Source organism: Streptomyces sp. NPDC111516, from assembly GCF_055635345.1.
This window is the reverse complement of record NZ_JBVKBV010000010.1, coordinates 113981-171651: the sequence shown is the minus strand read 5'-3', so window position 1 is coordinate 171651 and position 57671 is coordinate 113981. Positions and strand designations below refer to the sequence as shown.

Annotated in this window: 43 protein-coding genes and 1 tRNA gene (2 of these 44 running past the window's edge); 25 read left to right on the top strand and 19 right to left on the bottom strand. The window is 70.8% G+C overall.

The window, feature by feature from the left end; translation table 11 throughout:
- The 4 genes from ACZ7L9_RS20850 to ACZ7L9_RS20835 form a co-directional block, all read left to right on the top strand.
- Positions 1-917, top strand: partial view of an acyl-CoA dehydrogenase family protein gene (locus ACZ7L9_RS20850; protein ID WP_471416806.1) — the 3' portion only. It extends 79 nt beyond the left edge of the window; 917 of the gene's 996 nt are visible here — the last part of the coding sequence; the start codon falls outside the window, past its left edge; it ends in the stop codon at positions 915-917.
- Entirely contained in the window at positions 914-1990 is a 1077-nt protein-coding gene (locus ACZ7L9_RS20845; RefSeq protein WP_471416804.1) for an acyl-CoA dehydrogenase family protein, read from the top strand. The genes ACZ7L9_RS20850 and ACZ7L9_RS20845 overlap by 4 nt, the downstream gene beginning before the upstream one ends.
- A gap of 91 nt (positions 1991-2081) precedes the next feature.
- A complete protein-coding gene (locus ACZ7L9_RS20840) occupies positions 2082-2867 on the top strand; it encodes an SDR family oxidoreductase (RefSeq protein WP_471416803.1) in 786 nt (261 codons plus the stop codon).
- 647 nt (positions 2868-3514) lie between these two features.
- Complete coding sequence (locus ACZ7L9_RS20835) at positions 3515-4891, top strand: vanadium-dependent haloperoxidase (protein ID WP_471416802.1); 1377 nt, start codon at positions 3515-3517, stop codon at positions 4889-4891.
- A gap of 350 nt (positions 4892-5241) precedes the next feature.
- Here the strand turns inward: ACZ7L9_RS20835 and dacB are convergent, their stop codons facing one another.
- Together dacB and ACZ7L9_RS20825 are read right to left on the bottom strand one after the other, a co-directional pair.
- Positions 5242-6828 (bottom strand): D-alanyl-D-alanine carboxypeptidase/D-alanyl-D-alanine endopeptidase, encoded by a 1587-nt coding sequence (gene dacB / locus ACZ7L9_RS20830; protein WP_471416800.1) that lies wholly within the window; start codon positions 6826-6828, stop codon positions 5242-5244.
- 1210 nt (positions 6829-8038) lie between these two features.
- A tRNA-Pro gene (locus tag ACZ7L9_RS20825) sits at positions 8039-8112 on the bottom strand.
- Between the two features lie 128 nt (positions 8113-8240).
- On the opposite strand from ACZ7L9_RS20825, the gene ACZ7L9_RS20820 reads away from it, so the two are divergent.
- The 4 genes from ACZ7L9_RS20820 (at position 8241) to ACZ7L9_RS20805 (ending at position 14473) form a co-directional block, all read left to right on the top strand.
- Positions 8241-8942, top strand: coding sequence for a transketolase (locus ACZ7L9_RS20820; RefSeq protein ID WP_471416798.1), 702 nt, complete (start codon positions 8241-8243; stop codon positions 8940-8942).
- 35 nt (positions 8943-8977) lie between these two features.
- Entirely contained in the window at positions 8978-9880 is a 903-nt protein-coding gene (locus tag ACZ7L9_RS20815) for a transketolase family protein (RefSeq protein WP_471416796.1), read from the top strand.
- Positions 9881-10115: 235 nt separating this feature from the next.
- Positions 10116-13607, top strand: a complete 3492-nt coding sequence (locus ACZ7L9_RS20810) for a ThuA domain-containing protein (RefSeq protein ID WP_471416794.1) — start codon at positions 10116-10118, stop codon at positions 13605-13607.
- A gap of 14 nt (positions 13608-13621) precedes the next feature.
- A complete protein-coding gene (locus ACZ7L9_RS20805) occupies positions 13622-14473 on the top strand; it encodes a sugar phosphate isomerase/epimerase family protein (protein ID WP_471416792.1) in 852 nt (283 codons plus the stop codon).
- Between the two features lie 83 nt (positions 14474-14556).
- Here ACZ7L9_RS20805 and ACZ7L9_RS20800 read toward each other — a convergent pair whose 3' ends face one another.
- The 3 genes from ACZ7L9_RS20800 to ACZ7L9_RS20790 are packed head-to-tail and all read right to left on the bottom strand — an operon-like array spanning position 14557 to position 17315.
- Positions 14557-15387: an ABC transporter ATP-binding protein gene (locus ACZ7L9_RS20800; protein WP_471416790.1), complete on the bottom strand. Its 831-nt coding sequence runs from the start codon at positions 15385-15387 to the stop codon at positions 14557-14559.
- Entirely contained in the window at positions 15384-16403 is a 1020-nt protein-coding gene (locus ACZ7L9_RS20795; protein ID WP_471416788.1) for an ABC transporter substrate-binding protein, read from the bottom strand. Before ACZ7L9_RS20795 ends, ACZ7L9_RS20800 begins: the two co-directional genes overlap by 4 nt.
- Positions 16404-16451: 48 nt before the next feature.
- A complete protein-coding gene (locus ACZ7L9_RS20790; protein WP_471416786.1) occupies positions 16452-17315 on the bottom strand; it encodes an ABC transporter permease in 864 nt (287 codons plus the stop codon).
- Positions 17316-17606: 291 nt separating this feature from the next.
- Here ACZ7L9_RS20790 and ACZ7L9_RS20785 point away from each other — a divergent pair, with 291 nt between their 5' ends.
- A complete protein-coding gene (locus ACZ7L9_RS20785) occupies positions 17607-18629 on the top strand; it encodes a LacI family DNA-binding transcriptional regulator (RefSeq protein ID WP_471416952.1) in 1023 nt (340 codons plus the stop codon).
- A 51-nt stretch (positions 18630-18680) separates the two neighbouring features.
- Here ACZ7L9_RS20785 and ACZ7L9_RS20780 read toward each other — a convergent pair whose 3' ends face one another.
- The 5 genes from ACZ7L9_RS20780 to ACZ7L9_RS20760 form a co-directional block, all read right to left on the bottom strand.
- On the bottom strand, positions 18681-20897 hold the full coding sequence (locus ACZ7L9_RS20780; protein WP_471416784.1) for a right-handed parallel beta-helix repeat-containing protein: 2217 nt from the start codon (positions 20895-20897) through the stop codon (positions 18681-18683).
- Complete coding sequence (locus ACZ7L9_RS20775; RefSeq protein WP_471416782.1) at positions 20894-22360, bottom strand: M1 family metallopeptidase; 1467 nt, start codon at positions 22358-22360, stop codon at positions 20894-20896. Before ACZ7L9_RS20775 ends, ACZ7L9_RS20780 begins: the two co-directional genes overlap by 4 nt.
- Positions 22357-24030 carry an extracellular solute-binding protein gene (locus ACZ7L9_RS20770; RefSeq protein ID WP_471416780.1) on the bottom strand — a complete coding sequence of 558 codons (1674 nt, stop codon included), beginning with the start codon at positions 24028-24030 and terminating at the stop codon, positions 22357-22359. Before ACZ7L9_RS20770 ends, ACZ7L9_RS20775 begins: the two co-directional genes overlap by 4 nt.
- Positions 24031-24071: 41 nt before the next feature.
- A complete protein-coding gene (locus ACZ7L9_RS20765; RefSeq protein WP_351079888.1) occupies positions 24072-24932 on the bottom strand; it encodes a carbohydrate ABC transporter permease in 861 nt (286 codons plus the stop codon).
- 82 nt (positions 24933-25014) lie between these two features.
- On the bottom strand, positions 25015-26028 hold the full coding sequence (locus tag ACZ7L9_RS20760; protein ID WP_471416778.1) for an ABC transporter permease: 1014 nt from the start codon (positions 26026-26028) through the stop codon (positions 25015-25017).
- A gap of 339 nt (positions 26029-26367) precedes the next feature.
- Between ACZ7L9_RS20760 and ACZ7L9_RS20755 the strand changes: the two genes are divergently transcribed.
- The 5 genes from ACZ7L9_RS20755 (at position 26368) to ACZ7L9_RS20735 (ending at position 34472) form a co-directional block, all read left to right on the top strand.
- A complete protein-coding gene (locus tag ACZ7L9_RS20755; protein WP_471416776.1) occupies positions 26368-27354 on the top strand; it encodes a hydroxyacid dehydrogenase in 987 nt (328 codons plus the stop codon).
- A gap of 59 nt (positions 27355-27413) precedes the next feature.
- Positions 27414-28508, top strand: a complete 1095-nt coding sequence (locus tag ACZ7L9_RS20750; RefSeq protein WP_471416950.1) for a LacI family DNA-binding transcriptional regulator — start codon at positions 27414-27416, stop codon at positions 28506-28508.
- A 156-nt stretch (positions 28509-28664) separates the two neighbouring features.
- Positions 28665-30071 (top strand): M60 family metallopeptidase, encoded by a 1407-nt coding sequence (locus ACZ7L9_RS20745; RefSeq protein WP_471416774.1) that lies wholly within the window; start codon positions 28665-28667, stop codon positions 30069-30071.
- Positions 30072-30093: 22 nt separating this feature from the next.
- Positions 30094-32526 (top strand): polysaccharide lyase 8 family protein, encoded by a 2433-nt coding sequence (locus ACZ7L9_RS20740; RefSeq protein ID WP_471416772.1) that lies wholly within the window; start codon positions 30094-30096, stop codon positions 32524-32526.
- Positions 32527-32561: 35 nt separating this feature from the next.
- Positions 32562-34472, top strand: a complete 1911-nt coding sequence (locus tag ACZ7L9_RS20735) for a DUF2264 domain-containing protein (RefSeq protein ID WP_471416770.1) — start codon at positions 32562-32564, stop codon at positions 34470-34472.
- Between the two features lie 6 nt (positions 34473-34478).
- Here ACZ7L9_RS20735 and ACZ7L9_RS20730 read toward each other — a convergent pair whose 3' ends face one another.
- From ACZ7L9_RS20730 to ACZ7L9_RS20690, 9 genes are all read right to left on the bottom strand, one after another.
- Positions 34479-35066, bottom strand: a complete 588-nt coding sequence (locus ACZ7L9_RS20730) for a GAF domain-containing protein (protein ID WP_471416768.1) — start codon at positions 35064-35066, stop codon at positions 34479-34481.
- Complete coding sequence (locus ACZ7L9_RS20725; RefSeq protein WP_471416948.1) at positions 35063-35623, bottom strand: GTP-binding protein; 561 nt, start codon at positions 35621-35623, stop codon at positions 35063-35065. Before ACZ7L9_RS20725 ends, ACZ7L9_RS20730 begins: the two co-directional genes overlap by 4 nt.
- Positions 35624-35852: 229 nt before the next feature.
- Positions 35853-36224 (bottom strand): DUF742 domain-containing protein, encoded by a 372-nt coding sequence (locus ACZ7L9_RS20720; RefSeq protein ID WP_471416766.1) that lies wholly within the window; start codon positions 36222-36224, stop codon positions 35853-35855.
- Between the two features lie 2 nt (positions 36225-36226).
- Complete coding sequence (locus ACZ7L9_RS20715; protein WP_471416764.1) at positions 36227-36661, bottom strand: roadblock/LC7 domain-containing protein; 435 nt, start codon at positions 36659-36661, stop codon at positions 36227-36229.
- Positions 36662-36668: 7 nt separating this feature from the next.
- The gene (locus ACZ7L9_RS20710; protein ID WP_471416762.1) at positions 36669-38624 is read right to left on the bottom strand and encodes a sensor histidine kinase; all 1956 of its coding nucleotides are present in this window, start codon (positions 38622-38624) and stop codon (positions 36669-36671) included.
- Between the two features lie 409 nt (positions 38625-39033).
- Positions 39034-41166 carry an ATP-binding protein gene (locus ACZ7L9_RS20705; RefSeq protein ID WP_471416760.1) on the bottom strand — a complete coding sequence of 711 codons (2133 nt, stop codon included), beginning with the start codon at positions 41164-41166 and terminating at the stop codon, positions 39034-39036.
- Positions 41163-41867 (bottom strand): Pvc16 family protein, encoded by a 705-nt coding sequence (locus ACZ7L9_RS20700; RefSeq protein ID WP_471416757.1) that lies wholly within the window; start codon positions 41865-41867, stop codon positions 41163-41165. The genes ACZ7L9_RS20705 and ACZ7L9_RS20700 overlap by 4 nt, the downstream gene beginning before the upstream one ends.
- Positions 41864-45043, bottom strand: coding sequence for a hypothetical protein (locus tag ACZ7L9_RS20695; protein WP_471416755.1), 3180 nt, complete (start codon positions 45041-45043; stop codon positions 41864-41866). Before ACZ7L9_RS20695 ends, ACZ7L9_RS20700 begins: the two co-directional genes overlap by 4 nt.
- Before the next feature lie 204 nt (positions 45044-45247).
- Positions 45248-45973: a helix-turn-helix transcriptional regulator gene (locus ACZ7L9_RS20690; protein ID WP_471416753.1), complete on the bottom strand. Its 726-nt coding sequence runs from the start codon at positions 45971-45973 to the stop codon at positions 45248-45250.
- Between the two features lie 226 nt (positions 45974-46199).
- Here ACZ7L9_RS20690 and ACZ7L9_RS20685 point away from each other — a divergent pair, with 226 nt between their 5' ends.
- From ACZ7L9_RS20685 to ACZ7L9_RS20635, 11 genes are all read left to right on the top strand, one after another.
- Entirely contained in the window at positions 46200-47504 is a 1305-nt protein-coding gene (locus ACZ7L9_RS20685; protein WP_471416946.1) for a COG1470 family protein, read from the top strand.
- Between the two features lie 853 nt (positions 47505-48357).
- Positions 48358-49887, top strand: coding sequence for a phage tail sheath family protein (locus ACZ7L9_RS20680; RefSeq protein ID WP_471416751.1), 1530 nt, complete (start codon positions 48358-48360; stop codon positions 49885-49887).
- 39 nt (positions 49888-49926) lie between these two features.
- A complete protein-coding gene (locus tag ACZ7L9_RS20675) occupies positions 49927-50367 on the top strand; it encodes a phage tail protein (protein ID WP_351203218.1) in 441 nt (146 codons plus the stop codon).
- Positions 50364-50858 carry a hypothetical protein gene (locus ACZ7L9_RS20670; RefSeq protein WP_471416749.1) on the top strand — a complete coding sequence of 165 codons (495 nt, stop codon included), beginning with the start codon at positions 50364-50366 and terminating at the stop codon, positions 50856-50858. The genes ACZ7L9_RS20675 and ACZ7L9_RS20670 overlap by 4 nt, the downstream gene beginning before the upstream one ends.
- The gene (locus ACZ7L9_RS20665) at positions 50855-51013 is read left to right on the top strand and encodes a DUF6760 family protein (protein WP_003966147.1); all 159 of its coding nucleotides are present in this window, start codon (positions 50855-50857) and stop codon (positions 51011-51013) included. The genes ACZ7L9_RS20670 and ACZ7L9_RS20665 overlap by 4 nt, the downstream gene beginning before the upstream one ends.
- A gap of 2587 nt (positions 51014-53600) precedes the next feature.
- The gene (locus tag ACZ7L9_RS20660; protein ID WP_471416747.1) at positions 53601-54089 is read left to right on the top strand and encodes a hypothetical protein; all 489 of its coding nucleotides are present in this window, start codon (positions 53601-53603) and stop codon (positions 54087-54089) included.
- A 53-nt stretch (positions 54090-54142) separates the two neighbouring features.
- Complete coding sequence (locus ACZ7L9_RS20655) at positions 54143-54568, top strand: phage tail protein (RefSeq protein ID WP_471416745.1); 426 nt, start codon at positions 54143-54145, stop codon at positions 54566-54568.
- Positions 54569-54635: 67 nt separating this feature from the next.
- Positions 54636-55358 carry a CIS tube protein gene (locus tag ACZ7L9_RS20650; protein ID WP_471416743.1) on the top strand — a complete coding sequence of 241 codons (723 nt, stop codon included), beginning with the start codon at positions 54636-54638 and terminating at the stop codon, positions 55356-55358.
- A complete protein-coding gene (locus ACZ7L9_RS20645; protein ID WP_471416741.1) occupies positions 55355-57121 on the top strand; it encodes a VgrG-related protein in 1767 nt (588 codons plus the stop codon). The genes ACZ7L9_RS20650 and ACZ7L9_RS20645 overlap by 4 nt, the downstream gene beginning before the upstream one ends.
- A gap of 61 nt (positions 57122-57182) precedes the next feature.
- Entirely contained in the window at positions 57183-57500 is a 318-nt protein-coding gene (locus ACZ7L9_RS20640; RefSeq protein ID WP_471416739.1) for a PAAR domain-containing protein, read from the top strand.
- Positions 57497-57671, top strand: the 5' portion of a protein-coding gene (locus ACZ7L9_RS20635; protein ID WP_471416737.1) for a GPW/gp25 family protein. It continues 248 nt past the right edge of the window; only the first 175 of its 423 coding nucleotides appear in the window; it begins with the start codon at positions 57497-57499; the stop codon falls past the right edge of the window. Before ACZ7L9_RS20640 ends, ACZ7L9_RS20635 begins: the two co-directional genes overlap by 4 nt.

Here is a 57671-nt window from a genome sequence, read left to right as displayed (position 1 = left end):
GTGCCGTACGGGCCTGGGCGTCGGGCGACCACGGCCCCGGGCGCGCCCTGTGGGAGCGGCTCGCGCAGGCCGGGGTCTTCGCTCTCGCCGTACCGGAGCAGCACGACGGCCTCGGCCCGCTCCCGCTCGAACTGGCCGTCGCCTTCACCGAGCTGGGTCGGCACGCCGTCCCCGGACCGCTGGTCGAGACCGTCGCCGCCGCCGCGCTCCTGGACCGGCTCGGCGACGAGGCCGCTGCCACCGCATGGCTGCCCGGCATCGCCTCCGGCAAGACAGTCGCCTCGCTCTGCCTGCTCTCCCCCGACAGCCCCTACGCCCTGGACGCCGACGCCGCCGACGCAGTCTTCGTCGTGGACGGCGACACCCTGCGCCTTGCGCAGTCGGCAGGCCCCGTCCAGCCGTCCGCCGACCCGGTCCGACGGCAGGCCCGGCCGGTCGGCGGAACCGTACTGGCACAGGGGTCCAAGGTGGTCGCCGCGGCCACGCACGCCGCGGACGTCGCGGCGCTGGCCACGGCCGCCCAGGCTCTCGGGCTGGGACGCACCCTGCTGGCACGTACCGTCGAACACGTCCGGCAGCGCACCCAGTTCGGGGTGGCCATCGGTTCCTTCCAGGCCGTGAAGCACCGACTGGCGGACACCCTCCTCGCGCTCGAATTCGCCCAGCCGCTGGTCCACTCCGCCGCCCTGGCCCTGGCCTCGGACCGGGCGTCGGCCCGCGAGATCGCGGCGGCCAAGGTCACGGCGGGCGAGGCCGCGTACGCCGCGTCCCGCACGGCCCTGCAACTGCACGGCGCCCTCGGCTACACCGACGAACTCGACCTGTCGTTGTGGATCCGCAAGGCGCGCCCCCTGCGCGACGCCTGGGGCACCCCCGCGGCATGCCGGGCCCGCGTTCTCCAGGGAGCAGACGGATGAGGCTGACGGAGGAGCAGGAGGAACTGCGTTCCGCCGTCCGGTCGTTGCTCGCACGGCACGAGGGCGCGGCGGCCTGGCGACCACTGACCGGGCAGGTCGGCGTCGCGGGGCTCGCCGTCCCGGAGGAGTACGGCGGCGCGGGCTGCGGAGCGGCGGAAGTCCACGTCGTGATGGAGGAGTTGGGGCGGGAGCTGAGCCCGGTCCCCTGTCTCGGCTCCGCGGTGCTCGCGGTGCAGGCGCTGCTCGCCTCCGGTGACGCGGCGGCCTGCACCCGGTTGCTGCCGCGACTCGCCGAGGGCCGCGCGGTGGGGACGCTGGCGTGGGCCGAGCGGGGTTCCTGGGATCCGGCGGCGATCCGGGCCGAGGCCGTCGCCGGGCCTGGAGGCGGCAGCTGGCGGATCACCGGAACCAAGGAGCACGTGCTGGACGGCACGGAGGCCGATGTGCTGCTCGTGGCGGCCCGCACGGCGGCCGGGGTCTCGCTCTTCCAGTTGGCCCTGGACAGTGCGGGAGTACGCCGCGAAGCGGTGGTGACGATGGATCTGACGCGACCACAGGCTCGTGTGGTCCTCGATGGCGCCGAGGGCCGACTCATCGGCACCGACGGCGAGGGCGACCGGGTGCTGCGACACGTACTGGACCTGGCGTGCACGGCGCTCGCCGCGGAGCAGGTCGGCGCGGCCGAACGCTGCCTCGAACTCACGGTCGCGTATGCCAAGGACCGCGTCCAGTTCGGCCGGTCCATCGGCTCCTTCCAGGCGGTGAAGCACCGGCTCGCGGACGCGTACGTGCTGGTGGAGTCGGCGCGCTCGGCCGCCCTCGGCGCGGCCTTCGCAGCCGTCGAGGGGTCACTGGAGCTGACCCGCTCCGCGGCCGTCGCCAAGTCCGCCTGCTCGGAGGCGTTCTCCGCGGTGGCGGGCGAGATGATCCAGCTGCACGGCGGTATCGGCATCACCTGGGAGCACACCGCCCACCGCTACTTCAAACGCGCGCACGGCTCCGCCCGGCTCTTCGGTCCGCCGGCGTGGCACCGGGGCCGGCTCGCCGCCGGCCTGGGGCTGACCGCGGGGTGACCAGCCGGCGGAAGCCCGGTCGCCCATGTCCGTGGTCCAACCGCGGATTCCAGTGAGCCAGCCGTAACGGAGCCTGGCAGAAGGCGGGAGCATGGACAGCAGCAACCCGATGGACTTCACCGGACGAGTCGTGGTGGTCACGGGGGGTACCAAGGGCATCGGTGCGGCGATCGCCGAGGCGTTCCTCGGCGCGGGCGCGGACGTCGTCGTCTGCGGCCGCAACGAACCGCGGTCGCTGCCCGGCGCGAAGGGACGGCAGGCCGTGTTCCTCCCGGCCGATGTCCGCGACCCGGCTGCGGCGGCGCGGTTCGTCGGCGGCGCCGTGGACCGCTTCGGCCGGCTGGACATCCTCGTCAACAACGCCGGCGGCTCCCCCGACGCCGAAGCGGCCACGGTCTCCCCGCGGTTCGTCGAGAAGATCGTGGCCCTCAATCTGCTGGCCCCGTTCTACGTGGCCCAGGCCGCCAACCGGGTCATGCAGGCACAGAACAGTGGTGGCTCGGTCATCAACATCGGCAGCGTCTCAGCCCACGATCCGCAGCCCGGCACGGCCGCCTACTCGGCCGCCAAGGCCGGTCTGCTCACCCTGACCAGGGCGCTGGCCCTGGAGTGGGCGCCGAAGGTGCGGGTCAACCACATCACCACCGGTCTGATCCGCACCGAGAGCGCCGCGGCCGTCTACGGCGAGGACGGTGGGGTCGCGGTGGCGCGGGTCGTCCCGATGGAGCGGATGGCCGTCCCGGAGGACATCGCGCGCGCCTGTCTGTACCTCGCCGGTGGCCTCGCCTCCTACGTCAACGGCGCGGACCTGGCGGTGCACGGCGGAGGCGAGTTCCCCGCCCGCTATCTCGCCGTGAAGTCCGGCGACCCGGGGTGAGGCCGGCGGACCAGCCGGTTGCGGCAGACATGCACTGAGTTTCCGCCGCGTTCGAGAGATGACGGCGAGAGCTGCTCGGACTGTCTGTCTGGATACCAAGCCCTGCAGGCGGGCACGCACGCCTCGATCAGGCCCCAGGAGATTGACTTGATCGCGACGGGTGGTGACCCGGAGGTGCCACGACACCCGCGCCGCTTGCGGTCTATCACACAGGGTGAAGGTAGATCAACGTGGACAGTGGCGACGCTTTGACCTAGCCGTCGTACCAGTGCGAAAGGCGGGACCGTCGGGCCCCGACCAGCAACCGGCGCAGCCGACTGTAGGCAGATGACCACAGACCGGAGTTGCGGCGTGCTTCGGGAACCCGCAGGCTGTATCTGGCAAGCGGCCTTGATGACGCAAAGAGGTGATCAGGTTGCAGGACCACTCGCGCCCGGTCAACCCCTCGAAACATGGGTGCGGGTGGCGCGTGCCGCCTCAAGGGCCGGTACGCCGGTGAGTCCGGTCGCGATACTCCAACGACCGACCCAGCGCGGGACTCAGGCAGACGGAACTGGCTTCACGTCCCAGTCGAACTCCGGAGCAGGCGCCCGGAGTACTTCTTTGCGGCACACGCTGCGGACTCCCCTCTCGCTCAGTGGTGCCCGTTGACCGTCCGGCCCGAAGTGGCCCACGTGGTCGAAGCGTATGGCCACCGGTTGCCCCAGCCCACCACCCACCACAGGGAGCCACAGCATATGGACGGAAAGCACAAGATACTCACTGCACTGACCGGAACTGCGCTGACAGCCGGACTCACTGGCCTGGCCCTCGGGCCCACCGCCACCACACCTGCTCACTCCCCAACCCTGCGCGCCGCCGCCCAGCCCTCCGGGATGTCGGTCGTGGAGTGGAACCGTGAGCTCATCACCGTCCTGAGCGATCCGAAGGCCCAACCGCCCACCATCCACCCCACGCGCAGCTTCGCGCTCCTTCAGGCCGCCGAGTACGACGCGGTGGTATCGGTCACCCGGGCCGGCCCTGCCTACTTGTCCTCGGTGTCGGCGCCGCGAGGCGCCCGTGCAGACGCAGCAGCGGACCAAGCAGCCCACGATGTGCTGGCGGCCCTGTACCCGGCCAAGCGCGCAAGCGTGGACCGACGGCTGAGCAGCCAGTTGTCCGCGATTCCCAACGGCCCCGGTAAGCAGGCGGGCATTCGCGTGGGAGCCGAGGTCGCTCGCCGACTGGTCAGCCTGCGATCCCATGACGGGTCCTCGACCAAGCCGCCGCCGTTCACTCCCCGCAACGTGGCCGGCGGCTACCGGCCCACACCGCCCGACTTCCCCACACCGGTGTTCACCAACTGGGGCTCGGTCAAGCCGTTCGTGCTGGCCAAAGGAAGCCAGTTCCGCCCGGCGCCGCCGCCGGCCGTCAGCACCGCCGAATACGCCACAGCCTTGAATGAGGTCAAGAGCCTGGGGAGAAAGACCAGTACCACCCGCACCCCCGATCAGACCGCAGCCGGGAAGTTCTGGGCGGCAGCCCCCGTCTGGAACGTCTGGAATCAGATCGCGCAGGACCTCGTCACCTCCCAGCACGCAAGCCTGGAGAAGGCGGTGAAGGTCTTCGCCCAGCTCAACCTGTCCCTCGCCGACACCGCGATCGCGATGTACGACGCCAAGTACGCCTACCGCGTATGGCGGCCCGTGACAGCCCTCCGGCTCGGTGGTGCGCACTACAACCCGCGCATCGTTGGCGATCCCAACTGGACCCCCCTGCTGCCGACCGCCCCGGATCCGTCCTACCCCGCCGCCCACGGCGCTCTCAGCCAGGCGGCGGCAACGACGCTCACCAGGTTCTACGGTGCGCAGCACCACCTCGTGGTGACGTCGAAGGGCGTCACCCGAACCTTCGCCGGCTTCCAACGCGCCGCCACCGAAGCGTGGCTCAGCCGGATATGGTCCGGCCAGCACACCTCCATCGACAACCGGGCAGGCCAGCAACTCGGCACGCGGGTCGCCGATTTCGTGGCGCAACACAGCTGACTGCCCGCACCCGTGCAGCGTCAACGCGCCGCATGGCTGTTGCCAAGAGCCAGCTGTACCCAGCGTATCGGGTACAGCTGGCCCGAACCTCGTGCTACCGCCACGCCAGACGTCGCGGGGCGGTTGAAGCACTGCCAGAAATGCCGGGAGTCGAGCGAGGCTGGACGCGGCGGACTGAAGGATGAGGTGCCCCCGGAAGTCTGGCGGGCAATTTGGTAAGAAGGTCGAGGCAATCGCACTCATTGCGTCGCCGCAGATCAGCGACCCGTGAAACTGGTGGCGCGTCACCCCCCCGGAGAGAGGCGCACCTCCGCGCGGCCTGCGGCGATTCGTCGAGTGCGGTGGCAGTACTAGCAGCGCCGGGGCTTGACCCAGGAGCACTCCAGGCCCGCGTCCTGTTCGGCGGCGCGCTCCGCGCGTGGCCGCACGAGCACGGCACGGTCCTCGTCGGACGAGGCGAGCGTCACCACGATCGCGTCCTCGACGCTCTTCACTGACGAGGCCAGGTAGTTGTTGAGGATGACGCTGTAGACGAGCTCGCGGCCGCCGGCGTCGGTGACGTATCCGGAGAGTGCGGACGCGCCGGTGAGCGATCCGGTCTTTCCGCGCGCGTTGCGGGCCGCGGGCGTGTCGCACATGCGGGAGCGCAAGGTCCCGCCGACGAACCGGTCCGGCTCGCAGGCCACGGGCAGCGACGCGTACCAGTCGTCGTACCAGGGCTCGTCCCGTACGGACAGCAGGAGTTCGGCCAATTGCCGGGCTGGGAAGGCGTTCATCCGCGACAGGCCGGATCCGTCGACCTGTCGCAGTTTCCCGGTGGCGACGCCCGCGCTCTTGAGATAGCCGGAGATGCCGTTGAGGCCCGCCGTCCAGGTGCCGCGTCCGGACTTCTCGTAGCCGATGGTCTTGGTCAGCACCTCGGCATGCATGTTGTTCGACAGCTTCATGAACGGCACGAGCAGGTCCTTGAGCGGCATCGACCGGTGCGCGGCGAGCTGCTTGGCGCCCTTCGGCGTGGCCTGACCGAGACGGGTGCCGTCGTCGACGCGTACGCCGTGTGCGGTGAGCGCGTCCCGGAAGACCGCGGCCGCGTACCCGGTGGGCTCCCAGACGCTGATCCATTCCTTGGTGGGGGCGTCACCCACAGGGATGTCGCCGCTGACGGTGATGGTGTTGCCGCCGTGCTCCCGCGCGACGGACAGGGTGTCGGTGCCGTCCCGCGCCACGGTGGTGGCCCGCACCTCCACATCGACGTAGTCGGTCTTCGGCGTGAGCGTCACCTTCGGCGTGTCTCCGGGCTTCGCGCCCGGCACCGCCTCGACGACGACGGTGCCGGCGTCGTAGTCGGTGTCGGGGGCGACGTTGAGCGGGGAGATCTGCGCGGAGTAGTACGCCGATTCATCGTCGGCCGCCCAGGAGCGGCCGAGCCGCTCGCTGTCGAACCGGGTGTCGTCGGCGACGAGCCGCCCGGTGACCCGCTTGATTCCGGCCGCGGCGACGTCGGCGGCCAGCCGGTCGTAGTCTGCGGCGAGCGTGGTCGGGTCGCCGGTGCCGCGCAGATACAGATCCCCGTGCAGCACGGATCCACTCCGCTTGCCGTCAGCGAGCGCGTCGGTGGTGAACCGGTAGTCGGGCCCGAGCAGCTCCAGGGCGGCGGCCGCGGTCGTCAGCTTGGTGTTGGAGGCGGGCGTCAGCCGCCCGGTCGGCTGCCGCTCGTACAGCACATCGCCGCTCGCGGCGTCGGCGATCACCACGCTCGCGGCGCCGCCTTCCATCCGGGCATCGCCCAGAATCGTCTCGATGGCTTCCGGCAGCCCGGACCGGTCGCCGTCCGCCCCGGCCGGGGAACTCCAGGTGAGCGTGGCCGTGAGTCCGATCAGGGCGGGCCAGATCCAGACACGCTGACGGGACACTACGTCTCTCAAGGGTCTCCTCATGCCACGGGAGCATCCCGGAGAACCACAGCGCGCAACAGACCGCCTCGCCGGTATCAGCGCCGAACACGGCGAAGGTCCTGCCACCAGGACCGCGAGGCCTTCGCCTCACATGGAAATTGTGGAGATGGCGGGAATCGAACCCGCTCCCCAATTTCCTTTGCATTCACGGTTCCGCGAGTCAGGGTCTTTCGTCATCTGACGGTCTACACACGTTGACACCAGATGGCACGAATGGTGCTCCCGGCGGGAACATGGTTGCTCACGCTCTGGAGGTGTGGGCTGGTACTGCAACCGCACTCATTGCGTCACCGCAGGTCAGACGAGGTGCCGCGATCACGAGTCACTGGCGGGGAGTCAGCGGCAAGTTCCGGAACTGCCTGCCACACCGTGCCCTTGGATGCAGGCGAAGCCCGGCTCGGCTGCGCGGCGGGGGTTGCACGTCCGCAACAACCAGAGGCTTCACGTTGGTTACCTGAGTTGCCTCGCTCGACGTTCCCCGCCACGTGGTGGAGCACCTCGCCCGTTTGCTCACCGCACACCGACGACACCTCGGGCCCCAGGGCTCGGCGGACGAGCCGGCTAACGCGCCACGCGGTAGCGGAGGCCGACGATTCTCGAGCTGAAGGCGCGGGTCTCGACGAGTTCGAGCCGACGCGCGTAACCAACCTCATGGCCGAGTACAGCTAGGTCCTGGGCCGAGTCACCTCACGAGATCATTTCGTTGAGAAAACCTCAGTGGCCAGGCTGAACTGAAGATGCTCTCGCCCTTCCGGTAAACAAACCGCTCAACTGCCGCCCGTCACCATTCCACGTCCGTGACGACATCATCAAGGTCAACCCCGCCCGTGTCACCGGCTGGCAGAAGCTCTACAAGCAAGCCGAGGACGAGCTCCTGGACCTACGCGCGCCGGCCCTGCCCGACTGGGAGACGCACGCCCGACTGGCTGACGCTCTCGTGGCTGCCTCCCGCGACCTGTACCGCCGGACACGGTTCCCTCCTCACCACCCAGCGCTACCGCCACCCCGACACGACCCAGATCACCGACGCCGGCCACGCCCTCACCGCACACCTCAACCCCATCCGCACACCCCTCACCCTCGCCGTCCAGCCGGCAGCAGGACGGCGCCGCTGGACCCCGTGGTCCCCAAGAAACACGGAAAGGCGGTACCGGATTTCTCCGATACCGCCTGCGACCTGCGAAAACACAAGTCGGGACGACAGGATTTGAACCTGCGACCCCTTGACCCCCAGTCAAGTGCGCTACCAAGCTGCGCCACGTCCCGATGCCCGCCTGACCTGGGGTTTCCCCTGGCCGAACGCGCATGAGAACAATACCGCACTTGGACGGGTGGTCACGAACGCCTTTCCCGTGGCTTGACCTCAACCAAACTTGATGTTCAACGCTGGGTTCATGACGAACACGACTGCCGCGCCTGCGGGCGGCTACCGCGACATGAACCGGCTGATGAGCCTGATGACGGGGGACGAGAAGCACGGCCCAGCCGCGACCTCCACGCTGGATGCCCTCTGGGTGCTGTACGACCGGGTGCTGCGGGTGACACCCGGCACCGTGGACGCGCCCGACCGCGACCGGTTCCTGCTGTCCAAGGGGCACGGGCCGATGGCGTACTACGCGGTCCTGGCCGCGCACGGCTTCTTCGGCGAGGAGCTGCTGTCGGGGTTCGGGGCGTACGACTCCCCGCTCGGGCACCATCCGGACCGGACGCTGGTGCCGGGGGTCGAGATCGGCAGCGGGTCACTGGGGCACGGGCTGCCGCTGGCCGTGGGGACCGCGCTCGGCCTGCGGGCGCGGGGGCTCACCGACCCGAGGGTATGGGTGCTGATCGGGGATGCCGAGCTGGACGAGGGCAGCAATCACGAGGCGCTCGCCTATGCGGGCCCGGCCGGGCTGGAGCAGCTGCACACCGTGGTGATCGACAACGCGTCGGCGTCGCACGGCCGGCCCGGCGGTATCGCGGCCCGGTTCGAGACCGCCGGCTGGTCGGTCGCCTCCGTCGACGGACGGGACCACGAGGCGTTGTACGCGGCCTTCACGGCGCCGCATGCCGGACGCCCGCGCGCCGTGATCGCGCACGTCGCCCCGAAGCACTGAGCCCACGGACAGAGACACGAAACGGAGAGATACACATGGACACGATGCGTGACCGCTTCATCTCGACCACGTCGCAGCTGCTGGACGAGGACCCCCGCCTCGCCCTGGTGCTGGCCGAGATCAGCAGGGACGGCTTCGAACGGGCCGCGCGGGCCCATCCGGACCGGGTCGTCAATGTCGGGATCAGGGAACAGCTGCTGATCGGCGCGGGCGCCGGGATGGCGCTCGCCGGGCTGCGGCCGGTCGTGCACACCTTCGCCAGCTTTCTGGTGGAGCGGCCGTTCGAGCAGGTCAAGCTGGACTTCGGCCACCAGGGGGTGGGCGGGGTGCTGGTGAGCGCCGGAGGCTCGTACGACTGGCCCGCCGGCGGCTTCACCCACATGTCGCCGGGCGACGTCGCCCTCATGGACACTCTCGACGACTGGACGATCCAGGTGCCGGGCCACCCCGACGAGGCCGAGGAGCATCTGCGACAGGCGGCGGCCGGGGACGGCCGGGTGTACGTACGGCTGTCGCTCCAGTCGAACACGCGGGCGTGGCCGGTCGGCGCGGGGACCGGGTTCACCGTGGTCCGGGAGGGGAAGGGCGGGGTGGTGATCGCGGTCGGACCGATGCTCGACAACGTCCTCGCGGCGACCGCCGGCCTCGATGTGACCGTGCTGTACGCGACGACGGTGCGCCCCTTCGACGGGGCCGGGCTGCGGCGGGCGGTCGGCGGCGGCCGGGCCGCCGATGTGGTGATCGTCGAGCCCTACCTGGCGGGCACGTCCACGGCAGTCGCCAATGACGCGCTCATCGAACTGCCGCACCGTGTGCTGGGCCTCGGGGTGGGGCGGTCCGAGCTGCGCAAGTACGGGGAGATCGACGAGCACCTCACGGCCCACGGCCTGGATCCGCGGGGGCTGCGGGAGCGCATCGATCCGTTCCTCGGCGACTGAGCTCCTCTGAAGCACAGCGGCGCGTTCCTCCGTAGCCGAGCGGAGCGGGAGCCCTCCCGCCGGGGCAACCGCTCTCCCTCGGCGGCGGCACCGGGAACACGTGATGCCACAGAGAACTCACAGAGCGCGCTCCCGACCCATTGACCCCATCAAGACCTGATCCTACGCTGAACGATGCACTCCAGAAAGCGCTTTCTAAATCCCGCAGTCGGCATCTACCGCACAGGGAGCGCCCATGAGTCATCCGATTCGTCACCCTTCGCACCGTCGGCCGTTACCCGGTCATCGGCTTCCGTCGCCGATCGTCGCCCTCACCGCCCTCCTGGCGTTGATCGTCGGCTTCCTGGTGGCCTCCCCGCCCCGGGCCCACGCGGCTTCCTTCCGGGTCCTGGTCTACTCCGAGGTCACCAACTTCAGGCATGACTCGATTCCCGCCGGAATCGAGGCGATCAAGAAGCTCGGCGCCGAGAACGGATTCGAGGTCGAGGCGACCGACGACTCCGCCGTCTTCAATGACACCGATCTCGCCCGCTTCCAGGCAGTCGTGTTCAACAACACCAACTCCACTCCGGAGAAAGGTGACTTGCTGAACTCCGACGAGCGGGCGGCCCTGCAGAAGTACATCCGCGCGGGAGGCGGCTGGGTCGGTCTGCATGCCGCGTCCGCGAGTGAGCGCGACTGGGACTGGTACGAGGGTCTTGTCGGTGCGATCTTCGACCAGCACCCGGCCGTACAGACCGGCCGGATCAAGGTTCTCGACCACGCGCACCCCTCCACGAAGGGGCTTGTGGACCTCTGGGAGCGTACGGACGAGTGGTACAACTGGCGCACCAATCCGACCTCCAAGGTGCACACCCTCGCGCAGATCAAGGTGCGCGACGGCATCACCGGCCTCGACGAGGGAGTGGACCATCCGTGGTCCTGGTGCCAGAACTACGACGGCGGCCGCTCCTGGTTCACCGCGGGCGGGCACGCGTCCTCGGCATTCCAGGAGGAGGGCTTCGTCCAGCACCTCCTCGGCGGCATCGAGTGGGCCGCGGGTGCGAAGCCGGGCGACTGCACGGCGACGCGGACCGGTTCGTTCCAGCGGACCGCTCTGACCACCAGCGATCTCGCCGATCCGTTCGAGCTGGCGGTGGCGCCCGACCGGCGGGTGTTCTTCGCCCAGCGCACCGGAAAGCTGAAGGTCATCGACCAGCGGACGATGAAGGTGTCGACCGCACTGGACTTCGCGTACACACCGGAGATGACCAGTCAGTCCGACGGACTGCTCGGCCTCGCCCTCGACCCGGGCTTCGCGGACAACAACTGGCTCTATCTCCTGCACTCCGACAAGACCGAGAAGCAGCTCAACCTCTCCCGGTTCACGGTCACCGGCAACACGGTCGACCCGGCCTCGGAGAAGCGGCTGCTGACCATTCCGACCTGGCGGGGCGAGGGGCGCGCCAATTCCCACATGGCCGGTTCGCTCGCCTTCGACAAGGCCGGCAACCTGTACGCGGCGACCGGTGACAACACCGATCCGTTCGCCTCGGACGGCTTCAGCCCGATCGACGAGGGCGCGGGCCGCCGTGCCTGGGACGCCCAGGGCACGGCGGGCAATACGAACGATCTGCGCGGCAAGATCCTGCGCATCACACCGAAGGACGACGGTACGTACACCGTTCCCGAGGGGAATCTCTTCGCACCCGGCACGGAGAGGACCCGTCCGGAGGTCTACGCAATGGGGATGCGCAATCCCTTCCGGATCACCACCGATCCGCTGAGCGGCGCGCTGCTGGTCGCCGACTACGGTCCGGACGCCAAGGCGGCGGTCGCCGACCGCGGGCCCGAGGGCACGGTCGAGTACACCCGCATCACCAAGGCGGGGAACTTCGGCTGGCCGTACTGCATCGGCAACAACACCCCGTTCAACGACTACGACTTCACGACGAAGAAACCGGGGCCGAAGTTCGACTGCGCGGCGCTCGTCAATGACTCGCCGAACAACACCGGGTTGCGGGAACTGCCGCCCGCCCAGCCCGCCACGGTCTGGTATGCGTACTCCGCGTCCGCCGAGTTCCCGGAGCTCGGCACGGGAGGCGGCGGCCCGATGAGCGGTCCCGTGTACGACTACGACCCGGACAACACCTACCGCACCAAGTTCCCGGAGTACTTCGAGGGGAAGTGGATCAACTACGAGCTGACCCGCCGCTGGTTCAAGACGTTCTCCTTCCAGCAGCAGGACCAGACGTTCGACGATCCGCGGTTCGCGCCCGTCAAGGCCGGTGAACTCCAGTCCATCAACGGAATCTTCCAGGACATGCAGTGGAACCAGCCCTTCGACGCGGACTTCGGTCCCGACGGGGCGCTGTACGTCATCGACTTCGGGCTCGGCAGCGGTACGGGCCGCGGTGGCAGCAACGAGGGCGCGGGCATCTACCGGATCGACTACGTCGGTGACGGACGGCTGCCCGACGCGAAGATCGCCGCGAGCCGGGACAACGGACCGGCGCCGCTCTCCATTGCGTTCTCCAGTGCCGGTTCCGGCGTGCCCGACGGTCAACCGGTCTCGTATGCCTGGGACTTCGACGGGGACGGCACCACCGACTCGACGGACGCGAACCCCTCGTACACGTATCGCACGAAGGGGCTGGTCACCGCGCGGCTCACGGTCACCGGACCCGGCGGTCTGACGGCGCAGGCCGTGCAGGACATCACCGTCGGCAACTCCCGTCCGGAGGTGACCATCAAACAGCCGCCGAACGGCGGGATGTTCAGCTTCGGCGACACCATCCCCTTCACCGTGAAGGTCACGGACAAGGAGGACGGGAAGGGCGGACCGATCGACTGTGCACGGGTGGTCGTGCAGTCGCAGCTCGGTCATGACACGCATCTGCACCCGCTCGACAACTACACCGGCTGCGCGGGGGAGATCGTCACGGATACCGGGGACAGCCACGGCCCGGGACAGAACCTCTACTACGGAATCACCGCCCAGTACCAGGACAAGGGCGCCCCGGACGCACCCGCGCTGACCGGTTCCACCTCGCTCACCCTGCGCACCGCCTTCCGCGAGGCCGAGCACTTCACGGCGACCGGCGGCACGCACGGCGGTGCGGTGATCGGGAACAGGGCCGATGCCTCCGGCGGGAAACGGCTGACCGAGATCGAGGACGGTGACTGGATCAGCTTCGATCCGGTCAACCTGAAGAACATCGACTCGGTGACCGTCGGTGCGGCCTCCGGCGGCATCGGCGGGAACGTCGAATTCCGGGCCGGATCGCCGACGGGCCCGCTGCTCGGCAAGGTCACCGTTCCGAACACCGGCGACTGGGGCAAGGTCGTCTCTCCGACAACGGCCCTGACGGATCCCGGCGGCAGCATCAAGCTGTACGCGGTGTTCAGCAACCCGGAGTGGAGCGGGGACAAAGCCGATCTGTTCGCGGTCGACTGGCTGCACTTCAACGGTCCCGGCGTCGAGAAGCGGCCCGGTACGAAGGTCGCGGTGCGGGCCGCTCCGGCGACGGGCACCGCACCGCTCGCCGTGGCGCTGAGCAGTGCGGTGGAGCCGGTGGCCGGACGCACGATCGCCTCGTACCACTGGAACTTCGGCGACAACACCACCGGGAACGGTGCGACGGCCACGCACACCTACGGCCGCACGGGTGCGTACACCGCGCACCTGACGGTCACCGACGACAAGGGCGACACCAGCACCGGCTCTGTACGCATCGACGTGAGTTGAGAAGGGAGACCCGCATGGACCGCACACGACGCACCTTCCTGGCCACGGCCGTGGGCGCTGCGGCAGCCACAGGGCTCACCGCCGCCTCCGCCACCGGGGCCGACCGCCGCCGGCGTATCCCGCCGTCCGGGATCGGCATGCACCTCTACACCATGCGTACGCCGTTGGCGACGGACTTCAGGGGCACCCTGGAGCGGCTGGCGGAGATCGGCTACGCCACGGTCGGGGTGAGCGGCCGGCACGGTCACAGCGCGGCCGACATCCGTCGGATGCTCGACGAGACCAGGCTGCGGGCCGTCCTCGAACATGTCGGCTACGACATCGTGAAGGGGGCCGGGCTTCCGCAGGCCCTGGAGGACATCCACACCCTGGGCGGCAAGTGGATCGTCGTACCCAGCCTGCCGGGTCCGCTGCACAGTCCGGCCGGATACCGGGAAGTGGCCAGGGAGTTCAACCGGGTGGGTCTCGCCGCCCGCGAGTCCGGGCTGAAGCTGCTCTACCACAATCACGGCCTGGACCATCAAGTGGTGGACGGAGTCAGCCTGTACGACATCCTGCTCGCCGAGACCGACCCGGAACTGGTCGGCTTCGAGCTGGATCTGTACTGGGCGGCCAACGGCGGTGCCTCGGCGCCGGGTGAGCTCTTCGTACGCCATCCGCGGCGCTTCCCCGCGCTCCATGTGAAGGACATGGCGCCGAACGGGGACTTCGCGGATGTCGGTTCGGGGGTGCTGGACTTCCCGGCGATGTTCGACACGGCGCGGCGGGGCGGTGTGAAGCAGTGGCTGGTGGAGCACGACTCACCGGCCGATCCGTTCGCGTCGGCGCTCGCGAGCTACACGTATCTGTCCCGGCTGCGGTACTGACCCGGCGGGTGCGTGGAGCGGCCCCGGGTTGCGCGACCGCAGCCCGGGGCCGCTCGGTTCTCAGCGGCCGCCCGACCACACCGTCAGTCGTGCGCCGAAGCCGCACCCAGCAGGTCGCGGATACGACCGGCCGCCTCCCGGAACTCCGGGCGCCCCAGCGTCTCGCCGTACTCCCGTTCCGCGCCCAGACCCACCTCGATGATCTCGGAGACCGTGCCGGGGCGCGGGCTCATCACCACCACCCGGTCGGCCAGATAGACGGCCTCCGAGATGGAGTGGGTGACCAGCAGAACGGTGGTGCGGGTCTCCCGCCAGATACGGTTCAGCTCCATGTTCATCTGCTCGCGGGTGAGGGCGTCGAGCGCGCCGAACGGCTCGTCCATCAACAGCACCGGCGGTTCGTGCAGCAGCGCCCGGCACAGTGCCACACGCTGTTGCATTCCGCCGGACAGCTCGTGCGGATACGCGTCCTCGAAGCCGCCCAGTCCCGTCATCCGGATCAGCTCGTCGGCCCGGCCGCGCGCCTGTGCGGGAGGCATCTTCCGGATCTCGGCCTGGAGCAGGATGTTGCGGCGCGCCGAGCGCCACTCCAGGAGGGCGGCGCGCTGGAACACGTAACCGATGTCATGCCGGACCCCGTTGACCTGCTCGCCACCGAGCCGGACCTCGCCCGAGGACGGCTTCAGCAGTCCCGCGACCAGTTTGAGCAGGGTCGACTTGCCGCATCCGGACGGTCCGACAATGGCCACGAACTCACCGGGAGCCACATCGAGCGACACCGCGCGCAACGCGGTGACATCGCGCTTCCTGCTGCGGAACCGGACCGCCACATCGGACAGTTCGACCGCTGCTGCCGCCGTGGCGGCGGGGACCGGCGCCTCGGTCGGTGTCGCGTCCTGCTTCGGCATGGTCATCCCTTCAGTGCCGTCTTCTCGTCCCAGTACTCGGCAACGGCCTTCGGCTTGCTCACCATGCCGGCCTCGGCGAAGACGTCGATGGTCTGCTGCCAGTCGGCCTCGTCGTTCACGCCGGGCGCCTTGCCCTTGGTCGAGGTGGTGTGCAGCAGGGTGAGGGTCGTCCTGAACTGCTCGGCCAGGACCGTGGCCGGCGGCAGTTGCTCCGAGGCTCCGTCCATCGCCGCGACCGCCGGTCCGGGGGCCTTCTCGGCGGCCGCCCACGACTCGCTGACCGCCCGCACCATGCGTCCGGCGAGTTCGGACTTCGAGGAGAGGATCTTCTGGCCGGCGAGCAGACCGTTGGAGTAGAAGTTCAGCCCGTTCTCGGAGAAGCGCAGGTACGAGACCTGCTTCTTCGCCTTGTCCTGCATGGTGGGGCCCTGGTCGCTGGCGTAGCCGAGCAGTCCGTCGGTCTTCCCGGAGATCACCGCGGCGATCTTGCCCGCCGGGTCGGTGTTCTGGACCTTGACGTCCGACTCGGCCAGGCCGTTCTTCTTCAGGAAGATCGGGAAGGTCTTGGAGAGCGCGTCCCCCGCCGTCCCCGCGATGGTCTTCCCCTTGAGGTCGGCGGGCGACCGGATGCCCGCGGCGTCGAACGACTGCACCGACGCCGGGGTCGTCTGGAGGAAGACTCCAAGACTCTTCACCTGCACGCCCTGGTCGACACCGGCGAGCAGCGCCGGGGTGTCGGCCCAGCCGAAGTCGGTCTGGCCCGCCGCGGTGGCCTGCACCGTCTTCTGCGAGCCCTGGCCCGCCTGGATCTCCAGGTCGATGCCGTGCTTCTCGAAGATCTTCTGCTGCTTGCCGTAGTAGAACGGCGCGTGTTCGCCGTACGGATACCAGTTGAGGGTCAGCGTTACCTTGTCCAGCTTCTTACCCGAGTCGCTCGTGGTGGTCGAGGCGTCGTTGCCACCGCAGGCCGTGGCCACCAGGACGAGAGGTACGACACCGATCAGGAGTCTGCGCGCATGCATGGGCTGGCCCTTCCCGCGACGAAATAGGACGGAGTCGGTTGGACGGAATCAGTACGTGGTGGTGGCGGAGGTGTCCCGGCGGCTGGCGTGCCACGGGAGCAGCAGCGTTTCGGCGATCTCGACGGCGACGAAGAGCACCACGCCGATGAGTGACATCACGAGCAGCCCGGCGAAGAGCATCGGGGTGTCGAGGTTGCCGTTGGCCTGGAGGATCACATAGCCCAGGCCCTCGTTGGCGCCGACGAACTCGCCGACGACCGCGCCGGTCACCGCGAGAGTGACGGCGACCTTGAGCCCCGAGAAGAGATGCGGGAGCGAGGCCGGAAAGCGGATCTTGAGAAAGGTCTGCCAGGGCTTGGCACCCATCGTCGCCGAGAGCTGGAGCATCTCCGGGTCGACCGCCTTGAGGCCGGTGACCATGGAGATCACCACGGGGAAGAAGGCGATGAGCACGGCGATGAGGATCTTCGGTCCGATTCCGAAGCCGAGCCAGACGACGAACAGCGGCGCGATCGCGATCTTCGGTACGACCTGGGCGAACAGCAGGATCGGATAGAGCGTGCGCTCGACGGTCGAGGAGTACACCATGACGACCGCCGCGAGGACACCGACGGCCACGGCGATCAGGAAGCCGAGCAGCGTCTCGTACGTGGTCACCCAGGTGTGCTGCCAGAGATAGCCCGCCTTGCCGGTGAGGACGTCGAGGGTCGCCCCGGGTGACGGTACGAGATAGGGCTTCACCAGCTCCGCCGCCGAGATCACCCACCAGACGGCGAAACAGGCCAGCAGCAGCGCGAGGGGCCGCCAGCTCTGCTCGGCCGCCCGTGCGAACCGCGCCCCCGCCGAGGGCCCGGCCCGCCGGACGACTCCCGCCGCATCGGGCGGGCTTTTGGCCAACGCGCTCTGGCTCACTGTGAACTCCCTGCGCTTCTGGGGTAGTTGTGGAGAGCTGTGCGATCCTGCGGTGACTAGTGCCCCTCCCGGCACTAGAAGGCGCTTTCAGAAGACGCTTTCAGAAAGCGCTTTCTGATATGGTTTTCGCCACGCTAATGACTGCCTGCACGCACGGTCAATAGGTCGTCGACAAGTTTCGCGCCTTCCACCACCGCGCCCTTGGGGGTCGACTTGAGTGAATGGGGAACACCGCACCACCCGGACCCGCACCACCGCGGACCGCGCCACGCCCCGCGCGCGGCGGCTCATGTGACGCTCGACGCCGTGGCCCGGGAGGCCGGCGTCTCCCCCGCCACCGCCTCGCGTGCCCTCAATGGCACGGCCCGGGTGCGCGACGATCTGCGCGAGCGGGTACGGGCGGCGGCGGACCGGCTCGGATACATCCCCAACGCCCACGCACAGGCACTCGCGAATGCCACCAACAACCGTACGGTGGGCGTGATCTGTCATGACGTGAGTGATCCCTACTTCGCCGCCGTGTCCAGTGGCGTGATGCGGGCCGCGGCCGAACAGGATCTGTTGGTGATGCTGGCCTCCACTTTCCGGGAACCCGCCCGGGAGATCGCCTACGTCTCGATGCTGCGGGCCCAGCGTGCCCGGGCGATCCTGCTCATCGGCTCCGGGTTCCAGGACCGGGCGTGGGAGCGGGCCCTGGACGCCGAACTGGAGCCGTATGTACGGGGCGGCGGGCGGGTGGCGGTCGTCAGCCGGCACCGCAGCCTGCGGGTGGACACCGTACAGCCGGAGAACCGGGCGGGGGCGGCCACGCTCGCCCGGACGCTGGTGCGGCTCGGGCACCGGACGTTCGCGGTGCTCACCGGGCCGCCTGCGCTGACCACGGTCTCCGACCGGCTGGCGGGCTTCCGGGAAGGGCTCGCGGAGGCGGGAATCGGACTCGACCGGGTCGTGGAGGGCGCGTTCACTCGCGACGGCGGGTACGCGGCGGCCCGCCGGCTGCTTGCCTGCGGCCGGCCGCACCCGACCTGTGTGTTCGCGGTCACCGATGTGATGGCCGTCGGTGCGCTCGCCGCGCTGCGGGAGGAGGGACTGCGGGTGCCGGAGGATGTCTCGCTCGCGGGCTTCGACGACATCCCGCTGGTACGGGAGTTGTCACCGGCGCTCACCACGGTGGCGCTGCCGCTGACCTCGATGGGTGAGGACGTGATCGCACTGGCGCTGCGCGAGCGGTCCGCGGGGCAACGGGCCCGGGTCGTGCGGGTGGCGGGCGAGGTGGTGGTGCGGGCGAGCACGGGAACGCCGCCGGTCGGGTGACCGGCGGCGTCCGGGGGCCGGGCCGAGCGGCCCGGCGATGGGGAGCGACCGCTACGGGTGGACGAGCACCTGGGAGAGTGCCACGCGTCCCGTGCCGGAGGTCACGATCTTCACCGTGCGGGTCCGGCTGTCCACGTTCAGGACGGTCGGACGCAGTGCCTTCCCGCTGACGTGGACCGTTGTGTCGTCCGTGACGACATCGAAGTCGGCTGTGGTGGCGGAGGAGTTGTTCCAGATCTCGATCTGGCGGATGTGCTGTTCGCCGCCCAGGTCGACCTGCCACCAGGCACCCGCCTCGGACAGGGTGCGGGTGTCCGTGTTGGTGTCGGCGTCCAGGGCGAGAGCCGCCGATGCCGTGCCCTCGGTGGAGGACTGGGTGGCCGTGCCGGTGCGGGCCAGGTCGGTCCGCAATTGCTCGACCGGGCCGCCGTGGGCGCCTGCCCGGGCGGCGACGGCGAGGGCTTCGGCAGGCAGCCGGTCCAGGCCGGTGAGGTTGTCCGTCATGACCGAGCCGGTGCCGCCGAGTGCGGGGGCGACGGTGTCGGTCCAGTTGCCCCGGGCGGTGTTCTGGATGCCGTAATCCGCCCAGTTGGAGACCCACTTGTATCCGATGCGGGTGATGACGTTGTTCTCGACGACGATGTGCGAGGACTGCTCGTCGAGATAGATGCCGTTGCCGTCGCGCTCGGTGTTGCCGAAGGCGGAGCGGTTGATGTAGTTGCCGGAGACGACCGTGCCCGGCTGTGCGCCCTGGGTGTAGATCGCGCCGCCGTCGTGCTGCTGTTGTGCGACTTCCATGACGTTGGTGATGCGGTTGCCGGTCACCATGTTGTCGCGCAGGACGGACTTCCGGGCCTCGGGCTGGTTCCACCCCCAGCCGACCGAGATCCCGGAGTACGGAAGGTGGTCGAGACTGTTGTGGTCGATGCTCAGCTCGGATTCGTAGCCGGCCCAGATGCCCACCGCGTCGGTGTACTCGACGCCGGTGCGAGTGAGGGTGTTGTACGCGATGGTGTTCCGCTCCCCCGCGAGCGCCGCGCCGGGCATCGGTTCGGTGTCTCCGACGTACACGCCGCCCGAGGACAGGTCCGTGAAGATGGACCGGGTCAGGGAGCTGTCCTTGGTGCCCGCTTCGAGGATCGCGCCCGCCCCGCCGAGCCGGCTGAACCGGGCGTTGTCGATGCTGATGTGCTGTCCGCCGCGGACGGTGACCGCGGCGGACGGCTTGGTGTAGTAGCGGCCGGCGTGGTCGACGGGGCCGGTGGCTCCGGTCAGGGTGAGACCGGCCTGCATGCCCGCGTAGCCCTCGTCGGTGCCGGGCTGACGGTACGCCGCATACGCGAAGCCGATCCCGCTGACGGTGACGTCGTGGGCACCGTCGACCACGAGCAGCTGTTCGGTGTGCGGGGTGATGGCCCGCGCGTGGCGCATGTTCTCGCCCTTGCGCGGTAGATAGGTGATGGAGCGGTCCTTCGAGTTCCACACGAACTCGCCCGCCCGGTCGAGGAGTTCCGGGGCGCTCTCGAAGTAGGCGACCCCGCTGTAGCGGGTGGAGTCGACGGTGGTGGAGTCCCAGGCGGGCCCCGTGCGGTTGGTGCCGCTCGCCGAGTTCGTCCAGCAGGGCTGGGCGAACGTCATGACGTCGCCGTTGACGCCCGCGATCCGGCAGTGGTAGTTGCGCCAGCGGACCCGGATGACGGCTTCGGCGTCGGTGGGGCGCTGCCATCGGTCGATCCCGGTGGCGGTGGCTCCGGTCATGCCGGTCTTCGTGGCGTCGCAGGTGTTCGCCGCACACGCCTCGCCGCGGGCGCGGGTCGCGCGCCTGCCGTCGACGAAGAGCTGGCGGGGGGTGACGCCGGACGGGACGTCGGCGGTCCAGGTGCCGTCGGTGTTCTGCCGCCAGCCGGTGATGTCCCGTCCGCCGGAGAGGACGGGGCGGGCGCCGGGGGCCGCGGTCCAGGTGACCGTGCGGCCGTCCTTCCCGGAGTCTGCGGCGCCGAGCTTCAGCGGCTCGTCGCGCTCGTACGTACCGTTCTTCAGGAGTACGCGGACGTCTCGCCCGGTCTCGGTGCGGGCCTGGTCCCGGGCGCCTTCCAGGGTGCAGGGGCGGGCGACCGTACAGGCGGCGCCGTCTCCGTCCGGGGCCGCATACAGGGTGCGGACGGAGGGCGCGGCCTGGGCGGCCGGGGCGGCGAGGAGCGCTGCCAGGCAGGCGGCGGAAGCGGCAGCGCCGGTTGTTCGTACGACGTTCAGGGTGCGGCGGTTCACGCGGACGCCTTCCAGTCGGGGTGGCCGGGCATGGGCGGGTTCACGGCTCCGAAGAGCCAGTCGCGCAGGAACGGGTCGAGGGACTTGTCGCCGGTGACGTCGACCGTGTGCCGGATGAAGGCCTCGCTGGTGTAGGTGGAGTCCTTGAAGCGCTTCACCCACTCGTGCATGACGCGGTCGAACTGCCGCTGCCCGATCTGGAGGCCGAGGGCGTACAGAACGAGTGCGCCGCCGTCATAGATGTTGGTGCCGCCGAGCGCCTTCGGGAGTCCGGGCGGACCGTCGGTGGCGCGGACGGCGTCGAGCTTCTCGTATGTCGCCCTCATCTTGTCCTCGAAGACCGACCAGCCGCGCTCTTCGCCGTACAGGCCGGCGTAGTACACGGCGGGGCCCTCGTTGAGCCAGGCCTGCTGCCAGTCGTTCGGGGTGACGGAGTCGCCGAACCACTGGTGGACGAGCTCGTGGACCATGGTGGTCTCGTAGCCGGGCCGGCCGTCGGAGTTGGGCTTGAACCAGTTGGTGGAGAACAGGGAGAGGGTCTGGTTCTCCAGGGCGTCGGTGTAGCCGTCGTAGATGTGGAGGCCGTAGACGGAGAACGGGTAGCGGCCGAACTTCGCCTCCAGCCAGGCCAGATGGTCTGCGCTACGGGCCACGATCGGACCGTACTTCTCCTCCTGCCCCTGCGGGACGATGTGCCGCAGCGGCAGTCCTCGGTGGCTGGTGCCGTAGAGGTAGGTGCCCTTGACGACGGCGATGCCGATGAGTTCGGTCGCCATGCGCTCGCGCAGGGCGAAGTGCCAGACGGTGGAGCCGTCGGCGCGCGGGGTCTTGTGCAGCAGCTCGCCGTTGGCGGCGGCGACATAGCCCTGCGGGGCGCTGATGTGGAAGGTCCACGTCGCCTTGTCGGACGGGGTGTCGTTGCAGGGCAGGAAGGTGTCGGCGCGGGAGGACTGGGCGGCGGAGGCGAAGCCGCCGTCGGTGCCGAACTTCCAACCGGTCAGGCCGAGTCGGGGCGCTTTGCCGTTGCCCCGGTAGCGGACCTCGACGGTGAACGCCTGCTCGTCGTGGAGCGGGCGGGCGGGGGTGATGGTCAGCTCCTGGCCGCTCTTGCCGGGCGAGAGCTCCCAGGTGGCGGGGCCGCCGGCGACGGTGACGGACTCGATGGTGTGGCCGTCGGTGTCCAGGTTGAACGCGGAGAGGTCCTGGGTGGCCTTGGCGTTGATCTTCACAACGGCGGTGAAGTCGTAGGTCACCGGGGTGAAGTCGAAGGTGAGGTCGTAGTGGACGACCTGGTAGCCGCCGTTTCCGAGGGTCGGGAAGAGCGGGTCGCCGACGCCGTCGGAGCCGGGCTTCGGGTCGAAGCGGCGCGGCTGTGCACCGGCGGGCGAGCCGAGGGCGGGGACGGCGACGGCCGCGGCCACCGCCGCGCCGCCGAGTCTGAGGGCCGTGCGTCGCGTCGTCACTTCTTCCCCTTCTGGAAGGCGTCCTCGAATTCGCCGCGGGCCTGCTCGGCGCCCTTGGCCAGGTAGTCCTTGACGAGCTGGTCGTAGGCGGACATCGGCTTGCGGCCCGAGATGATGTCCTTGAGCGCGTCCTGCCTGAACGTGTAGAGGCTGCCGGAGCCCTTGGAGTCCCAGGTGGGTGAGGAGTACTGGAGCGTCGGATCCTGCTCCATCATCGGAATCGTCTTGGTGAACGCGTCGTGGACGTGGCGGACGCCCTGCTCCGAGTCGGCGCTGAAGACGGCGGGAACGGCGGAGGCCATGAACTTCCACGGCACGGTGACGTCCTGGGTGCCCTGCTTGGTGAGCGCCGGGTTGCCCTTGGCGTCACGGGTGAAGTCCGTGCCTTCGACGCCGTAGTTGATGAGCGTGTACTCCTGGCTGCCGAACGGGGAGGCGGCGAAGTCGGCGAGGGCCAGGATCTGCCGCACCCGCTCTCCGGACGCCTTCTTCACATGGGTGTTCTCCAGCTTGACGTTGTCCATCCAGGCGACGGCAGCGGAGCCGAACGGCACGAAGGGCCTCGGGTCGTACTTCGTGTCGATCGCCTTCATCGCGGCGATGTAGCCGACACCGGGCGCCAGATAGGTGGGCATGCCGTCGTACACGTACGCGCCCTTGCCGTTCTTGAACATGTCCGTGTACTGGGCCTTCTGCGCCCCGGACATCTGGAGGGTGCCCGGGTAGAAACAGCCGGCCTTGTACAGCTCGCGCGCGGTCTCCACGGCCTGGCGGTACTCCGGGGTCTCCAGGTCGGTGGTGAACTTGCCGGTCTTCTCGTCCAGCCGCCAGAAGTAGGGCGCGCCCGCCGACATGGCGAGTACGTTGGTGACGCCCGCGATGATCGCGTACTGGTCCTTCTTGGGCCGGGTCAGTTCCTTGCAGAGCTCGACGAACCTGTCGAGGCCGGTGATCTGGTCGAGGCTCGTGACGCCGGCCTCTTCGAACAGGTCGTGGCGGTAGAAGCCGGCGCCGCCGGTACCGGTGCGAGCGATCGGGATGCCGTACAGTTTTCCGCCGAAAATGGCGGCCTGCCAGGCACCCTTCGGGATCGCGGCCAGGTTGGGATAGTCCTTGACCTTGTCCCCGGCGAGGTACGGGGTCAGGTCGGCGCACTTGGCCCGGAGGAAGGCCGCCTTGTTGTCGACGCCTCCGATCTCGGGGTACATGAAGAGGTCGGGCAGGCTGTCGCTGGCGACCATGGTGGAGAACTTGGTGCCGTAGTCGTCGGCGGGGACGGCGGTGACGTTCACCTGGGTGCCGAGAAGCTTCTCGATCTCCTGCCAGGCGGCGTTCTTGCCACGGGCGGGCGGCGGCGGGGCGAAGGTCTCCATCGTCGCGGTGATCGGTTCGGCGCCCTTGAGCGGGCTGCCCTTCGTGGCCCGCAGCGGTTTGGCCGGGTAGCTGAAGTAGCCCTGCGGAACACCGGCGGCCGTGCCCGCCAGGTCGGGCTTGAGGCCGATGTTGCGGATCGCGGTGTCCGGGAGCAGCGAGGCGCTCTTGGCCTCCGCCTTCGCGGTCGTGCCGCCGTCGCCGCAGGCGGCGAGCAGTGGGGCGGCGGCCAGTGAGAGGCCGACGCCCGCACCCATGCGGAACAGTGCTCTGCGGTTGATGGGGGTGGAGCTCGACACCTGAATCTCCTTGGGAGAGGGGAAGGAAGGAGTGGGGGCGGTCAGCCCTTGACGGCGCCTGTGAGCACGCCCTTGGTGAAGTAGCGCTGGAGGAACGGGTAGACGCAGAGGATCGGTACGACGGCGATCACCAGAACGGCCATCTGCACGGCCTGCTGCGGGGCCAGGACCTCGCCGGCCGAGGCGGCGTTCAGGCTCTGGCCCTGGAGGACGTAGGTGCGCAGCACCATCGGCAGCGGCCATTTGTCGGAGTCGTTGAGGTACAGGAGCGCGTTGAAGAAGGCATTCCAGTACGTCACCGCGTAGAAGAGGCTGATGACGGCGAGGACGGCCTTGGACAGCGGCAGGACGATCCGCACGAGGATGCGGAAGTCTCCGGCGCCGTCGACCTTCGCGGCGTCGTACAGCTCCTCCGGCAGGTTCATGAAGAAGGACCGCAGGACGACCAGGTTGAAGGCGCTGACCAGGGTGGGCATGACGAGGGCCGCGTAGGTGTCGTACAGGCCGAGTCCCTTGACCAGCAGGAAGTTCGGGATGATGCCCGCGTTGAACAGCATCGTGAACAGGGCCGTCATCAGGATGAACCGGGAGCCCGTGACGTCGCGGCGGGAGAGCCCGTACGCCATGCCGACGGTGACGAGCAGGCTGGCGAGGGTGCCGAGGACGGTGATGCCGACGGAGACGATGAGCGCTCGGGTGACGACTCCGCCGGTGAAGATGGTGCGGTAGGCGTCCAGGGTGGGGTGGTCCGGCCACAGGACGAGTCCGGAGCTCTTGATGATGTCGGTCTGTGACGCGAAGCTCGTGCCGATGACGCCGACCAGCGGGTAGGCGACGGCGAGGACGACCACGACGACGGCGACCGCCTTGGCGATCTGCCCGATGCGGGTGGGCCGTTCCATCCACGGGGGCCGGCCGTCGGGCTTCCGGGCGGGGGCGGGGCGGGGCGCCGGTGCGGTGGATTCGCTTGTGGCGCGCGTCTTCTCAGCGGTCAGCACCGCGGTACACCCCTTCGTGGCCGAGTCGGTGGGCGAACTTGTTGGCGCCCAGGACGAGTGCGGTGCCGATGACCGCCTTGACGAGTCCGACGGCGGCGGCGACGCCCCAGTCGTTGTCCTTGATGCCGTGGTAGTAGACGTAGGTGTCGAGGACTTCACCGGCGTCCGGGCCGACCGCGTCGCGCTGGAGCAGGATCTGCTCGAAGCCGACGGAGAGGATCTGCCCGAGGTTGAGGATCAGCAGCAGGATGAGTACGGGGGCGATGCCGGGCAGGGTCACGTGCCAGAGGCGGCGTCGGGGGCCCGCACCGTCGATCGCGGCGGCCTCGTACTGCTGCTTGTCGATGTTCAGCAGCGCGGCGAGGATGATGATCGTGCCCCAGCCCGCGTCCTTCCAGGCCACTTGGAGGGTCAGCAGCCAGGGGAAGGCGTTGGGGTCGCTCATCATGTCGTAGCGCGGCAGCCCCAGGCCGCCGAGTACGTCGGGCAGGAGCCCCGCGCCGCCCAGGATCTGCTGGAAGATCGAGACGATGATGACCCAGCCGATGAAGTGCGGCAGATAGACGACGCTCTGCACGAAGCGCCTGATTCGGTCGCTGGCGATGCTGTTGAGCAGCAGGGCCAGGGCGACCGGGACCGGGAAGAAGAACACCAGCTGGACGAGGGCGATCTCCAGGGTGTTGAACGTCGCGGACCAGAAGGCCGGCTCACCGAACGCCGCGGAGAAGTTGGCGAAGCCCACCCAGACGCTGTGCATGTAGCCGAGGTAGGGCTGGTAGTCCTGGAACGCCACCACATACCCCAGCAGCGGTACGTAGTGGAAGACAACGAAGTACAGCAGGCCGGGCAGAGTGAGCAGCAGCATCACCCGGTCCCGCTTGATCCGCTGCCGAAGCGTCAGCCGCTGCTGCGCGACAACGGCCTGGGCAGCGGGCGGGGAGGGTGCTTCGGCCTTCTGCCGCCGCTTCTCCCGCGGCAACGAGGGTGCTGTTTCAGCCATGGTGCGTCCTGTTCGGCTGGGTGGCGCATAGTGAGCCTTCTGGGGCCGCAAGTTAGTAAGCGGTTAACCCAAGCGTCAAGAGATCCTGTCGAAACTCCTCGAGACACGACGCCCTTGTCATCGAATCCGATCCAGAGAATCCACAAAAACACCTCAATTACGGACAGTTGGGGTGGCTGTGAGCTTGACGGTCGACCATCGCGCTCCTTAGCGTGCCGGTCATTCCATAGAACGCGATTACTATCCGGAGGCAGGGTGCGAACCACCGAAGAGGCACCGGCTCATTCCGGTAGCGATGCCGCGGCACCGCCCCCGCGTCGGCCGCGCACGGTCCTGGCCATGAGCCCCGGACTGCTCGACGACGCCTTTCCGCCACCGGTACGGGCCCGCCTCGAAGAGACCGCCGACCTCCTCACCCCGTCCGTGATCAGCGAGTTCGACTCCCCAAACGCCGTCGCGGCGCTGGGTTCCGCCGAGGTCCTGCTCACCGGCTGGGGCTGCCCTCCCGTCGACGCCCCGCTGCTGGACCGCGCACCCGGGCTGCGCGCCGTGATCCACGCGGCCGGCACGGTGAAGACGTTTCTGTCCCCGGCCGCGTTCGACCGCGGAATCGTCGTCTCCTCGGCCGCGTCCGCCAATGCCGTACCGGTCGCCGAGTTCACCCTGGCGGCGATCATCATGGGGGCCAAGCGGGTCTTTCCGCTGGCCGGGCTCTTCCGCACCCGGCGCACCCACCGCACCGGCGCCGACCTCGACCGCCAGCACTGGCTCGGCACGCACGGCCTGACCATCGGCGTCGTCGGGGCGTCCCGGATCGGCCGCCGGGTCATCGAACTGCTCCGGGTCCTCGACGCCGAGGTGCTGCTGTACGACCCGTACGTCGGCGCGGCCGAGGCGGAGCGGCTCGGTGTCACCCAGACCGACCTGGACACCCTGGTGGCGACCAGCGATGTGGTGACCGTCCATGCCCCCGACACACCGGAGACCCGCGGAATCATCGACGCCCGGCGGATCGGCCTGATGCGCCCCGGCACCCTCCTCGTCAACACGGCCCGGGGCCCCTTGGTGGACACCGAGGCGCTGACCGGCCACCTGGTCAGCGGGCGGCTGGACGCCGTCCTCGACGTGACCTCGCCGGAGCCGCTGCCGGACGGTCACCCGCTGTGGGACCTGCCGAACGTCTTCCTCACCCCGCATCTGGCGGGCGCTCAGGGCAACGAGGTGGGGCGGCTCGGGGCGCTCGCCGTCGACGAACTGGCGCGGTACGCGCGGGGCGCGCCGTTCGACCACCCGGTGCACCGGGCCGACCTGGGGAGGATCGCATGAGCTCCGTCCCGACGCAGGCTCTAGGCTCGGGGTCACACAACAGTCAGGGGGTGAGCCGGATGCGCCGGCAGAGCACAGCCGCGGACGGACAACGGCGCGCGACGGTCACCGATGTCGCGCGGCGTGCCGGCGTCTCGACGGCCACGGTCTCCCGCGTACTGAACCGCAACTACCCGGTCGCCGAAGCGACGAGGGAGCGGGTCGAGAGCGCGATGCGCGAGCTCGGCTATGTCGTCAACGCCCACGCGCGTGCGCTGGCCGGGGTGTCCAACCGCACCGTCGGCATCATCGTCAACGAGGTCATCGACCCGTTCTACGCGTACATCGCACGCGGCGTGGAACGGGAGGCGGCGCTCGGCGGCCGGCTCTGCCTGGTCTGCTGCACCCAGGGCGACCCGCAGCGCGAGCTGGCGTTCATCGATCTGATGCACGAGCGCAGGGCGGACGCGGTGGTCGTGGTCGGTGGTTCCCTCGCGGACCGCGGCTACACCACCGAGCTGGCCCGCCGGGCGCGCGAGCTGGACGCGGGCGGATCGAAGCTGGTGCTGTGCGGCAGGTCGCCGCTGGGCGAGCAGGCCCCGACCGTCGCAGTCGAGTACGACAACGAGGGCGGCGCCTTCGCCATCACCGACCATCTGCTGATGCAGGGGCACGAGCGGATCCTCTACCTCGGTGGCCCTCCCAAGCTCTCCACCACCCGCGACCGGCTGGCCGGGCACCAGCGGGCCCTGCGGCTGCGCGGTATCGCCCCGGACCCCGACCTGGTCCAGCCCGGCGCCTTCAGCCGTAGCTTCGGGTACCGGCGGATGGCGGAACTGCTGCGGGGGGGACCGGAGTTCACCGCGGTCTTCGCCGCCAACGACATGGTGGCGGCGGGCGCGGCGCAGGCCCTGGAGGAGGCCGGGGTCCGGGTGCCGAAGGACGTGTCCCTGGTGGGGTACGACGACATCCCGGTGGCCCAGGAACTGCGGCCGCGGCTGACCACCGTCCACATTCCGCTGGAGGAGATGGGGCGTCAGGCGGTACGGCTCGCCGTGACCGGCGGGGACGAGGACGACTGGCGCGAGCCGACGACGGGTGCGCTGCGGCTCGGCACGCACATCGTGGTACGCGATTCCGTTGCTCCACGGCCCGGACGACCCACCCGTATGTGACCGGTTACTTCCCGCCTGTCCGCAGTTGGCCATAGAAAATCACAGTAACTTCCCGACTTCTCTTGCGGGTCGATAGCAACCGCTTACATGCTGACGCCGAGCAGCACCGTTCCGCACGCTTCCGCCCCTCACTCGTTTCTGCAGGGAGAGTTCCGCATGCGTATGCCCATCGACTCAGCAGACTCCGTCGGCTCCTCCACCGCCCGTTCCGCCGCCTCCTCCCCCGTCGGCAGGCGTTCAGTCCTCGCCGCCGCGGCCGGAGCCGGAGCGGCGCTCGCGCTCGGCGCCGGTGCCGGCACCGCCCGGGCCGCGACGGGCGGTGTCGCTGCCTCGCCGGGTGCCCGCCCGGTCGAGCTGACTCTGACGGCCCGGCCCGCCGCCGAGGCCGAGCGGCTGCGGCTCGGACAGGCCCTGCGCGGCTCGGAGTTCCAGCCCACGGGCCTGTACGTTCCGGCGGGCGTCCCGCTCTCCCTCACCGTTCAGCCGTACGACGATCTGCTGCCCACCCTCTGGATCGGCGCCTGGGACTACTACGGCGAGGTCACCGAGCCCCGCAGTTATCCGCTGACCGCGGGTGCCAACACCGTCGCGGACCCGCACGGCGGCCCGGTCTACCTCACCCTGACGGGCCGTGGCGAGCGCGCGGGCGTGCTGGTCCGCTCCGGCGCCGTCCCCATGCCGGTCTTCGCGCTGGGCCGCACCACGGAGGCCGACTACCAGCGGCAGCTGGACACGTTCACCGAATCGCCGTACGCCGAACTCCACGCGCCGCACACGATCATGACGCTCACCCGCGAGGGCGCGCTGCTCTACCGCGGTGAGGACCATGCGGCGCTGCTCGGACTGGTCGAGACGATCATCGACTCGCACGCCCGGATCAGCGGTCTCGACGGTTCGAAGCCGGTGCACCTGCGCAAGGCGGGGCCCTACCACTTCACCGAGGTCAGCAAGGTTCCGGCCGGTGTCGGCGCCTACGCCACACACGGCTACAACGGTTTCCCGCGGGCCTATCTCGACCGCGCCACGACGGTGGAGGGGCTACGGACCCGCGGCTGGGGGCTCTACCACGAACTCGGCCACCTGCACCAGCAGTTCGCCTACAAGCCGGGCGGTCTGACCGAGGTCACGGTCAACATCTACTCGCTGGCGGCGCAACGCACCCTGAAGCAGCCGTCCAACCTCCTCACAGCCGACCCGAAGACGGGGCTCACCTACTTCCAGTCCGCGCAGCTCAAGTTCGGCACGGCCGGGCTGACGTACGAGAACTCCTTCGGCGCGTACGAGAAGCTCGTCCCGCTGCGCCAGCTGGAACTGGCCTTCGGCGACGACTTCTGGCCCCGGCTGCACAAGCTGGTCCGCGAGGAGAATCCGCAGTCCCAGTACACGGAGAACGACAAGCGCTACCGGGCCCTCGCCACGTACTCCAGCCGTGTCGCGGGCTACGACCTCACGGACTTCTTCGTGAACACCTGGGCGTTCCCGATCGATGCCACCGGCAAGGCCGAGCTGGCCGCCCTGAACCTGCCGAAGCCGCCCGTCGACCCGTCCATGCTGGCCGACTGACCGCAACGAAAGGGAGTTCACCGTGAACCTCAGCAGAAGAACCCTCCTCGCGGCGAGCAGCGCCACCGCCGTCACGGCCGCGACGACACTCCTGACATCGGCCGGCGCCGCGCAGGCCCGTCCGGCCGCGGCCGCATCGGCCGAAGCCGAGGCCACCGCCGACTTCGACACTCTGCTCCTGCGGGCCGAAACGCTGCTCACCGGCGGCGGCTTCGACCTCGCCGACACGGACTTCACGGCCGCGGTCGCGGCACTGGACGCCACGGCCAGGGGCCTCTGGAACACCCTCGATCGCGGCGCCGGACGCACCGCGCTCTGGTCCGACCTCTCGCCCCTCACCGACCCGGGCAACTTCGGCCAGAGCTACACGCGGCTGCGCACCCTCGCGACCGCCTGGGCCACCGAGGGCACCTCCCTCGCCGGGAGCACACAGGTGGCGGATGCTCTCGTCGCCGCGCTGCGCTTCAGCCACGACACCGCGTACAACCCGGCCAAGCCCGAGACGGGCAACTGGTGGTTCTGGGAGATCGGCGCCCCGCGTGCGCTGATGGACTGCTCGGTCATCCTGCGCCACCGGCTCCCCACAGCCGATCTGACGGACTATCTCGCGGTCGTCGACCGGTACTGCCCGAACGCGGACCGCCGTACCAACTACCCCACGCTCTCCGAGACCGGCGCGAACCGCACCGACAAGGCCGTCATCGTGGCGCTGCGCGGGCTGCTGGGACGGGACGCCGCCAAGCTGGTCTCGGCCCGTGACGCACTCTCCGACGTACGCGACTTTGGCCGCAACAGCCTCTTCCGGTACGTGACATCGGGTGACGGCTTCTACCAGGACGGGTCGTTCATCCAGCACGATGTGGTCGCCTACACCGGTACGTACGGCGTCGTGCTGCTCAGCGGCACCGCCTATCTGCTGGCGCTGCTGGCGGGCTCCGAGTGGGCGGTGGCCGATCCGAAGGTGTCGGTGGTGTACGAGGCCGTCGAGCGGACCTTCACCCCGGTGATCTTCGACGGACTGATGATGGACTCGGTGCGCGGCCGGGCGATCTCCCGGGAAGCCGCCGGTGACCACCGCGACGGCGCGGCGGCCGTCGCGGCGATCCTGCTCCTCGCGTCCGGTGCACCTGCCGAGTACGCGGGGCGCTGGCGGGCACTGGTCAAGGGCTGGCTGACCCGCAACCGCACCACCCCCTTCGAGAGCCTCGCGAGCCTGCCCCAACTCGCCCTGGCCAAGGCCGTCCTGAACGACGGGACCGTTCCCGCCGAGGCGCGTACTACCGGCAGTTCCGTCTTCGCCGACATGGACCGCGTGGTGCACCGCCGCCCCGGCTGGGCCTGCGCGCTGTCACTGTCGTCGAAGCGGATCTCGGCGTACGAAGCGGGCAACGGCGAGAACCTGCACGGCTGGTACACCGGCGACGGCATGACGTATCTGTACGACGGCGACGATATGCGGCAGTACAACGACGGCTTCTGGCCGACCGTCGATCCGTACCGGCTCCCCGGCACCACGGTCGACACCCGGCAGCGCACCGATCTCGGCACGAGCGCGGGCACGTCCACCTACCGTCCGTCCAACGCCGTCGCGGGCGGTGCCGTGCTGGACGGCAGGTACGTGGCGGCCGCGATGGAGGTGATCGGCGCCCAGGGCACCACCCTGCGGACCAGGAAGTCGTGGTTCCTGCTGGACAACGCGGTGATCGCGCTCGGTGCCGGCATCACGGCGAGCGACGGCCGCCGGGTCGAGACGATCGTGGAGAACCGCAACCTGGGAACCGACGGCAGCCACCGGCTGCTGGTCGACGGCGTCCGGCAGCCCGTCGACCAGGGCTGGACCCAGGAGTTCGACGGAGCCCGGTGGGCGCACGTGGACGGCGTGGGCGGATACGTGTTCCCCGGGGGGACCGCCCTGCACGCCCTGCGTGAACAGCGCAGGGGCTCCTGGCAGGACATCAACTCGGGGTCGGACACGGGCGGCAGCGCAGATCCGGTCACCCGCCGCTATCTGACGCTCTGGGTGGATCACGGCTCCTCTCCCACCGATGCCCACTACGCCTACGTACTGCTGCCCGGCGCGTCGGAGGCGGCGACCGCCGCCTGGTCGCGGTCCCGGCCGGTCCGGATCGTCGCCAACGACGCCACCGCGCAGGCCGTGGAGGTACGCCGGGCGGGACTGACCGCGGTGAACTTCTGGCGCGCCGGGACGGCGGCCGGGATCACCGCATCGGGCCCCGCGTCGGTGCTCGTGCGGCGCCACGGCGCGCGCGTCAGCGTCGCGGTCGCCGACCCGGGACGGGCGCTCACCACGCTCTCGGTCGAGTTGCCGTTCCGCGTGCGGTCGGTGGTGGACGCCGATGACTCGGTGAGCCTCGTCCCGGGCCCGAGGCCCGTCCTCACCGTCGCCGTCGATGGCTCGCGCGGCCACACCCACCGCGCCGAACTCACCCAGTAACCCACCCCGCGTACCTTCCGAGGAGCAGCACCACCATGTCCGTCGCACCGCATCTGCAACTGCCGCCGCCCGACCGGCTCCTGTCGTCCCGTACCGGCTGGACCCGGGCCCACTGGGCGGCGACGGCCGACCGGATGCTGGATGCGCTGGTGCCCTACGCGACACCCGGCTTCGCGCAGTACCGGCTGCCGGGCCGCACCAGCTGGTCGGGGGTCGTCTCGGACGGTCTCGAAGGGTTCGCCCGGTCGTTCCTGCTCGCCGCCTGCCGAATAGCGGGCGCGGGCGGAGCGGTCGACCCCGCACTGATCGAGCGGTACACGGCGGGCCTGGCCGCGGGCACGGATCCCGCGAGCGGGGAGGCGTGGCCGCGGCTGACGGACTGTTCGCAGCAGATGGTGGAGGCGGCATCGGTCGCGGTCGCGCTGCACGAGACCCGGCCGTGGATCTGGGACCGGCTGGACGCCCGGGTGCAGGAGCGGGTCGTCGACTGGTTCTCCGGGTTCGTCGGCGGGCGTACCTGGGACAACAACTGGCGGCTCTTCCAGGTGGTGTCCGAGCAGTTCCTCGCCTCGGTCGGCGCCCCGTACAGCCGCGAGGACATCGAGAGCAATCTGGACAGGATCGAGGACTGGTACGTCGGTGACGGCTGGTACACCGACGGGGACGGCCGGAACTTCGACTACTACATCGGCTGGGCCATGCACCTGTACCCGCTGCTGTGGTCCCGGATCGCGGGCCCCGACGACGGAGGCCGCACCGAGGTCTACCGGCACCGGCTCAGCCGGTTCCTGGAGGACTATCCGCACTTCTTCGGCTCCGACGGGGCTCCGGTCCATCAGGGCCGCTCACTGACGTACCGGTTCGCCGCACTCGCACCGGTGTGGATGGGGGCGCTGTCCGACTGCACCCCGCTCGCGCCGGGGCTCACACGCCGGCTCGCCTCGGGAACGATGCGGCACTTCGCCGAGCGCGGTGTGCCGGACCAGCGGGGGCTGCTGACGCTCGGCTGGTACGACACGTTCCTGCCCAGCACCCAGCCGTACTCCGGCCCCGCCTCGCCGTACTGGGCGAGCAAGGGTTTCCTCGGGCTGCTGCTCCCGGCGGACCATCCCGTGTGGACGGCGCGTGAACTCCCGCTGCCCGTCGAGGAGTCCGACCGGTTCACCGCGCTGCCGGCCCCCGGCTGGCTGCTGCACGGCACCCGCGACGACGGCATCGTGCGGCTGATCAATCACGGCAGCGACCACAATCCGCCGTACGACGAGACGGCCGACCCGTCCGAGGGCGCGGAGGACCCGCACTACGCGAAGTTCGCCTACTCGACGGCGACGGCTCCCGAAGCCGCTCCGCACGCCGTGGCACGCTCCATCGACGGCCATCTGGCACTCGTGGCCCCGGACGGCACCCCGTCGCCGCGCCGCCGGATCCATCCGCTGCGCTGCGAGGACCGCGTCGCCGCCTCCTGGTACGCGGCCCGGCTGCCCGGCGACGATCAGCCGTACCGGATCGAGACGACGAGTGTGCTGCACGGCCCGTGGGAAGTCCGGGTGCACCGGGTCGAGGCGCCCGAGGGTGCGGTGGTACGGGAGGGCGGTCACGCGGTCGCTCACGCGGAGAGTCCGTTCGCCCTGTCGGGTCCCGACTGGGCGCTGGCCCGTACCGCCGACGGTCTGAGCAGCGCACTGGTCGCGCTGTACGGCTGGGACGGTGGTGCCGAAGGGGCCGCTGTGGCCCGTGACGTCCAGTCCAACGCGTACGGGCCGCACTCCGCGATCCCGTATCTGCGCAGCCGACCGCACCCGGGCGGGCGGAGCATCCATGTGTCGCTGGTCGCCCTCTCCCGGGACACCGTGCATCCTGCGGCGCTGCGCGACTCGGTGCGGGTGCGGGCGGGGTCGGAATCGGTGGTACTGACGTTCCTGGACGGTACGACGGTCGAGGTCTGACCGCGGTCAGCTGCCGATGGTGCTCCCCTCCCGCCGGTCGATGTGCCCGACCAGTTCAAGCGCCAAGGACTTGATCGTGTCGAGCCCCGCCCTGCCCCACGGGCGGGGCACGGTGTCGACCGCGCAGACGGCGCCCAGAGCGATGCCCGTGCGGTCGATGAGAGGCGCGCCGAGATAGGAGCGGATGCCTATGTCGTCCACCACCGGATTCCCCGCGAAGCGCGGGTAGTCGCAGACGTCCTCCAGGACGAGCGCCTTGCGCCGTACGACGACATGCGGGCAGTAGCCGCGGTCGAGGGCCACATACCGGCCGGCACGGCCACTGCCCGCGGCCGTGGCGCCCAGGTGGGAGCCGCTGTGCGTGCCGGCCGGGGTGTGCAGTCCGGCGAAGAACTGCCGGTTCCCGTCGATGAAGTTGACCATCGAGAAGGGCACGCCGGTCACTTCGGCGACCCGGTCGGCGAAGGCGTCGAAGTTGTCGAACGAGGCGTCGGCTCGTTCCCCCAGGCCCAGGGTCCGCAGCCGTTGGGTACGGACGAGGACATCGCGGTCGACGGGCGTGAGCAGCAGCCGTCCGGCGGCATGCCGGGTCACGTGTGGGCTCCGAAAGCGGTCAACGGGGCCGGGGCGGAGGTGACGTTGATCAGGTGCTGGACCAGTGTGACCAGGGTCCCGGTGCCGGAGCTGGCGATCCGGGCGTCGCAGAGCACGACCGGCACGTCCGGTCCCAGGTCGAGTGCGGCCCGTACCTCCTCGGGGGCGTAGCGGTAGGCGCCGTCGAACTCGTTCACCGCGACGATGAATCCGATGCCGCGCCGCTCGAAGAAGTCGACGGCGGCGAAGCACTCCGCGAGCCTGCGGGTATCCGCGATCACGACCGCTCCCAGCGCGCCCTGGGAGAGCTCGTCCCACATGAACCAGAAGCGTTCCTGGCCGGGCGTGCCGAACAGATAGAGCACATGCTGCTCGTCGAGGGTGATGCGGCCGAAGTCCATCGCCACGGTGGTGGAGGTCTTGGACTCGATGCCGTCGAGGCTGTCGGTCGCGGCGCTGACCTGGGTGAGCAGCTCTTCCGTGCTGAGCGGCGCGATTTCGCTGACCGCGCCGACGAAGGTCGTCTTGCCGACGCCGAACCCGCCTGCCACCAGCACCTTGAGCGCGACGGGAAAGCCTTCGGAGGCGTCGGACCCGGCGGAGTCATACCCGCCGCCTTCGTCATGGGAACCGCCGGAGCCGTACGCAGCGCCGGAGCCGCCATAGCCTTCCGGACAACCGTGGTTTCCATGGCTCCCGTGGCTTCCTGGGTCTCCATGGCTTCCGAGACCTCCGAAGCCTTCGGGGCGTGCGCTGTTCTGGTACGCGGCTGGGCTGCCGAAGCCGTCAGAGCTGTCGTCGTAAGCCATCGAGCACTGCCTCCAGCAGAGATCGGTCGGTGGGCATGTCATGGAAGGCGGGCGGGTGCGCGGTGACTGCTCCGCAGTCCACCAGGTCGGAGACGAGCACCTTGGTGACGACTGCGGGCAGCCGCAGATGGGCGGCGATCTCGGCCACCGAGGTGGGGCCGCCGCACAGCCCCAGCGCGACGGAGTGTTCCGGACCGAGGTGGACCTGTGGCTCGTTCCCCGTGGCCATCACCAGGGAGAGCAGATCGAGCACGGCCGTCGGACGGGTCCGGCCGTCACTCACGGTGTACGGGCGGACGAGCCGGCCGGCCGCGTCGTCGAGCAACGGCGCGTCCTGCGGAACCGACACCCTCACAGCCCCGTGGTGCTCGGGACCCCGGCCGCCTGTCTTGCCGGAGTCATCAGGTAGGGCCGGACGCTCCTGACCAGCATCGTCATCTCGTAGCCCAGCACCGCCGCGTCCGCCTCACGGCCGGCGAGAACGGCGAGGCAGGTGCCCGAGCCCGCGGTGGAGACGAACAACAGCGTCGAGTCGAGCTCGACGACCACCTGGCGTACGTCGCCGCTGTCACCGAAGCGCGCGCCGGCGCTGCGGCCGAGCGAGTACAGGCCGGCGGCCAGCGCCGCCATGTGGTCGGCGCTGTCGGCGTCCATGCCGTGGAGGGATTTCACCAGCCCGTCGGCGGAGAGAAGGACTGCGCTGCGTGTGTACGGGACGCGCTGGACCAGTCCGCTCAGCAGCCAGTCGAGGTCCGAGACCTGACCGGACGGCATATCGGTCGCCATGGTGCATCTACTCCTTCGAGGTGTTCGTTTCGAGGGGGTCGCTGGTCCCGGGCGCGTTCGTGTCCGGGACCTGGGCCTGGGCCTGGGGGTACGGGGCGACGGTTGCCGTGACTCCGCGTACCGGCAGCGGTTCGAGCGGGGCCCGGGGCTGCCGGGCCTGCGGGGCAGGCGCCGTTCCGGGGCTCGTGTCCGCCGCCTGGGCGGTGTCCGCCTCGGATTCGGTACGGGCCTCCGCGAGTTCGATGCCGCGTCGGAAGGCCGCCATGAGTCCCGGGTCGTGCAGGGCGTGTTCGTCCTCGCTGCGTGGGGCCGGTGCCTCCCTGAGCTGTGGGACGAGGTGCTCCTGGTTGGCCCGCCTCGGCAGTTGGGGCCGGCCCATGGTGCCGCGTACCACGCCGGGCTCCGGGTGAAGTGCCCCGGGTACGTCGTCGGTGCCCCGGTTCCCAGGACCGGCATCGGCCCGGGCGGGGCGGTCGAGGCGCTCCGCGCGCAGCGGGAGCGGTGGGGCTTCGCCCTGGCGTGCTGCCTGCTGGGCCGGCTGATGCAGGCGCAGCGGCTGGCTGGGGACGTAGGGCTGGCGGTTGGTGCTGGGCCGTGGACTCGGCGCGGGACCCAGGCCCCGGTCCGCGTTCGTCCTGCGGTGGCCGCCGGTGGCGTCCTCGACCGGTGGCCGATGCACGGGACCGGGGGGCGGTACCGGGGCCGCGTCGCCCCCGGCCGGAACGTCACCGTCCAGGCCCAGGAGGGACCGGGGGAGGACGAGTACGGCCTGCGTGCCGCCGTAGATGTTGCTCTGCAGCCGGACCGCGATGCCGTGCCGCCGGGCCAGTGACGCGACGACGAACAGGCCGATCCGGCCGTCCTGGAGCAGATCGGCCACGTTGACCTGGTCGGGGTCGGCGAGCAGGGCGTTCATCCGCTGCTGCTCGCTTCCGGGCATGCCGAGGCCCCGGTCCTCGACCTCCAGGGCCAGCCCTGCGGTGACCTGCTGGGCACGCAGCAGCACTTGGGTGTGCGGGGTTGAGAACACCGTGGCGTTCTCGACCAGTTCGGCCAGCAGATGGATCACATCGGCGACGGCGTGTCCGCGCAGTGTGCCGTCGATCGGCGGTACCAGTTTGACCCGCGGGTACTGCTCGACCTCGGCGATCGCCGAGCGCAGGACCTCGGTCATGGTGACGGGGTTGCTCCACTGCCGCCGGGAAACGGCGCCACCGAGCACCGCGAGATTCTCCGCGTGCCTGCGGATGCGGGTGGCGAGATGGTCGACGTGGAAAAGGCCCTTGAGCAGATCGGGGTCCTCGACCTCGTGCTCCAGCTCGTCGAGCAGCTGGATCTCGCGGTGGACGAGCGACTGGAGCCGGCGGGCGAGGTTGACGAAGACCTCGACCTTCTGGTCCTCGCCGGTGTGGTCGGAGAGACGGGACACCTGCACGACCGCGGCCACGGCGACTTCCTGATGGCGGCCGAGTTCCTGCGCGAGCAGCTCGAAGGCGTCGCTGCCGGGAACGGCGGGCGGCGCGGGCCGCCGTGCGGGCACGGGCTCGCCGTTACGGAGCTGTTCCACCACCCGGTGCAGTTCGGCCTGGCCGTGGGCGCTGGCGCGGCGGAGCGCCAGGCAGCGGCCGAAGACGGTGGTGGCGACGCGGTTGGCCGCGAGATACGCGGCCAGCACGGCGGCGAGGGCCAGCGCACCGGCCCCGCCCAGAGCGATCCACAGTTCGGTGGACGGCCGGGCTCCGGTGGAACGAACGGTGAAGACGACCGCTGCGGCTCCGCTCAGCGCCGCGGCGACGGCCGGCAGCACCGCGGCGCGCAGGAGTTGGGGGCTTATGCGCGCCTCGGGGGATGGCTGGGCGGCGCGCGGCCTGGCCGTGGCCGAGTGGGAACGGGCACCCGGTCGGCCGTGCCGTCCGCCCTCTCGGCGTTCCGGTCGCGCTTGGGGTGCGCGAAGTTGAGACATCAGTGTCCTCGGTACGTGGCGCACCAGGAATCGGCGTTCATGCGGTGGCACCTACGGTTTTGGTCAGGCTCGGTTCATCGGTCCGGCAGGCTCGCAAGACATGAGCCCACCGTTGATCGCCGGACACACACGGTAGTCGTCCATCACGCAGGTGCGACGGGCAGTTGTCGAACTTGCCCACCATTCGTCCCGCTTTGGCATGAGCTCCCGCACGAGAGACCGATTACGCCGCATTGACATCTGGTCGGCAGGCACCCGAACGGCCTACGGCAGCGACTTCTGAGCGCAGGGAACGGCTCGGCCCGTCCGGTCGTACCGGACGGGCCGAGCCGTCAGAATGTTCCGCATATTCCGCGGGTTCGGTTGTCCGCGTCCCCCACCGCGGCGAGGGTGCCCGCGGCTTGCCGTCCTATCCCCCGCCGCGTCCCTGCGCACGGTCCAGCCAAGGGCCGAACTCGCTCTCCATGACCAGCCGGCCGAGTTTGCGGTACTCCTGGAGCACGGCCGAGACGATCTGCTCCATACCGAGCGGTCCCCCCGATTCCGCCGCCTGATACGCGGCGGTCACCGCGCAGGCGCGGATCGATCCTCCTGCCAGCTCGAAGCGTCGCGCACAGAATTCCAGGTCGAGGTCCGCGTCGCGCGGGATCGCTGTCCCGAGGCAGCGGTCCCACAGGGCCAGTCGCTGCTGGGCGTCCGGCATGGGGAACTCCGCGATCACGTCGAGGCGGCGGGTGAAAGCCTCGTCGAGATTGGCCCGCAAGTTGGTGGTGAGCACCGCGATCCCGTCGAAGGATTCGATCCGCTGCAGCAGATAGGCCGACTCCACGTTGGCGTGGCGGTCCTGAGCGTCTTTGACCTGCGAACGCTTCCCGAAGATGGCGTCCGCCTCGTCGAACAGCAGGATGCCGTTGACTTCCGCCGCCTCGACAAAGATTCTTTCGAGGTTCTTCTCGGTCTCGCCGATGTACTTGTCCACCACGATGGACAGGTCCACGACGTAGAGGTCCATGCCGAGCTCCGAGGCCACCACTTCGGCGGACATGGTCTTCCCGGTGCCCGACTCGCCGGCGAACAACGCGATGACCCCTCGCCCCCGGCCTCCGCCGGGCCGCATCCGCCACTGGCCGAGCACCTGCTCGCGGTGGCGTGCGCGCAGGGCGAGTTCGGACAGCTGCCGGCGGGTCGCGGCGGGCAGGACGAGGTCGTCCCAGCCCACGGTCGGCTCGATGCGGCGGGCGAGCCGTTCGAGCCCCGCGCCGTTCTGGGCCCGGACCGCCCTGCGCAGGTCCATCGGGTCCACCGGACGCCCATGCGCGGCCGCCAGCCGGGAGGCGACGGTGGCGGCCCTGCGCAGTTGCTCGGAGTCGAGTCGGTAGGACGTGACGGCCGCCGCGAGTTCCCCGGCTGCCCGCACGTTCTCGGGAGACAGCCCGACCGCGGTGCCGGCCGCGGCGAGCGCCCGGCTCCACTGCCGCGCCGCGCCTGCGGGACCGGCGGGCAGGACACGGACCGGAACAGGGCTCTCCCTGCTCCAGCGGGGGTCCCAGTCCTTCTTCCCGTACGCGATCAGCGGCGTGCCGCTGACCGCCGCGCAGAGGCTGCCGAGCAGTCCGGCTCCCTCGGGGCGCTCGGGCGCGAGCCCTTCGATCGGCCCGAGGACGACACCGCCTCCGCTCAGCCGGGCCTCGGCCGCCAGGGTCCGGACGAGCTCCGCCGCTTGCGGGACGCCGACGAGCGCCGCGACGTCGACCAGCAGCGGGCGCCGTCCCGCGGCGAGCAACGCCCGCACGGCAAGTCCGCCGGGGTCGCCTCCCCGGTCCAGCAGATGCACCAGGCCGCTGCCCGTGCCCAGCGCCGCCGCGACCCGCGTTGCCTGGGGCTCCGGGTCCGGCTCGTCCTCGGGACCGGCCACCCGGACCAGTCCGCGCAGCCTCCCGTCGGGTTCGTCGTCGCCGAGCAGGTGGGCGGTGACCCGGTCCGGCACCCGCAGCACCCGTGAGAGCAGCGGACGGTCGGCCTCCAGGACCGTCAGCAGTCCGCCCGCGACCAGCGGGGCGGACGGCGAGAACCGGAAGCGGCCGGAGCTCGCGGCAGGCATTCCGCAGAGTTCGAGTGCCAGGCCGATGGTCGGCCTGCGCCGGTTGAGGTCGTCGTTGAGGTAGCCGTAGAGCCGCTCGAACCGGATGTCGATGTCCGGCGCCATCGCGACCATCAGCAGGTCGACGTCGAGCGGTGTCAGACCGAAGTCCTCGGCAAGCCGGCGGAGCCTGCTCCCGGACCGCGGATGCGGCGAAGGCTCGGACGCGTACTCCGGTACGGGCCCGAACGCGTCGCGGGCCGCCAGGATCCGTTCGGCCCCCTCGGGGGTGAGGTACTGCCCCCGGTAGGGATCGTCCGGTTGCGGGTCGGCGGCCCGCCGGACCGCGACGGCGTTCCTGACCCGCTGCTCGACGTGGATCAACCGCTCCCAGAGTTCCTCGACGGCCGTCGGGGCGTCGGGCAGTTCACGGGCGGTCCCGATGCCCTGTGCCGTGGTCATCGAGCCGCACTCCCGCGCCTGCGCCGACCGGGCGGCAATTGCCGTTCGCGTTCCGCGGCGAAGCCCTGCTCACCGGGATCGGACGCCCCGTCGTAGCGCAGCCGGCGCCCCGGGCCCGCCCCGTCGCCGTCCCGTGCGGGCGCGGCCCGCACCACCAGCCCTTCGGTGACCGGCGGGCCGGCGGACGTCCGTTCGCCTGCCAGCGGTGCCCGCACCCGCAGGTCGATCGCGGCCTTGAGCTCGCCGCCGAGCGCGGACCACACGTCGGCGGTGGCCTGCCGGTCGGTGCCCGAGCCCGCCGCCTCGATCTCCACGGTCAGCCCCAGTTCGGCGAGGCTGCCGGTGAGCATCCGGGCCGGCAGCACGTCCGATCGTACGAGGCAGCGCAACACCTCGGAGAGCAGCCGGTGTTCGTCCTGCGGACGGTTGGTCCAGGCGGTCACCAGGTAGGTCAGCTCGAACCAGCGCGGCGGGGTCCGCCAGCCGACCACCATTCCCCGGTCGTCGTGCTCGTCGGCGGTGCCCGTGCGGCGCCGGGTCGCGTCCTCGCGGATGCCGTGCAGGAAGACGCTGACCGTGGGTGCGTTGCGCCGAGCGGACCATTCCTTCGTCGGCGCGTCGAAGACCAGGTCTACACCGCTCTCCTGGAGACCCGCTTCGACCAGCAACAGCCGCAGTCCCTCGTCGACTTCGTGGATCACCGGCGCCCCACCTCGTCCGGCGGGACGATGGTGCCGCCGACCACCAGGAAGGATGTGGTGACCGGGCTGAACCCGGGTCCCGTGGCGGTGATGGTGCGCGGTCCCGTCCGGTCCTTCACCAGGATCAGCAGTTGCGCAATGAACGTACGGTCCGCGCGCGGGACGGTGGGCGGTGCGGTCGCCGTGATCCCCGGTTTCCAGGTGAGCCTCACCGGGGCCCCTGGCGGGAAGTCCTTGCCCCGCACGGAGGTGACGAACCCCGGTTTGCCGACGGCGGGCACCGCGACGATGCGGGGCTGGAGAATGCGCAGTGGGGTCCTGGCGACGTTGTCGCGGGTGTCGGCGTCGGTACCGGTCGTGGTCAGCGTGCCGGTGATGGTCGTCCTCAGTGCCCGGTCGGGCACGAGCACGACCCGGACCACCGTGGAGGCTCCCGGAGCCAGGTCGGGCAGCGTGCACACCCCGGACGTGCAGCCCGCCGGAAGCGGGCCCGCCGGGATGCGTGCGGGCAGGCCGAGCTTCAGCCGCAGGCCGGTGGCGAGGGCGTTCCGTCCGTTGCGCACGGTGTACGTCACCACCACCCGGCCGCCGACGAAGCCGGGGCTGGGCTGGGCCCGCACGGCGACGCCGGGTCCCGCCTCGGGCTCGGGCGGCAGGGGCGCCGGGGGCCGGGGCGGCGAGGTCGGGGGGGCCGGGGGCCGGGGCGGCGAGGTCGTTGGGGTCGGGGTGGGGGTGGGCGCCGCCGCGTCCCGGACCGGGACGACGGTCCCGGTGGCGTTGTCCGTGGGGTTCGGGTCCAGTACGGCGCCGGTGACCGACCAGCCGACCCGCTGATCCCCCGTGGTCACCCCGGTCAGCCGGACGGTGACGTCCACGCTCTCCCCGGGCCGGAGCACGCCCAGGTCGCACTGCGGCGACCCGGTGGAGCAGGACCCGGTCGGGGTGGTGATGTCCTCCAGGCGCACGCCGGACGGCGGGTCGACGGTGAACATGGTGCCGGGCGAGTGCGCGGGGCCCCGGTCGGTGACGGTGACCGTCACCGAAGCGGAGGACCCGACCTCCACCGCGGGTCCGGTGGGCGGCGCGGTCAGCGACAGGTCGACCGACTGCTGGAAGGCCGGCTCCTTCTGCCGCCCGGTCAGCCGCTCGCCGAACGGCGTCAGGGTGCCGGAGGAGAGGTCCAGCACGGACAGCTGCTCCGAGGAGCCCGGTCCCGACGCCCGGCGCGAACTCATCACCAGCCGCCCGCCGTCCGGCGACCAGGCCACGTCACGGGGCTGGAAGGGGCCGGTCGTTGAGGTGTCCGGGAGGTCCTGGTGGCAGGCGTCGGGGTTGTCGCGCTGGGCGGACGGGAGCACCACCCGGCACTCGTCACCGTTCACCGAGGTGACCACGATGCCGCCGCGCCCGCTGCCCTGGTCGTTGCCGCCGTCCTTCCGGTTGAAGGCGATGGTGGTGCCGTCGGGGGAGAAGGCGGGGCTGTCGTCTATCTTCTTGCACTCACCGGGGCAGATCGTGGCGCTGAGGTCCCGCTGCTGGTCGAGCGCGGCCATCGGCACGGTCCAGATGTGCTTGATGCCGCCCAGACCCCGGATCACATGGTTGCGGGTGAAGGCGAGGGTGGTGCCGTCCGGCGACCAGGCCGGCTGCGCGTCCTGCCCCGCCAGCTGCCCCGACGGTGGAACGACCTTGCCGGTGATCGCGCCCGTGGCGACGTCCGCGATGAGGATGCTGCTCGGTCCCGCTTTCTCGCCGACCCCGCCGGGCGAGGTCCTGGTGAACGCCAGCTTGGTGCCGTCCGGCGAGAACGCGGCGTCGGTGTCCCAATCACGGGGACCGCGTCCGGCGAGCGGCATCGCCTTCTCGTGGGTGCCGTCGGCGTCGGCCAGCCAGATCCGCTCGAAGCGTGCGTCTTCCGGACCCTCGAAGCGGGTCACGACGATGCGGCGGCCGTCCGGTGTGTAGCTCTGCCGCTCGGTCCACGGGTCGTACGGGGCCTGCGGGTTGAACAGCGGGTCCTTGTCGGGGTCGGTGTTGGTAGCGGCGTCGGGGTCCTCCCGCAGGATGAGGAGCCCGAGGTCTCGCGGGTCGGAACCGTCCTGCCGGACGTCCTGGAGCGTCACGTCGACCGCATCGCGCGGCGTTCGCCGGGTCACGATGACGGCCCCGGTGTCCAGGGGGCCGGTCCAGGTGGGCGCTTCGACCGCGCGGTCCTCGTCGAGTTCGATCGACGGCTCGGTCGGGTCGAAGGCGGTCGTCCGGTAGACACGGTCGTATTCGCACCCGCAGGGGGCTCCGGGGCCGAGGAAGAGCAGGCCCTTCCCGTCCGCCAGCCAGGCGGCCGAGCGGGCGCGCCAGCCGACATGGGCACCGGCGAGCAGCGGGCGATCGGTGCCGGGGCGGCCCTCGGTCACCCTCAGCTGCGGCTGCGCGCCGGCCTTCGCGGTGAGGGTGTACGCGACCTGGGCGCGGTGGGCGTCGTCGTCCACCGGATTCCACGCCGGTTCGGTCGCGTCACCGGCCTCTTCGTTGATGACCCTTGCCGAGCCGCCGGAGACGGCCCGTTCGTAGATGAGCCCGGTACCTCCGGGGCCGGAGTCGCAGGAGTACGCGATGCGCGTGCCGTCCGGGGAGAAGGTCGGGGAGGTCTCGTTGTTGCGAGTGTCCGTCAGCCGCCGCACGCCGGTGCCGTCGACGCCGACGGTCCACAGCTCGCGCTGGACCAAGCCGTCCGGCCCCCGCTCTGCGGAGTCGAACACCACGGTCCGTCCGTCCGGGGAGAGTTCGGGGTGCGCGGCGTCCCGGTCGCTGGTGAGCTTGCGTACCGCTCCGTCCGCCTCGCGCACGTACACCTGCGGCCGTGCACTGTCGCGCAGGCTGGTGAAGACCATCAAGTCGCCACGCACGAACGGGTCCTGGTCGTAGTGGGCCGGTCCGGTCCCGAACAGCGGCTCGGTGGTGGACGTATGGGTGACCCGGCCGAGGCTGCGGTGCTCGGTCCCGGCGTAGGTGATGCGCCCGCCGTCGACCGGGGCCTCGTCCGCCGCGGCGGCGAGTCTCGGAGCACCCTGCGGCGCGGATGCGGAGCCCGCCACCAGCAGCGGTGCCAACAGCACCACCGCGCCCGCCAGTCGGTGCAGCCGGGTTTGCCCCGCCGGGCCAGCAGTGCCGGTCACGGCCCACCTCACAGTCTGGTTGATGACGCTCCCCTCACCAGCATCCCGCTCGCCCGGGGCCGGGAACAGGCCCCGAGTACCCGGATTGGGGGAAGGAGCCGCTGCCCTTTGCGTCCGCCTCTCCGGCTCCCCTCTCCGGGAACACCGGCGTGCTCCCGTGCGGCGGCGTCGGCACGCCGTCCGCACGGGAGCACGAGTCAGGACTCAGATGAGTCCGTGCCGCATGGCGTAGCCGACGGCGTGCGCCCGGTTGCGCAGTTCGAGCCGCGTCGCCATCTCGTGCAGCACGTTCTTGACGGTGCGTTCGGAGTACGAGGTCTTCTGCGCGATCTCCGCCGTGCCGAAGCCCTCCGACACCAGCCGGATCATCTCCGCCTCCCGTGCCGTGAGGGTGGAGAGCGAGAGCCCCCGGGGGTCGAGGACCGCGCGCTGGAGGCTGCTGACGTGGTCGAGGAGCTTTCCGAGCAGATCGCCCGGAAGTACGCCTTCACCGTTGGCTATCGCCGTCACCAGGTGGACGAGACGGTCCTGGTCGGCCTCCCCGCGCCTGAGCACGGCGGCCACACCGCACTCGATCAGGGTCTGGAGCGCGCCCGATTCGAAGAAGCCGACAACGAGTCCGGTGCGGGTCGCGGTGTTGCGCTGGAGACGGGACAGGAGCCGGACGGTGGGCTCGTCCACCATGTCCACCACCACTAAGGAGACCTGGGCCCGGTCGGCCTCGGACTCCGCTGTCAGTTCTATCTCGGGACGCGGGCGCAACTGGTGGATCACGCCGGTCTGAAGGATCAGATCCTCCGCGTACACCGCTACGGAGACTCTGCCCAACGGGGCCTTCCTCGCGCTGCGCTGGGCGGAGCGTTCCGAAGCAGTGGACCTGCGGAACTGCCCGCGCGCCGCCGCTCCGTTCTTCACGTCTGTCGTCGTCATCGTTCTGTGCTCGTCTTCCTCATGTGCTGCTGCTCGAAATGCCGGTTGCCTTTCCCGTTCACGCCGGGTTCCGTCAGGGGGACCTGGCCCGGGAAAGGGGCTCGGGGACACCGTGCTGTTGGGCCGTCGGGGCACAAGCCCTGCCCGTTTGTTGCCCTCGCGTCCCTGCTGTGCCACCGTGTCCGCGGCTTAACGTCGCATCGTGACCACATCTGCCGAATTCGAAATGTCCACGGTGACGGTGTCGCCCGGCGCCGAGGCGACGACGGCCCTGACCGTGCGCAACGACGGCGACATCGTCGAGGCCTACACGCTCGAAGTGGTCGGCGACTGCGCCGCGTGGAGCACCGTGGAGCCGGCGCGTGTCTCGCTCTATCCGGGCACTTCCGAGGTGGTGACCGTGCGGCTCGCGCCGCCCCGCTCCCCCGAGGTCCGGGCCGGAGAGACGCCCCTGGGGGTACGTGTCCTGCCCGCGGAGCGTCCCGAGTCGGTAGCGGTCCCCGAGGCCGCGGTGGTCGTCGAGCCCTTCCACGAGCTCCGGGCCCACCTGGATCCCCGACGGCGCCGCGGCTGGCTGGGCGCCCGGTTCCGGACCTCGGTGCAGAACAGGGGGAACACCCCGGTCGACGTCGCGCTCACCGGAACGCAGGCCGGGGAGGAACTCCGTCTGGCCTTCTCTCCGGGCCAACGGCGCCTGGAACCGGGCGAGTCCGCCGAGATGGGCCTGCGGGTACGGGCCCGGAAGCTGATCTGGTTCGGCAAGCCGGCCACCTGGCCGTTCGAGGTCGAGGCCGCCGAGAGAGCCGAACGGCAGGCCGAGGGCGAGCAGCCCCGCGGGCCGGAGACGCTGTCCGGCGAGTTCGCGCAACTGCCGGTACTGCCCAAGTGGTTGCTGATCGTGCTGGCCGCGCTGCTCGCACTGCTGATCGCGTGGTTCGCGCTGGTCCGGCCCGCGGTGCGGAGCACCGCGAAACAGGCGGTGTCCGAGGCCGCGGAGAAGAAGAGGCCGGACAACGGTCAGCAGGGCGCGACTTCGGCCGGTGGCTCGGGCGATCCGGCCGGCGGTCAGGGGCAGGACGGCGGCCAGGGGACCCGTCCCGGCCCGTCCACCGGGCCCGGCGGATCCGGCTCGGGCGGTTCCGGCTCGACGACGGGCACGGGCGCCGGCGGCAACCAGCAGATGTCGGAGACGATCGACGTGCAGACCGGCGCCGGGGCCGAGAAGAAGGGGACGTACCTGGTGCCCAGGGGAAAGGTGTTCGGCGTCACGGACATCGTGGTGGCGAACTTCCAGGGCGACGAAGGGGTGCTGACCATCACGTTCGGGAACCGGAAAATCACCACCATCGCCCTCGAGACCTTCCGCAACCAGGACTATCACTGGGTCACCCCCATCCAGATTCCGGAGAACGCCGCGGTCACCGCTTCCGTGACATGCGACAAACCGGGCACTCCAGCTACCGGAACGCAAGCATCCGGATGCCACCAGGTACTCAATGTCAGCGGCATACTGAGCGACCTCGCACCGTAGACCAAAGCGCCGGGCCTCCCGCTCCCCCGGGCGGCACGAGAACAGCAGAAATTCCGGCCCGGGGAAACCCGGCTTGCCGGTGGTTGGCGAAACCCTTTCCCCGCACGCCCCGATGATGCGGACCCGCGACACCCCGCGAAACCGGCGGCGGGCGAAGAACGTCCGGTGTTCGTATGCCCGCCGCCCCCTCCCGCCGCCTTCCGGGCAGGGCATCGCACGGGCGCCGGTGCGGTCCGCCGGGCTCCTCCGACCGCGAGGGGCCGGTCGGTCGACCGATCGAGCGCGGCTCATTCTGGCCGATAGTGATCACCCCACGATCGGGCTCCGACCACGGGCCGTCCCGCCAGCCGTGGAGGCGGCGGGCATCGTCGGATGGCGCATGGCACGACGGAGGGGCGTTCGCATCGGGGCGTGTGCGGGCGCCATCGACAAAGGCGGCGATGTGCCGCAGCCGCGCTCGCGCGCCCACCGGGGATGACGGGACGGCCGTCGGCACGGACGTTCACGAACGGTTCCGGGAGCCCCGGCAGGGGCTGGCCTCGCATGCCTTCATTCACCGTCATTCACCGCGTCCGGGCATCCGCACTTCCGCCGACCAGAGCGCCGACGAACCGCCATACACCTTTCGTAACACCTGCGTTCATCGCGCGTTCGCCGAATGAACCAGAAGAGTTGCTTCGGGCCGGGCTCGGGAAGCCTGCCGCGAACGTCCGCGCGGGGAAGAATTCCCCGTCGCCCGGGTGCCTGGAAAGGCAGCGTCCTTGCCCCGTGTCCAGGACTCCGAGGCCTACTGCCCGTCGGGGCGGCCCGACAAGACTGGGCGTCGACCGGATGACCACCCGAAGGAGCGAGCATGCCGTCGTACCTCACCCCCGGTGTATACGTGGAGGAGGTGCAGTCCGGAGCACGGCCCATCGAGGGCGTCGGCACGGCGGTCGCAGCCTTCGTCGGTTTCGCGGAGACCGGCCCCTTCCACCGGCCGACGCTGGTGACCAGCTGGGACCAGTACGTCCAGACCTTCGGCACCTACGCGCCCGACACATACCTGACGCTCGCGGTCCACGGATACTTCGCCAACGGCGGCGGCGCGGTCTACGTCGTGCGCGTGGGCGGCCCCGCGCAGGACTCGGTGGACGGATCCGTCACCGTGGCGGCTCCGTCCGCCGCTCTCGGGGGCTTCCTGGTGTCCGCACGGCCCGGTACGGGTGGCGACCTCTCGGTGGAGGTCGCCGACGCCGAGGGGGAGAAGCCTCCGGAGGACAGGTTCCGGCTGCTGGTGCGGCAGGCCGGCAAGGTGGTGGAGACCTTCGACGTCTCCACCCGCAAGAGCGTCAAGGGCTACCTGGTCACCCAGGCCCGCCAGTCCAAGCTGGTCGATGTCGTCGAGCAGCCCGGCACGGCCCAGAGCCGCCCCGAGAACCAGATCGTCCCACTCTCACCCGCCGCTGCCGGCCCGGGGGCCGGTGCCGCGCGCATCGACCCGGCCGAGTTCGTCGGGGACGCCTCGGAGCGCACGGGGCTCGCGGGGCTCGAAGCGATCGACGAGATCACCATGGTCGCCGTTCCGGACCTGATGAGTGCCCACCAGCGCGGGGACATCGACGCCGAGGGCGTCAAGACCGTCCAGCTTGCGCTGATCTCGCACTGCGAGCAGATGGGCGACCGGGTCGCCGTGCTGGACACTCCGCCGGGCATGGGCGCGCAGCGGGTCCGTACCTGGCGCAACGACGACACCGGATTCGATTCGCGCTACGCGACCGTGTACTACCCGTGGATCAACGTCTTCGACCCGGCGGCCGGCCGCAACTCCCTGATGCCGCCGAGCGGTCACGTCGCCGGCGTGTGGGCGCGCAGCGACGGCGAGCGCGGCGTGCACAAGGCCCCCGCCAACGAGGTCATCCGCGGCGCGCTGGACCTGGAGATCCGTCTCAGCAAGGGCGAGCAGGACCTGCTGAACCCGATCGGCGTCAACTGCGTGCGCGCCTTCCCCGGCCGCGGCATCCGGATCTGGGGCGCCCGCACGCTCTCGTCCGACCCCGCCTGGCGCTACCTCAATGTGCGCCGTCTCTTCAACTACCTGGAGGAGTCGATCCTCCTGGGCACCCAGTGGGTGGTGTTCGAACCGAACGACGACCGCCTGTGGTCGAGCATCCGGCGCAACGTGACCGCCTTCCTCACCGAGGAATGGCGCCGGGGCGCTCTCTTCGGCCGCACGGCCGAGGAAGCGTTCTACGTCAAGTGCGACCGCGAAAACAATCCGCAGGAGTCGATCGACCTCGGCCAGGTCGTGTGCGAGATCGGCGTGGCGCCGGTGAAGCCCGCGGAGTTCGTGGTCTTCCGCCTCGCGCAGTTCTCCGACAGCACCAGCCTCGTCAACGAGTGACCCGGCAGGGTCCGCAAACGGAACAGGTGACACAGAGTCATGGCAGAGGGCGACGCTCTTTCCACCCACGTCTTCGGCGTGCAGCTCGGCGGCTATCTCGTCGAGTCGATCCAGGAGGTCAGCGGTCTGACCGTCGAGGAGGAAGTCGTCGAGGTCCGTCAGGTGACCGCCGAGGGCAAGCAGATCATCCGCAAGCAGCCCGGCGCCCGCCAGGCGGGTGAGGTGACGATCACCCGCGGGATCGACAAGAGCAGCGAGTTCACCAACTGGATCAAGGAGACCCTCAACAAGGGGGCCGTCGACACCGCGCGCCAGAACCTCACCATCGAGATCAAGGACTCGAAGGGCGACACGGTCCGGCGCATCCAGCTGATGCAGGGCTGGGCCAGCAAGTGGGAGGGCCCGTCGCTGAAGGCCGGCGAGTCCAGCGCGGCCACCGAGACGGTCACCATCACCTTCGAGGAGATCGTGGTCGAATGAGGCGCAGGACCGTTACGTCGGGCGGACTCGACGAAGTCCTCGCCCCCCTCGCGCCCGCCCCGTCCGCCGCACGCGAGGAGGCCTCCGCGCCGCCTGCTGCGCGCGAACGGGAACGCCAGGACCTGCGGACGGAGTTCGAGTTCGAGCTGCCGCGCGGTTACGTCGACGACGAGGGCCAGGTGCACCGACAGGGCTCGATGCGGCTCGCGACGGCACGGGACGAGCTGCGCCCGCAGATCGACCTGCGGGTGAAGGAGAACCCGGCGTACCTGAGCGTGGTTCTGCTGAGCCAGGTGATCACCCGGCTCGGCACCATCACCGATGTGCACGCCGGGGTGGTCGAGCGGATGTACGCCACCGACGTGGCGTTCCTGCAGGACTTCTACCGGCGGATCAACAGCGAGGGCCACACGCACGCCGCGGTGACGTGTCCCTTGTGCCACGGCTCGTTCGAGGTGGATCTCTCGGGTGGGCGCCTGGGGGAATCGTGACGTACGCGCTTCCCCGCCTGCGGGAGGAGATCGCGTACGTCGCCTACCACTTCCATTGGCAGCGTGAGGACATTCTCGATCTCACCCACGGCGAGCGTCAGCAGTGGGTCCGGGAGATAGCGCGGATCAACACCCGCGTCAACGAAGGCGGGTGATCGTATGGGGTTCGGCAACTGGTTCCGCCGAGCGGACCGGATGCGGTCCGACGCCCCCTCCCGGGGCGGGGACGAAGCCGGTGCCGGGCCGGCGACCGGGACCGACTCGGGCGCCGACCGGACCGATCGGCGGGACGGTGACTGGGACGGCGGCTGGCGGCAGGTCGCGCCGCCGGCGGTGACCGTTGCCCGGTCCTCGATCGGGGTGAGTGACGGGCTGCGGTTCAGGTCCGGCCTCGCCTCGTGGCAGAACGTCGCGTTCGGCGGCGATCTCGGCCATGCCGTGATGCCGTCCGCGCCGGTGGGCCTCATCCGCGGGGTCACCCGCCCCGCGGGCGCGCGTGCGGTGTCCGCCGGTGGACCGCTGCTCCTGCGCGCCGCCCGGCCCGGTGCGGACGGGAGCGCCGAACCCGCGGCGGGCGGCTCGGTCGGCCGGGGAGCCACCGGTGGGAGGCAGGGCCCGGCGGCCGTCCAGCGGTCGAACGCTCCGGTGCCTCCCGCCTCCTCCGGTCGGGGGACACCGGGACGGGCTGCCCTCGGGAGCGGCGCAACCGCCCCCGAGGCCACGTCGGGGACACCCCCGACGAAGAGTGCGGCATCGGCCGAAGGCCCGGAACCTGCTCCGGCATCGGCATCGGCATCGGCATCGCAGCGTGCCGAGGGCGCCGTACCGGCACCGGCCGCACCCCGGCGCACCCGGCCCGCTGCGGTGCGCCCCCGGCGGACCGCTCCGCCGCTGATCGTCGCCCGGCGCCCGGGGCTGCCGCTGCGGCACATCACCGGAATTCCGCCGGCCACGGGATCCGCACCGTCCGCCCCCGTCACCGGCGACGGCGCCGTGCGGCGGATCACGTCCGATCGGCCGGGCGGCCCCGGCGCGGATGCCACCGCCCCCGCTCCCGACACCCTGCCAGCACCGGCACCGGACAGCTCCGCCGGACCTCCCGACGTCACGACGGTGCGGCCCGCCCTGGGCAAGCCGCTGCGGGAACTGCCCTCCGGGGCCGTGCCCGCCGACCCGGCGGGGCGGCGCGGGGTCGTACCCTCCGGCCCGCCGGGGCAGCGCGAACCGGGCATGCCCGTACTCCAGCGGCAGACATCGGCGGCACCAGACCCGGTGACCGCACGTCCGCCGGAGGCGACGTCACCGTCCGCGCGCCCGCAGCCGTCCCTGCGTCCCGGCGCCGCGGAGCCGCCCCGGTCGTCCCCGCCCCTCCAGTCGGCACCGGCTCCGGGACGGGCTTCGTCCTCCGGGCCAAAACAGCCTCGGAAGCCCGCCGGGCACGAGCCGTCGAAACCCTCGGAGCCTGTCGGGGCGTCGGCGCCGCCACCGCCCGACAGGGCCGGCTCGCCGAGGCGTACCCGCGGCGGGATCGGCGCCCCGCTCCCCTCGCTCCCCTCGACGGCCAGGCTCCGGGACGACGCTCCCCTGCTCGGTGACCGCCGTCGGACGCACCCGGGAGCCATGGGCCCCGGGCAGGGCACGACGCCGGCGCGTGAGCCCTCGGCTCCCCCGCCGTCCGCACCGGCCGGGCCCGTACGGACACCGACGCGGCCGGACGGGCCTGCCGGGATGCCGGTGCTCTCGTCCCCCGCGTCCGGATCCCCCGCCTCGGCCGCACCGGGCCCCGCGGCCGTCCAGCGCGCGGTGGACGCCCGTACGCCCACGACCGCACCCGCCACTGGATCCTCTCCCTCCGCGTCCTCGGCTCCTTCGGCTCCCTCGGCTCCGGTACGTGTCCGGAGGGTCGCTCCGGAGCGGGCGCCGGCAGGCGCGTACGGACCCTCCGGCGGTGCCGGAGGACAGGCACCTGCCGTCCAGCGGTCGCGTGCCCTGCTCCCGAGCAGGTCGCTGAAGGTCAGCACCGGCTCGGCCGAGGGCTTCTCGGCTCCGGCGGCGACGGCGGGCGGCGGCACGGCCCGGCCGGTCGTGGCAGCCACGTGGCGTCGTGACGTACCGCAGCCGGGGGCCGCCGTGTCGCCACCAGGGCGCGGGAGTGCGTCGCCCGGACAGCACCGGCCGTCATCCGGTACATCACCCCTGCCGACGGCCCCTCACCCGCACACCGAGCCCGCCGCACCCGCCCCGCCGCACCGGTTCCGGGTGGACGGCCGGGCAGCGGTGCCCGAACGGCCGGCGCGCGCGGGACGAACACCCGAAGGGCCGGGACTCGGCGGGACCGTCCAGCGCTCGGTCTCCGGAAACCTCGGGCCCGCGGCCCCTCGGAGCGGGGCACCGTCGGGCCGGACGACGTCCGGTGGTCCCGCTCGCCTCGCACCGGACGACGCCGGGGCGAGGACCGCGACCGGTACCGGCCGGACGGGTCGCGGGCCGTCGGCCGGCGGCTCCCTCCTGCGGCTCGTGCAGCGTTCGGCGCGTGGTGGGCCGACCACGCCGTCCCGGCTCGACGCCCACCCGCCGGCGCAGGATCACGGGGAATCCCGCCCGGCCCGCGTCCTCGCTCCGCCGTCCCCCGCACCGGCCCTCCCGTACGCGTCACCGTCCTCCCCCGGAGCGTCCGTACCGCATGCGTCAGCGTCCCCCTCCGGGGCGTCCGCGCCGTCCGCCGCTCGGCCGGTTCCGGTGGTGCGCCCGCATCCACCCGCGACGGCCGGGCCGGGACCGGCCGCCCTGGCGGTGCAGCGGATGGCGATGCCGGTGGGACCCGAATCCGCCGGACCCGCGATCACCGGTCCGGCGCCCGGAGACGGCGCCGTGCCGGGCGGAGCGCCGGCCCTCTCGGTGCGGGTGCCGCAGCCGCCGCGTCCCGCCCCCGGTCCGGCCGCCGGGGCGGGCGGTCCGGGACCCACGGCCCGGGCCGTGCAGCGCGCGGCGGCCGAAGCCGGGATCACCGGCGTTCCGGTCAGGGCGGCCCCGGTGAAGCCCGCCGGTTCGTCGGCGAGGACCGGATCGGCCGGCCCGCCCGATTCGGCGGCTCCGGCCGCTCACCGGGTGACCGGCGCGGAGATCGAGGAACTGGCACGTCGCCTCCTCGATCCGGTGAGCCGACTGATCCGAGCGGACCTGCGCCGGGGCCGGGAGCGCGCCGGCCGGTTGTACGACGGCCGTCGCTGACCACGGTCCCGCCCGGCAACGCACTGGGAAACAGCAGAGAAGAAGAAAAGCACATGACGGACAACATCTTCGCAACGAGCGTGTTCTTCAAGCTGGTGATCGGAGGCAACGACCTGGGTGCCTTCCACACCTGCTCGGGCCTGGGTGCCGAGGTGGAGCTGGAGCAGTACGCCGAGGGCGGCAACAACGGCTTCACCTGGCAGTTGCCGGGGCGGATTACGTGGACCAACATCACGCTGACCCGCCCGGTGACCGTCGACACGCTCAAGATCGCACGGTGGCTGAACGACACGATCCAGCGGGTCGAGCGCAAGGACGGCGAGATCGTCGCGCTCCGTCCCGACCTCAGCCGCATCATCAGCTGGCAGGTACAGGGCATCGTGCCGGTGCGCTGGCAGGGCCCCTCCTTCGATCCCGCCAGCTCCCAGCCGGCGATCGAGACGCTGGAGATCGCGCACGAGGGCCTGGAGCCCTCCTGAGCGTTCATCGGTTTGCCTGCGGACACCCGCAGTTCGTCACACGTGAAGTCCCGGAAGGAGGAACGCGATGTCACCCGTTGCCCGCACGAGTCGTGCTCGCGCCCAGCTGACCATCATGGAGCCACCAGCGGAGGTCGGCGCCAAGCCGGGCGGGAGGATCGCCCAGCTCACGTTGCAGTTCAACCCGGCGCAGCTGTCGCTGAACAAGAGCACCGAGTGGCGGCGCACGCCGTCCCGGATGGCCGAGCAGTCCGCGCTGCCCGAGTTCGTGGGCAGTGGCCCCCGGACCCTGTCCATGGAGGTCTTCCTCGACGCCACGGCCACCCACGACAACTCGGTGGAGAAGGCAGTGGAGCAGCTGATGCTGGCGTGTGCGCCCACCCCGAACAGCCTGGCCCGCAAGACGCCGGCCAGCCCCTGGGTGCGCTTCGACTGGGGCACGTCCCGGACGACCTCGTTCGACGGTGTGATGTCCAGCCTGTCCGTCTCGTACACCCTCTTCGACGTCGACGGGAAGCCGCTGCGCGCCACATGTTCCCTCTCGATCGAGGAGGCGAGCGGCGAGACACCCGGCCAGAACCCGACATCGGGCTCGCGGGAGGCGCGGCGTACCCATCGGGTCGTCGTCGGTGACAGTCTGCCGCTGCTCGCCTGGCGGGAGTACGGCGACGCCACCGCGTGGCGCACGATCGCGCACGCCAACGACATCGACGACCCGATGCAGTTGGCCCCCGGCAGGGAGCTGGTCGTACCCGGCCTGGAGACCCCGACTGCGGACGGCGGCCGGTGACCGCCCCCGGCCGCTCCTTCGCCGCCGATCCGATCGTCGAGGCCCCCGGTGAGCTGCCCCCTGCCTGGGCGGCCCAGTTGGTGAGCTGCGTGGTCGACGAAAACGTCGGCCTGCCGGACACCGCCGTGCTGACGTACCGGGATCCCGACCACAAGCTGCTCACCGCCACCGGGCTCACCATCGGCACCCCGCTGAAGATATCCGTGGTCACCGTGCAGGAACGGGTGCGCGAGCGGCTGTTCACCGGCGAGATCACGGCAGTCGAGCTGGACAGCGACACCACTGGTTCGTTCACCGTCGTGCGGGCCTTCTCCAAAGCCCACCGGCTGCAGCGCGGGCGGAAGGTGGTGGCCTACCGCAACATGAGGGCCGCGGACATCGTCCGCAAGGTCGCCGCGGGCGCCGGGCTCGCCTGCGGAACCATCGAGGCCGCGCCCGTCACGTACCGGCAGCTCACCCAGCCCAACGTCTCCGACTGGGAGTTCCTCCAGTACCTCGCGGGTGAGAGCGGCGCACACGTACGGGTGGACGACCAGGGCCTGTTGCAGTTCGTGAGGCCGAAACCCGCCACGTCGGCACCCTCACCCGACACCTCCGCCGCCCGGAACCCGATGGTTCTCGAGTACGGGCGCAATCTGCTGGCCCTGCGGGCCGTGCTGACCGGTGCGGACGGGGCGGACAACGTGGAGGTGCGCGGCTGGGACGTCGAGACCAAGACGCGGCTGGTGGCCCGTGAGCAGTCCGTGCGCAGCAACACGGTGTCGCCCGGTATGAGTCCGTCGCGGGCGGCCGGCGCGTTCGGGTCGGACACCCGGCTGACGGTCGCCGACACCCCGTACCGGACCCAGGCCGAGGCCACGGCCGTCGCCGGTTCCCTGGCCGCATCGGTGAGCTCCGGTTTCGGGGAGATCGAGGCGGTCACCGAGGGGAACCCCCATCTGCGGGCCGGTGAGCCGGTGGCGCTCGGCAACGTCGGGCCCGCGTTCTCCGGCCGCTACACGGCGACCGCCGCGCACCACGTCCTGGAGCCGAACGGCGGCTACCGCACGACCGTGCTGGTGAGCGCCGCGCCCGACCGCTCCCTGGCGGGACTGGCCGGTGGCACGAACGCGCCCTCGCGCGGTCAGCGCTTGCCGGGACTCGCGATCGGCGTGGTCACCGACATCCGTGAGGGCAGGGACGAACGGGGCCGGGTCCGGCTGAAGTTCCCCTGGCTCGACGACACCTATGTGTCCGACTGGGTCCGTACGGTGCAGTGGGGCGGCCAGGGCGGCGGCGGTGTGTTCAGTCCCGAGGTCAACGACGAGGTGCTGGTCGGATTCGAGCAGGGCCTGCTGGACAGCCCCTATGTGCTGGGCGGCCTCTACAACGGGGTCGACAAGCCGTCGCCCCACGACGTACCGCTGGTCGACCCCACCAGCGGCAGGGTCAACCGCCGTTCGCTGGTGTCCCGTTCCGGGCACCGGCTGGAACTGCTGGACAGCCCGCACGGACCGTCCGGCGTCCGGCTGGCCAGCGGTGACAAGCGGCTCGATGTCACGCTGGACGAGCGGCGGGACGAGATCGCACTGAAGGTGTTCGCCCCCGGCGGCACCCGGGTGCTGAGCTCCGTGACCCTTTCCGCGTCCGGCATCACGCTCGACGCCGGTACGGGTGAGGTGAACGTGAAGGGGAGCTCGGTGACCGTCAACGGCAGGACGGGGGTCACCGTCGACGGCGGACTGCTCGCCGTCCTCAAGGCCAAGCTCATCCGGATCAACTGACGCCCGCACACCGCCCGTACGGCAGCCGAAGTCCCCTTTCGCAGCAAGGAGAACAGCGACCATGCCCCCTGCAGCCCGGACGGGCGACACCACCGTTCACGGCGGCCTCATCGGCACCCCGCCACCGGGTGCCGCGACCGTGGCCACCGTACTGATCGGCGGCAGGCCGGCGGCCGTCGTCGGCAGCCTGCACGTGTGCGTGGTCCCCCCGCACGCCGCGCTCGGGCCCGGGAACGTCATCCTGCCCAACCCCGCCGCCGCGGTCACCGGTCAGGTGCTGATCGGCGGCCTGCCTGCCGCCCGCATGCGGGACACCACCAGTTGCGGCGCGCTGATCACCAGCGGCGCGCCGGACGTCCTGATCGGGGGCCCGGTGTGAGCGGCGGCTTCATCGGACGCGGCTGGGGCTTCCCGTTGCGGGTCGGCCCCACGGGCGGCATCGGCATGGTCGAGCGGGACCAGGAGATCGAGGAGGCGATCGCGCTGATCCTCGGCACGGCGCCGGGCGAGCGGCCGATGCGCCCGGAGTTCGGCTGCGGCATTCACGACT

Coding starts and splice junctions, on each gene's coding strand:
- ACZ7L9_RS20845 (WP_471416804.1), top strand. CDS start 914: ATGAGGCTGACGGAGGAGCAGGAGGAACTGCGTTCCGCCGTCCGGTCG.
- ACZ7L9_RS20840 (WP_471416803.1), top strand. CDS start 2,082: ATGGACAGCAGCAACCCGATGGACTTCACCGGACGAGTCGTGGTGGTC.
- dacB (WP_471416800.1), bottom strand. CDS start 6,828: ATGAGGAGACCCTTGAGAGACGTAGTGTCCCGTCAGCGTGTCTGGATC.
- ACZ7L9_RS20820 (WP_471416798.1), top strand. CDS start 8,241: ATGACGAACACGACTGCCGCGCCTGCGGGCGGCTACCGCGACATGAAC.
- ACZ7L9_RS20815 (WP_471416796.1), top strand. CDS start 8,978: ATGGACACGATGCGTGACCGCTTCATCTCGACCACGTCGCAGCTGCTG.
- ACZ7L9_RS20810 (WP_471416794.1), top strand. CDS start 10,116: ATGAGTCATCCGATTCGTCACCCTTCGCACCGTCGGCCGTTACCCGGT.
- ACZ7L9_RS20805 (WP_471416792.1), top strand. CDS start 13,622: ATGGACCGCACACGACGCACCTTCCTGGCCACGGCCGTGGGCGCTGCG.
- ACZ7L9_RS20800 (WP_471416790.1), bottom strand. CDS start 15,387: ATGACCATGCCGAAGCAGGACGCGACACCGACCGAGGCGCCGGTCCCC.
- ACZ7L9_RS20795 (WP_471416788.1), bottom strand. CDS start 16,403: ATGCATGCGCGCAGACTCCTGATCGGTGTCGTACCTCTCGTCCTGGTG.
- ACZ7L9_RS20765 (WP_351079888.1), bottom strand. CDS start 24,932: ATGGAACGGCCCACCCGCATCGGGCAGATCGCCAAGGCGGTCGCCGTC.
- ACZ7L9_RS20760 (WP_471416778.1), bottom strand. CDS start 26,028: ATGGCTGAAACAGCACCCTCGTTGCCGCGGGAGAAGCGGCGGCAGAAG.
- ACZ7L9_RS20755 (WP_471416776.1), top strand. CDS start 26,368: ATGAGCCCCGGACTGCTCGACGACGCCTTTCCGCCACCGGTACGGGCC.
- ACZ7L9_RS20750 (WP_471416950.1), top strand. CDS start 27,414: ATGCGCCGGCAGAGCACAGCCGCGGACGGACAACGGCGCGCGACGGTC.
- ACZ7L9_RS20745 (WP_471416774.1), top strand. CDS start 28,665: ATGCGTATGCCCATCGACTCAGCAGACTCCGTCGGCTCCTCCACCGCC.
- ACZ7L9_RS20735 (WP_471416770.1), top strand. CDS start 32,562: ATGTCCGTCGCACCGCATCTGCAACTGCCGCCGCCCGACCGGCTCCTG.
- ACZ7L9_RS20715 (WP_471416764.1), bottom strand. CDS start 36,661: ATGGCGACCGATATGCCGTCCGGTCAGGTCTCGGACCTCGACTGGCTG.
- ACZ7L9_RS20710 (WP_471416762.1), bottom strand. CDS start 38,624: ATGTCTCAACTTCGCGCACCCCAAGCGCGACCGGAACGCCGAGAGGGC.
- ACZ7L9_RS20705 (WP_471416760.1), bottom strand. CDS start 41,166: ATGACCACGGCACAGGGCATCGGGACCGCCCGTGAACTGCCCGACGCC.
- ACZ7L9_RS20690 (WP_471416753.1), bottom strand. CDS start 45,973: ATGACGACGACAGACGTGAAGAACGGAGCGGCGGCGCGCGGGCAGTTC.
- ACZ7L9_RS20685 (WP_471416946.1), top strand. CDS start 46,200: ATGTCCACGGTGACGGTGTCGCCCGGCGCCGAGGCGACGACGGCCCTG.
- ACZ7L9_RS20680 (WP_471416751.1), top strand. CDS start 48,358: ATGCCGTCGTACCTCACCCCCGGTGTATACGTGGAGGAGGTGCAGTCC.
- ACZ7L9_RS20675 (WP_351203218.1), top strand. CDS start 49,927: ATGGCAGAGGGCGACGCTCTTTCCACCCACGTCTTCGGCGTGCAGCTC.
- ACZ7L9_RS20670 (WP_471416749.1), top strand. CDS start 50,364: ATGAGGCGCAGGACCGTTACGTCGGGCGGACTCGACGAAGTCCTCGCC.
- ACZ7L9_RS20655 (WP_471416745.1), top strand. CDS start 54,143: ATGACGGACAACATCTTCGCAACGAGCGTGTTCTTCAAGCTGGTGATC.
- ACZ7L9_RS20650 (WP_471416743.1), top strand. CDS start 54,636: ATGTCACCCGTTGCCCGCACGAGTCGTGCTCGCGCCCAGCTGACCATC.
- ACZ7L9_RS20640 (WP_471416739.1), top strand. CDS start 57,183: ATGCCCCCTGCAGCCCGGACGGGCGACACCACCGTTCACGGCGGCCTC.